Annotated in this window: 50 protein-coding genes and 8 pseudogenes (2 of these 58 running past the window's edge); 20 read left to right on the top strand and 38 right to left on the bottom strand. The window is 49.9% G+C overall.

What is annotated here, in order from left to right:
* A protein-coding gene (locus KHX94_RS09705) for a diguanylate cyclase (RefSeq protein ID WP_213683238.1) crosses the window boundary here: on the top strand, nucleotides 1–1,136 show its 3' portion. The gene continues 268 nt to the left of window position 1, outside the view; only the last 1,136 of its 1,404 coding nucleotides appear in the window; its start codon lies off the left edge, out of view; it ends in the stop codon at nucleotides 1,134–1,136.
* 16 nt (nucleotides 1,137–1,152) lie between these two features.
* On the opposite strand, the gene KHX94_RS09700 is transcribed toward KHX94_RS09705, so the two are convergent.
* Together KHX94_RS09700 and KHX94_RS09695 are read right to left on the bottom strand one after the other, a co-directional pair.
* Nucleotides 1,153–2,922, bottom strand: coding sequence for a putative bifunctional diguanylate cyclase/phosphodiesterase (locus KHX94_RS09700; protein ID WP_213683237.1), 1,770 nt, complete (start codon nucleotides 2,920–2,922; stop codon nucleotides 1,153–1,155).
* Nucleotides 2,831–3,211: a type IV pili methyl-accepting chemotaxis transducer N-terminal domain-containing protein gene (locus KHX94_RS09695; protein WP_213683236.1), complete on the bottom strand. Its 381-nt coding sequence runs from the start codon at nucleotides 3,209–3,211 to the stop codon at nucleotides 2,831–2,833. The genes KHX94_RS09700 and KHX94_RS09695 overlap by 92 nt, the downstream gene beginning before the upstream one ends.
* A gap of 375 nt (nucleotides 3,212–3,586) precedes the next feature.
* Between KHX94_RS09695 and KHX94_RS09690 the strand changes: the two genes are divergently transcribed.
* On the top strand, nucleotides 3,587–4,348 hold the full coding sequence (locus KHX94_RS09690; RefSeq protein WP_213683235.1) for a DUF4097 family beta strand repeat-containing protein: 762 nt from the start codon (nucleotides 3,587–3,589) through the stop codon (nucleotides 4,346–4,348).
* A gap of 49 nt (nucleotides 4,349–4,397) precedes the next feature.
* Here the strand turns inward: KHX94_RS09690 and KHX94_RS09685 are convergent, their stop codons facing one another.
* On the bottom strand, nucleotides 4,398–4,664 hold the full coding sequence (locus KHX94_RS09685; RefSeq protein ID WP_213683234.1) for a DksA/TraR family C4-type zinc finger protein: 267 nt from the start codon (nucleotides 4,662–4,664) through the stop codon (nucleotides 4,398–4,400).
* A gap of 16 nt (nucleotides 4,665–4,680) precedes the next feature.
* Nucleotides 4,681–5,310, bottom strand: coding sequence for a flavin reductase family protein (locus tag KHX94_RS09680; protein ID WP_213683233.1), 630 nt, complete (start codon nucleotides 5,308–5,310; stop codon nucleotides 4,681–4,683).
* A 436-nt stretch (nucleotides 5,311–5,746) separates the two neighbouring features.
* Here KHX94_RS09680 and KHX94_RS09675 point away from each other — a divergent pair, with 436 nt between their 5' ends.
* Both KHX94_RS09675 and KHX94_RS09670 read left to right on the top strand, forming a co-directional pair.
* Nucleotides 5,747–5,959 carry a cold-shock protein gene (locus tag KHX94_RS09675; RefSeq protein WP_213683232.1) on the top strand — a complete coding sequence of 71 codons (213 nt, stop codon included), beginning with the start codon at nucleotides 5,747–5,749 and terminating at the stop codon, nucleotides 5,957–5,959.
* Nucleotides 5,960–6,179: 220 nt separating this feature from the next.
* A complete protein-coding gene (locus tag KHX94_RS09670; protein ID WP_213683231.1) occupies nucleotides 6,180–6,383 on the top strand; it encodes a hypothetical protein in 204 nt (67 codons plus the stop codon).
* Nucleotides 6,384–6,576: 193 nt separating this feature from the next.
* On the opposite strand, the gene KHX94_RS09665 is transcribed toward KHX94_RS09670, so the two are convergent.
* The 15 genes and pseudogenes from KHX94_RS09665 to KHX94_RS09595 form a co-directional block, all read right to left on the bottom strand.
* The gene (locus tag KHX94_RS09665) at nucleotides 6,577–6,906 is read right to left on the bottom strand and encodes a hypothetical protein (RefSeq protein WP_213683230.1); all 330 of its coding nucleotides are present in this window, start codon (nucleotides 6,904–6,906) and stop codon (nucleotides 6,577–6,579) included.
* A 244-nt stretch (nucleotides 6,907–7,150) separates the two neighbouring features.
* Complete coding sequence (locus KHX94_RS09660) at nucleotides 7,151–7,912, bottom strand: SDR family NAD(P)-dependent oxidoreductase (RefSeq protein WP_213683229.1); 762 nt, start codon at nucleotides 7,910–7,912, stop codon at nucleotides 7,151–7,153.
* Between the two features lie 1,014 nt (nucleotides 7,913–8,926).
* A complete protein-coding gene (locus KHX94_RS09655; protein WP_213683228.1) occupies nucleotides 8,927–10,264 on the bottom strand; it encodes a coproporphyrinogen III oxidase family protein in 1,338 nt (445 codons plus the stop codon).
* Between the two features lie 275 nt (nucleotides 10,265–10,539).
* Nucleotides 10,540–11,556 (bottom strand): formate dehydrogenase subunit gamma, encoded by a 1,017-nt coding sequence (locus tag KHX94_RS09650; RefSeq protein ID WP_213683227.1) that lies wholly within the window; start codon nucleotides 11,554–11,556, stop codon nucleotides 10,540–10,542.
* Nucleotides 11,557–11,610: 54 nt separating this feature from the next.
* Nucleotides 11,611–12,179 (bottom strand): annotated as a pseudogene (fdh3B, locus tag KHX94_RS09645) (formate dehydrogenase FDH3 subunit beta).
* A 29-nt stretch (nucleotides 12,180–12,208) separates the two neighbouring features.
* Nucleotides 12,209–15,063, bottom strand: a pseudogene (locus KHX94_RS09640) (formate dehydrogenase subunit alpha).
* Nucleotides 15,064–15,081: 18 nt separating this feature from the next.
* Entirely contained in the window at nucleotides 15,082–15,279 is a 198-nt protein-coding gene (locus KHX94_RS09635; protein ID WP_212594832.1) for a twin-arginine translocation signal domain-containing protein, read from the bottom strand.
* Nucleotides 15,280–15,649: 370 nt separating this feature from the next.
* A complete protein-coding gene (locus KHX94_RS09630) occupies nucleotides 15,650–16,657 on the bottom strand; it encodes a formate dehydrogenase subunit gamma (RefSeq protein WP_213683226.1) in 1,008 nt (335 codons plus the stop codon).
* Nucleotides 16,658–16,700: 43 nt separating this feature from the next.
* The gene (fdh3B, locus tag KHX94_RS09625) at nucleotides 16,701–17,300 is read right to left on the bottom strand and encodes a formate dehydrogenase FDH3 subunit beta (RefSeq protein WP_212594834.1); all 600 of its coding nucleotides are present in this window, start codon (nucleotides 17,298–17,300) and stop codon (nucleotides 16,701–16,703) included.
* A gap of 27 nt (nucleotides 17,301–17,327) precedes the next feature.
* Nucleotides 17,328–20,177 (bottom strand): molybdopterin-dependent oxidoreductase, encoded by a 2,850-nt coding sequence (locus tag KHX94_RS09620; protein WP_213683225.1) that lies wholly within the window; start codon nucleotides 20,175–20,177, stop codon nucleotides 17,328–17,330.
* 18 nt (nucleotides 20,178–20,195) lie between these two features.
* Nucleotides 20,196–20,396: a twin-arginine translocation signal domain-containing protein gene (locus tag KHX94_RS09615; RefSeq protein ID WP_213683224.1), complete on the bottom strand. Its 201-nt coding sequence runs from the start codon at nucleotides 20,394–20,396 to the stop codon at nucleotides 20,196–20,198.
* A 71-nt stretch (nucleotides 20,397–20,467) separates the two neighbouring features.
* A pseudogene (locus KHX94_RS09610) lies at nucleotides 20,468–21,123 on the bottom strand (TorD/DmsD family molecular chaperone).
* A 10-nt stretch (nucleotides 21,124–21,133) separates the two neighbouring features.
* Nucleotides 21,134–22,810: a 4Fe-4S dicluster domain-containing protein gene (locus tag KHX94_RS09605; RefSeq protein ID WP_425314053.1), complete on the bottom strand. Its 1,677-nt coding sequence runs from the start codon at nucleotides 22,808–22,810 to the stop codon at nucleotides 21,134–21,136.
* Nucleotides 22,811–22,962: 152 nt separating this feature from the next.
* A complete protein-coding gene (locus tag KHX94_RS09600; protein ID WP_213683223.1) occupies nucleotides 22,963–23,562 on the bottom strand; it encodes a DUF3306 domain-containing protein in 600 nt (199 codons plus the stop codon).
* Complete coding sequence (locus tag KHX94_RS09595) at nucleotides 23,562–24,017, bottom strand: DUF3305 domain-containing protein (protein WP_213683222.1); 456 nt, start codon at nucleotides 24,015–24,017, stop codon at nucleotides 23,562–23,564. Before KHX94_RS09595 ends, KHX94_RS09600 begins: the two co-directional genes overlap by 1 nt.
* Nucleotides 24,018–24,292: 275 nt before the next feature.
* On the opposite strand from KHX94_RS09595, the gene KHX94_RS09590 reads away from it, so the two are divergent.
* The 5 genes from KHX94_RS09590 (at nucleotide 24,293) to KHX94_RS09570 (ending at nucleotide 28,173) form a co-directional block, all read left to right on the top strand.
* Nucleotides 24,293–25,144 (top strand): formate dehydrogenase accessory sulfurtransferase FdhD, encoded by an 852-nt coding sequence (locus tag KHX94_RS09590; protein WP_213683221.1) that lies wholly within the window; start codon nucleotides 24,293–24,295, stop codon nucleotides 25,142–25,144.
* Complete coding sequence (locus tag KHX94_RS09585) at nucleotides 25,144–26,049, top strand: helix-turn-helix transcriptional regulator (protein WP_213683220.1); 906 nt, start codon at nucleotides 25,144–25,146, stop codon at nucleotides 26,047–26,049. Before KHX94_RS09590 ends, KHX94_RS09585 begins: the two co-directional genes overlap by 1 nt.
* Nucleotides 26,050–26,592: 543 nt before the next feature.
* Nucleotides 26,593–26,937: a helix-turn-helix transcriptional regulator gene (locus tag KHX94_RS09580; protein WP_213683219.1), complete on the top strand. Its 345-nt coding sequence runs from the start codon at nucleotides 26,593–26,595 to the stop codon at nucleotides 26,935–26,937.
* Nucleotides 26,924–27,997 (top strand): type II toxin-antitoxin system HipA family toxin, encoded by a 1,074-nt coding sequence (locus tag KHX94_RS09575; protein WP_213683218.1) that lies wholly within the window; start codon nucleotides 26,924–26,926, stop codon nucleotides 27,995–27,997. Before KHX94_RS09580 ends, KHX94_RS09575 begins: the two co-directional genes overlap by 14 nt.
* Entirely contained in the window at nucleotides 27,994–28,173 is a 180-nt protein-coding gene (locus KHX94_RS09570; protein ID WP_213683217.1) for a hypothetical protein, read from the top strand. The genes KHX94_RS09575 and KHX94_RS09570 overlap by 4 nt, the downstream gene beginning before the upstream one ends.
* A gap of 244 nt (nucleotides 28,174–28,417) precedes the next feature.
* Here the strand turns inward: KHX94_RS09570 and rlmF are convergent, their stop codons facing one another.
* Nucleotides 28,418–29,386, bottom strand: coding sequence for a 23S rRNA (adenine(1618)-N(6))-methyltransferase RlmF (gene rlmF, locus KHX94_RS09565; RefSeq protein ID WP_213683216.1), 969 nt, complete (start codon nucleotides 29,384–29,386; stop codon nucleotides 28,418–28,420).
* Nucleotides 29,387–29,388: 2 nt separating this feature from the next.
* Entirely contained in the window at nucleotides 29,389–29,811 is a 423-nt protein-coding gene (locus KHX94_RS09560) for a flagellar basal body-associated protein FliL (RefSeq protein ID WP_213683215.1), read from the bottom strand.
* Between the two features lie 99 nt (nucleotides 29,812–29,910).
* Here KHX94_RS09560 and KHX94_RS09555 point away from each other — a divergent pair, with 99 nt between their 5' ends.
* Complete coding sequence (locus tag KHX94_RS09555; RefSeq protein ID WP_213683214.1) at nucleotides 29,911–30,456, top strand: chorismate--pyruvate lyase family protein; 546 nt, start codon at nucleotides 29,911–29,913, stop codon at nucleotides 30,454–30,456.
* Here KHX94_RS09555 and KHX94_RS22005 read toward each other — a convergent pair.
* The 3 genes and pseudogenes from KHX94_RS22005 to KHX94_RS09540 all read right to left on the bottom strand — a co-directional run bounded on the left by KHX94_RS22005 (nucleotide 30,434) and on the right by KHX94_RS09540 (nucleotide 34,293).
* Nucleotides 30,434–33,260, bottom strand: a pseudogene (locus tag KHX94_RS22005) (immune inhibitor A domain-containing protein). The gene KHX94_RS09555 and the pseudogene KHX94_RS22005 overlap by 23 nt on opposite strands.
* Nucleotides 33,257–33,559, bottom strand: a complete 303-nt coding sequence (locus KHX94_RS09545; RefSeq protein ID WP_213683213.1) for a hypothetical protein — start codon at nucleotides 33,557–33,559, stop codon at nucleotides 33,257–33,259. Before KHX94_RS09545 ends, KHX94_RS22005 begins: the two are co-directional and overlap by 4 nt.
* Nucleotides 33,560–33,699: 140 nt before the next feature.
* Nucleotides 33,700–34,293 (bottom strand): YhgN family NAAT transporter, encoded by a 594-nt coding sequence (locus tag KHX94_RS09540; RefSeq protein ID WP_213683212.1) that lies wholly within the window; start codon nucleotides 34,291–34,293, stop codon nucleotides 33,700–33,702.
* Between the two features lie 171 nt (nucleotides 34,294–34,464).
* On the opposite strand from KHX94_RS09540, the gene KHX94_RS09535 reads away from it, so the two are divergent.
* Nucleotides 34,465–36,006 (top strand): metal transporter, encoded by a 1,542-nt coding sequence (locus KHX94_RS09535; RefSeq protein ID WP_213683211.1) that lies wholly within the window; start codon nucleotides 34,465–34,467, stop codon nucleotides 36,004–36,006.
* 50 nt (nucleotides 36,007–36,056) lie between these two features.
* Nucleotides 36,057–36,824: an NRDE family protein gene (locus tag KHX94_RS09530; protein WP_213683210.1), complete on the top strand. Its 768-nt coding sequence runs from the start codon at nucleotides 36,057–36,059 to the stop codon at nucleotides 36,822–36,824.
* Here the strand turns inward: KHX94_RS09530 and KHX94_RS09525 are convergent.
* From KHX94_RS09525 to KHX94_RS09475, 11 genes and pseudogenes are all read right to left on the bottom strand, one after another.
* On the bottom strand, nucleotides 36,819–37,244 hold the full coding sequence (locus tag KHX94_RS09525) for a YybH family protein (protein ID WP_213683209.1): 426 nt from the start codon (nucleotides 37,242–37,244) through the stop codon (nucleotides 36,819–36,821). The two genes, KHX94_RS09530 and KHX94_RS09525, sit on opposite strands and share 6 nt — an antisense overlap.
* A 91-nt stretch (nucleotides 37,245–37,335) precedes the next feature.
* A pseudogene (locus tag KHX94_RS09520) lies at nucleotides 37,336–38,624 on the bottom strand (mechanosensitive ion channel family protein).
* Nucleotides 38,625–38,714: 90 nt separating this feature from the next.
* The gene (locus tag KHX94_RS09515) at nucleotides 38,715–39,146 is read right to left on the bottom strand and encodes a hypothetical protein (RefSeq protein WP_213683208.1); all 432 of its coding nucleotides are present in this window, start codon (nucleotides 39,144–39,146) and stop codon (nucleotides 38,715–38,717) included.
* A 168-nt stretch (nucleotides 39,147–39,314) separates the two neighbouring features.
* A complete protein-coding gene (mutM, locus tag KHX94_RS09510) occupies nucleotides 39,315–40,175 on the bottom strand; it encodes a bifunctional DNA-formamidopyrimidine glycosylase/DNA-(apurinic or apyrimidinic site) lyase (protein WP_213683207.1) in 861 nt (286 codons plus the stop codon).
* Nucleotides 40,176–40,201: 26 nt separating this feature from the next.
* Nucleotides 40,202–40,660 (bottom strand): hypothetical protein, encoded by a 459-nt coding sequence (locus KHX94_RS09505; RefSeq protein WP_213683206.1) that lies wholly within the window; start codon nucleotides 40,658–40,660, stop codon nucleotides 40,202–40,204.
* A 47-nt stretch (nucleotides 40,661–40,707) separates the two neighbouring features.
* Nucleotides 40,708–41,691, bottom strand: a complete 984-nt coding sequence (gene moaA / locus KHX94_RS09500) for a GTP 3',8-cyclase MoaA (protein ID WP_213683205.1) — start codon at nucleotides 41,689–41,691, stop codon at nucleotides 40,708–40,710.
* A gap of 9 nt (nucleotides 41,692–41,700) precedes the next feature.
* Entirely contained in the window at nucleotides 41,701–43,500 is a 1,800-nt protein-coding gene (locus tag KHX94_RS09495) for a bifunctional molybdopterin-guanine dinucleotide biosynthesis adaptor protein MobB/molybdopterin molybdotransferase MoeA (protein ID WP_213683204.1), read from the bottom strand.
* Between the two features lie 10 nt (nucleotides 43,501–43,510).
* Nucleotides 43,511–44,103: pseudogene (mobA, locus tag KHX94_RS09490) on the bottom strand (molybdenum cofactor guanylyltransferase MobA).
* A complete protein-coding gene (locus tag KHX94_RS09485; RefSeq protein WP_213683203.1) occupies nucleotides 44,087–44,791 on the bottom strand; it encodes an energy-coupling factor ABC transporter ATP-binding protein in 705 nt (234 codons plus the stop codon). The pseudogene mobA and the gene KHX94_RS09485 overlap by 17 nt, the downstream one beginning before the upstream one ends.
* Before the next feature lie 8 nt (nucleotides 44,792–44,799).
* On the bottom strand, nucleotides 44,800–45,507 hold the full coding sequence (locus KHX94_RS09480; protein WP_213683202.1) for an ABC transporter permease: 708 nt from the start codon (nucleotides 45,505–45,507) through the stop codon (nucleotides 44,800–44,802).
* Nucleotides 45,504–46,322, bottom strand: coding sequence for an ABC transporter substrate-binding protein (locus KHX94_RS09475; protein WP_213683201.1), 819 nt, complete (start codon nucleotides 46,320–46,322; stop codon nucleotides 45,504–45,506). Before KHX94_RS09475 ends, KHX94_RS09480 begins: the two co-directional genes overlap by 4 nt.
* 280 nt (nucleotides 46,323–46,602) lie before the next feature.
* Here KHX94_RS09475 and KHX94_RS09470 point away from each other — a divergent pair, with 280 nt between their 5' ends.
* On the top strand, nucleotides 46,603–47,985 hold the full coding sequence (locus tag KHX94_RS09470; RefSeq protein WP_213683200.1) for a sigma-54-dependent transcriptional regulator: 1,383 nt from the start codon (nucleotides 46,603–46,605) through the stop codon (nucleotides 47,983–47,985).
* Nucleotides 47,986–50,111: pseudogene (locus KHX94_RS09465) on the top strand (sensor histidine kinase).
* 188 nt (nucleotides 50,112–50,299) lie between these two features.
* On the opposite strand, the pseudogene KHX94_RS09460 reads toward KHX94_RS09465, so the two are convergent.
* Nucleotides 50,300–50,987 (bottom strand): annotated as a pseudogene (locus KHX94_RS09460) (DNA-3-methyladenine glycosylase I).
* Between the two features lie 119 nt (nucleotides 50,988–51,106).
* On the opposite strand from KHX94_RS09460, the gene KHX94_RS09455 reads away from it, so the two are divergent.
* Genes KHX94_RS09455 through KHX94_RS09445 form a run of 3 tightly spaced genes read left to right on the top strand, consistent with a single transcriptional unit; the run spans nucleotide 51,107 to nucleotide 52,690 of the window.
* Entirely contained in the window at nucleotides 51,107–51,481 is a 375-nt protein-coding gene (locus KHX94_RS09455; protein WP_213683199.1) for a LysR family transcriptional regulator, read from the top strand.
* Entirely contained in the window at nucleotides 51,379–52,008 is a 630-nt protein-coding gene (locus KHX94_RS09450) for a LysR substrate-binding domain-containing protein (protein ID WP_244859438.1), read from the top strand. The genes KHX94_RS09455 and KHX94_RS09450 overlap by 103 nt, the downstream gene beginning before the upstream one ends.
* A 31-nt stretch (nucleotides 52,009–52,039) precedes the next feature.
* Nucleotides 52,040–52,690, top strand: a complete 651-nt coding sequence (locus tag KHX94_RS09445) for a glutathione S-transferase family protein (protein ID WP_213683198.1) — start codon at nucleotides 52,040–52,042, stop codon at nucleotides 52,688–52,690.
* A 4-nt stretch (nucleotides 52,691–52,694) separates the two neighbouring features.
* On the opposite strand, the gene KHX94_RS09440 is transcribed toward KHX94_RS09445, so the two are convergent.
* Both KHX94_RS09440 and prlC read right to left on the bottom strand, forming a co-directional pair.
* The gene (locus KHX94_RS09440) at nucleotides 52,695–53,228 is read right to left on the bottom strand and encodes a thioesterase family protein (protein ID WP_213683197.1); all 534 of its coding nucleotides are present in this window, start codon (nucleotides 53,226–53,228) and stop codon (nucleotides 52,695–52,697) included.
* Nucleotides 53,229–53,349: 121 nt separating this feature from the next.
* The gene (prlC, locus tag KHX94_RS09435) at nucleotides 53,350–55,389 is read right to left on the bottom strand and encodes an oligopeptidase A (RefSeq protein WP_213683196.1); all 2,040 of its coding nucleotides are present in this window, start codon (nucleotides 55,387–55,389) and stop codon (nucleotides 53,350–53,352) included.
* A 279-nt stretch (nucleotides 55,390–55,668) separates the two neighbouring features.
* On the opposite strand from prlC, the gene KHX94_RS09430 reads away from it, so the two are divergent.
* The 3 genes from KHX94_RS09430 to gorA form a co-directional block, all read left to right on the top strand.
* A complete protein-coding gene (locus tag KHX94_RS09430) occupies nucleotides 55,669–56,379 on the top strand; it encodes a hypothetical protein (RefSeq protein ID WP_213683195.1) in 711 nt (236 codons plus the stop codon).
* Between the two features lie 77 nt (nucleotides 56,380–56,456).
* Entirely contained in the window at nucleotides 56,457–56,903 is a 447-nt protein-coding gene (locus tag KHX94_RS09425) for a hypothetical protein (protein WP_213683194.1), read from the top strand.
* A 114-nt stretch (nucleotides 56,904–57,017) separates the two neighbouring features.
* Nucleotides 57,018–57,671 carry the 5' portion of a glutathione-disulfide reductase gene (gorA, locus tag KHX94_RS09420; protein ID WP_213683193.1) on the top strand. Its footprint extends 705 nt past the window's final position, so the window shows 654 of its 1,359 coding nt (coding positions 1–654); it begins with the start codon at nucleotides 57,018–57,020; the stop codon falls past the right edge of the window.

Raw genomic sequence — 57,671 nt, 5'->3', positions numbered from 1 at the left:
TCGCCCTCCAGGTCAAAATCGGGGAAATTCATGCCCGAATTAAAATTCCGATGCACTTGGTGTTACGGGGAGCCCGCTACCTGAAACAACATTTTTCTGAATTACTGCAACAAGAACCGCTAAACGCACAGCAACAAAATGAATGTTTGCAGCATTTTTGCGATACGCTCGATATGTCTATGGAAGTGATGGGGCAGGCGTACGCCAGCTCTTATGACCGTAATACCCGTTCCGATGAAGTCTATCGGCTGTTTTCCATTACCCAGAATTTATCTACCGAGCGCGAAAAACAGAAAGGTGCGTTGCTGGACTGGGAAAACCGCTTGATGTTTGAATGCACTGTGGGCAATCCAGATGCAGAACTCCCCACGCTCGGCATTTCTGAATTTGGTTTATGGTTTACCCACAAAGGTTCACATGCGTTTCAGGATTATCCTGAAACGCAGATCATCAATGAACGAATCAAGATTATTGATGAACAACTGTTAGTAGAGATGCAGCAAGGGCATGACGTAAGGATCCAGAACCTACGCAAAGTACGGGATGAAACCAAACGTTTAAAATTCCTGCTGGATGATATTTTTGCCAAAAGTTCGGAGCTGGAAAGTGGTCGAGACGTACTGACCAAACTGCTCAACCGCAAATTTCTGCCTACGGTACTCAGCCGCGAAATTGCCCATGCTCGCCGCAACCACAGCCAGTTTGCACTGCTGTCATTGGATATTGATTACTTTAAAGGGGTCAATGATTCATATGGCCACGAAGCTGGCGACAGTGTGTTACAGCAGTTGGGCGGTTTTCTGGTCAGTAATTCACGTGCTGGGGATTTTGTCTTCCGTCTCGGTGGCGAGGAGTTCATGATTGTGCTGGTTGATGTCAATCCAACCAATGCCCGCAGTATTGCCGAAAACCTCCGTAACAACGTGGCCGCAGAACATTTCATGCTGCCAAACGGTGAGCGGATCCACATCACCATCAGCTCTGGCCTGGCATGCTTTAACGGTCATCCCGATTATCAGCATATTCTGCGTCAGGTTGATAAGGCGCTGTACGATGCCAAGAACAATGGCCGTAACCGTGTGATTATTGCCGATATCGACAGTGCTGATAATGAGAGTGCCGATATCGAAAGCTAACACATGAGGCTATGTGCTAAGCCATAGCCTCATTACGAATATCAATCGAGCCTTGCAATAGTATGGATTCCACCTGCTCCGCCGACATTGGCCGAGCAAACAAATACCCTTGGCCTTCCTCGCAGCCCAACTGCTGCAACAAGGTCATCTGTTCTGTGGTCTCAATCCCCTCGGCAATAATGGTACGGTTCAAGATATGGCCGATTTCGACAATTGCCTCAACCAGTTGTGCGTCTTTATGATCGCGCATGGCGTTAGCCACAAACGACTTATCAATTTTGAGCACCTTCATCGGCAAATCCCGCAGCCGGGACAGACTGGAATGACCGGTACCAAAATCATCAATAGCCAGCGTAAAACCCTGCTGTGTCAAGGCTTGTAGCTGCGGCATAATGCGGCTCATGTTGTCCATGATATTGTTTTCAGTGATCTCTAACTGCACTTGCTGTGGCGCCACCCCCAACTGCTGCGCTAACGACTGGATCCGTTCGCTGATGTTACTGCGCAGCAACTGTTTGACTGAGACATTGATGGCCATTTCTACGGTGATCCCTTGCTGTTGCCAACGCACCAATTGCTCCAACGCCTGCACCATCACCCAGTCACCTAGCTCCACAATTAACCCAGAGTCTTCCGCGATTGGAATAAATTCCGCCGGAGAAATCATCCCCTGCTGAGGATGTTGCCAACGCAACAGCGCCTCCACACCACAAATCCGGCCGTTGCGCAGATCCACCTTTGGCTGATAAAACAGCATCAGTTGTGAACAGTCGGTCATCGCCTGCCGCAGCTCCTGATCCAACTGGATACGCCGAGTCATTTTTGACGTCATCATCGGCTGGAAGAAACGGAAACAACGCCCGCCCTCATCTTTAGCAATGCGCATGGCCTGATTGGCATGCATCAGCAAACTGCGGGAACTCGCACCATCATCAGCATAGAAAGCGAGTCCCAGAGAAGCGGTTACCTGCACGCAAAAACCTTCGCCTTCAAACGGTGCGGCGACAGCCTGTAATAATTGCTGCATCAGGTGTACGAGTTCGAGATTCTCTTTCCGCTGATCCAGTACAATGGCAAATTCATCCCCGGTGATCCGTCCAAGGAATCCGTGGTATTGCTTCACCAGCGTTTCCAGACGCGTAGCAATACCGATGAGCAGTTCATCGCCTTTATCATGTCCGAGACTATTGTTGATATCCTTGAAGCGATCCAGCCCCACAGAAATCACCACCAAGGCACTTTTGTTCTGCCGCGCTAAATCGACACATGTCTGAATTTTTTCCAACATTGACAAACGATTAGGCAAACCCGTCAAGGGATCGTTAAAAGCCTGAAACCGTACGCGATGGGTGATTTCTGCATCCATTTTTCGCAGTAGCTGCAAATACTGTTTTTCCCTACGGTACAAGGAGATCAACAACGGCCGGAAGATAAATAGCGCTTCCAACAACAACGTAGTCAACATGCCTATCAATGACAGGCGGTTAAAATGCTGTAATTTGGCAATGGCGGCTTCGCTGTCTTGCTGGAATTGCAGCACCAACGCGTCGAGGGCGTTGAGAATGTCGTAACGCGCTAATGCCCGTAACTGTTGATATGCCTGTTCCCGTTCGGGGAAGCCAAGCGACTGATCCACTACCTGTGTGGCTAAATGAAAAAACGCTTGCAAGCGCTGGTCGAGATTCACCGGCGGCTCATGAAAAATTCGCTGCACGGCGACTGAACTTGGCGCGGGGATCGCCATCTGCGTTGAACCATACATCAACGCCTGATGTACCTTTTTCATCGTTGCCACAGTCTCCAGATATTCCCCGGAAACAGGGTCGGCGAGCGTTCATTTTTTCGGCTAACAGTTGCCCGGCAAACAGGGTAATGCGCTGTGATAACATGCGCTGCCGTCCGGCAAGGTTAACGATGCGGGCACTGGCTTCCTGTTGATTAACAATGCTTTGCACCAGATAGTGCGACAGTAATGCCAGTACGCCGATGATCAGCAATGCCAGCAGATATGTCAGGGTACCGCGGCGCCAGTGTAACCGCAGCAGTTGCGGGTTCCGATACAAAGCCTTTTTCATACTGTAAACACTCCCTGTTAACAGAGTCAGGCCATAATGTCTGACATAAAATCGGAGGAGTATGGCGAATTTATCACCATTTTTAGTGTAGTTGTCCTCGCTTGATTACGATGGAATTTTTTCATTATAAAGCTACGAAAAACTGCGGTGATAAACAACCCTTTAACAACAACATGGCTTAGTCAATCTCACCGCTTAATGGTAAAAAAACCTATTTTTTATTTCCCCGATGCACATAAAAATATACTTCATTGATTTATAACAAAATATTTATTGGCACAACATCTGCAAATACTGTGGAGAGTTCATCGATTTTGAGAATACCAAGGTTCAGCCGGCTCACACGGCGGAACACAATAATAAGGACGCAAAACTATGTTTGTACGCTCAACTCTGCTCATGCTGGCTTGTGTGCTGCCACTCACTGGCTGTGTTTTCTATGTCAATGGTGCCCATAGCGAACCCCTCAATCATGGTCACCGGACATTGCAACTCAATGCCGCAGAGATTCAGCAGTTAACCGCCGATACCGGAGCCGGAGATCTGGTGATTGTTGGCGTTGCCGAGCAGCAACAGATCACCGTGGACGCCGATGTTTACGACTATCCTGATGTACCGGCAAAACTGACGCTCGAACAGCATGGTACACAAGCCGTATTAGTCGCTAAATTCGATAGTCATTTCAGCATCAACCGCAACTCACCCTATATTAACTTACGGGTGACCGTCCCGGCCGCCATGGTGCTGGATGTGACCGATGGTTCCGGGCAACTGGAAATCCGCGATATGACCGCCAATATAAAAGTCGTCGATGGTTCCGGCGATCTCACCATTCGCGGTGCTCATGACCTCGATATTAACGACGGTTCCGGCAGCGTAACGCTCGCAAACATTAGCGGTAAAATTCGCCTTGATGATGGTTCGGGTGATATCGATATCCGTGACGTGGGTGGCGATATTCGCATTGATGACGGTTCTGGCAGCATGACAGTGAAAAATGTGCAGGGCACTGTCACCATTGACGATGGTTCCGGTGACATTGATGTACGGCACACACAAGGGCTGAATATCATCAATGCTGGCTCTGGAGATGTACACTTCGACAATATCAATGGCCCGGTGACAATGGACAAATAACCGCCATTAACGCAAAAAGCTGGACTTGCTGTCCGGCTTTTTGCCAGCATCAACGTAGCTGGCTGTCTTTGGAGCCACGACGATTATACCCCGCAAAACTCTGCCGACGCTTGTCTTCCAACGCCTGACAACTCACGCACAAACGTACGCCCGGAATTGCCAAACGCCGCGCCTCTGGGATGGTTTCGCCACACTCTTCACACTCTGTCAGGCTTTCGCCTTTGGGAAGCTCACCGCGTACCCGAGCAAGTGCATCTTCAACAGTGCTGTCTATCTGCTGTTGCTCAGCCCCATCTTGTGCCCAACCTGATGCCACAATGACCTCCACTTATCTACTTGGTAACTGACGGCCGCGCCATCTCAAATTCGGTCGCCGCGCTAATAGCAAAATAGCTCGCTGGACCACCCGCACGCAATATCGGCTCGGCGGCAATGGTTTGATAAATACCGTCTTTGATAAAGCGCTTATCGATATGCACACCCACAACTTCGCCCAGCACTAGCCAATTATCCATCGGCTGTTTTGCCGCCGTTTGCAGCCGGAGCAATTGGGTCAGCTTACATTCAAACGATGCCGGACTTGCCGCCACTCGTGGCACCTTCACCAACTGCGATGGCGCTTTCTCTAAGCCCGCTAATTGAAACTCGTCCACCTCGTTAGCAACATCAGCACAGCTGATATTCATCTGCTCCGCCAACGGCTTAGTGGCGAGATTCCAGCAAAACTCACCGGTTTGCTCAATATTGGCCACACTGTCTTTCCAACCCGAACTACAAAAGCCAATAATCGGTGGCATATCCGCAAACATATTGAAAAAACTATAAGGCGCGAGGTTAGCAATACCATCAGCATTACAGCTAGAGATCCAGCCAATCGGCCGCGGTGCCACTATCGATTTCAGCGGATTATGCGCCAGCCCATGATCTTGATTAGGCTGATAAAAATGAAACTGTCTCGACATGCAGCTCTCCTGAACGGTGCGGATTTTATCAATCACTCGCCATGTGATTTAACGAATTGCAGTATATCTATCTCAGTATGGGCGATGATGCTCAGATTCAAGTTTATCTCGCCTAGCAGTAACAGCCACACGTTGTGACACGATGCCAGTTCACAGGCAGCCAAATACCCCACGCACGACAGCTAAAAATGATGCTGACTCAAAATTTATTTGAGTCGCATTATTTTAATAATGTAAATAGTGCTATCTATTTCTACCAAACACTGTATAGTGCACTCAGCTCAAAAACATGAGCTATTGATGAAAAATTTAGTCCAAGTCTTCTCATAGTTTTCTTTCGAAGTATTTCGTTATTCAACTCCGGCAGTCACTTTTTCTTTATATTCCATTTTATAGCCTCGGTTTTCGACTTTTTAATAACTAACGAGGAATATATATGTCTGCAAAAATGACGGGCTCAGTAAAATGGTTTGACGAATCAAAAGGCTTTGGCTTTATCTCACCTGACAATGGTGGTGCTGATCTGTTTGTACACTTTAAGTCCATCATTTCAGAAGGTTTTAAAACCCTATCTGATGGTCAGCAAGTATCGTTTACAGTAGAAGCTGGTGCCAAAGGCCCACAGGCGACAAACGTTGCCACCGCATAAATGAGCATTTTTAATATTTTCTTGCATCATATTTATTTGGATGTGATGTAAGGATTTATGGCATTTATTTTTAGCCTAATTTTGAAATTTTATAATTAGGCTATTTATACTTGACCAACTATTAATTTAAATATTCTACTGCTCAACCTTAGCATAATTAACTGTTTAACTGGTTTTTCAGAATATATTATTTTGATAGCTTTTATTTAAGAGGTTTTTAATGAAAAAGAAGCGAAATGTAAATCAAAACAAAGTGCGTAAAAATAACCATGAAGAAATATTTGAATCTATGGTTAAAGAATATCAAGCAGCGAAGACCTTGCTAGATTCGATGGATGAAGGCACTGACGAACAGCTAAAGCAACAACGGCTCTGTGACAGTCTGTTTGCAAAAGCAGAAAAGTTCTTTAAGCAGCATAACTAAGTTCCACACCAACCCATCTTTGCGTGGCACATGCCATTGATAACCTGCATGCAGCCAACCACCTGCCATTGCAAACACGGAAGCTTTCGTGAGACATCCCCACAGAACCTATTCCCGCTAACGCTACTCAAGTAGCGTGGGGCATCGCTGCATCCGCCGTTGCCGATGATGTTTCCCCGATTCTGAAAGCCTATTACTGCGAGCAAAAATCAACGTGCTTTGCCATATGTCCTGATAAAAATGGGACAACCACCAATTCAATCTCAACTAATACACTGAATTTACAGGTAACAGCTATTCCCCTTGGCGCGGCGAAGGAGCATTGGGCGGGCATTAGCAATTGACGCACAGATGTGTCAAAGCCGCGCTGAGGAACGGATTCCGAGTTGGCGGCAATTTGCGAAAATGACAAAGCAAAAACGCCGTAGCGTTTCGTGACGTGGGGCGACAACGGGATTAATAAGAGCGAATACTCATCGGTGATGAGTATGCAGCCATAAATGATGAGCTGGCCGTTAGACATGGATATCGTTCGCGGCCGTTCAGCCCCCTTTTCCTCTGATGTGGAACGAGTAGTTTCACGACTTTCGCAAACGCAGTTCGCCATCGCGCAGCGATACCATTAAGCCAAAAACTCGCTTGCTAGGCGCTACCCTAAGCTCTAGCAAACGCAGTTTGCATTGGCACAGCCAACAACAGTGATGACTGTACTCTATTTTCGTTTACTGAGCTCCCCAGTCGAAATCTCCCACTTTGAAGGCAGTTTCTTAGACAGCGATGGTGCCGCCATCGACAGGAAGCGCCACACCTGTAACGAAGCCAGCGGCTTCGGACAGCAACCAAGCCACCGCTTGGGCGACTTCCTCGGGCTGGCCGAGGCGCTGCATGGGAACCGCGGCTTGGATAGCCGTGAAGATCTTGATCAGCTCCGGATCTTGTGGCATCCGTCCGACCATAGCGGTCTGGGTTAGGCCAGGCAGCACAGTGTTCACACGGATGCCCTTCTGAGCATAATCCACTGCGGCAGCACGGGTTATGCCGATCACGCCAGCCTTGGCAGCGATGTATTCTGCTGCAAAGGGGATCGCTGCTTGTGCAGTGGTCGAGGCAGTATTCACAATCGCACCACCTCCCGAGGCCAGCATAGCCTTGATTTCGTGCTTCATGCACAGGAACACGCCCTTGAGGTCGATGTCAATCACCTTATCCCACTGCGCTTCACTGATCTCGTGCAGCGGCTTTATCGCCTGTTCAACACCGGCATTGTTGAACGCGCCGTCCAAACGGCCGAATTCAGCCAAGGTAGTGGCGACTAGGTTCTCCACGTCGGCTTCTAGGCTCACGTTGGTTTTGACGAACAAACTAGTTCCACCAGCGCTGCGGATTTCCTCGGCGGTTACAGCACCGTCATCGTTTAGGTCTGCAACCACGATGCGGGCTCCGCAACCAGCCAGAAGTGTTGCCGTAACTTTCCCAATACCACTTGCGCCACCAGTCACGATGATTACTTTATCGTTGAGATCTGTCATGAGATGTTTCCTCTTTCGTAATGAGTCTGCTTGATATCCGGGGCAAGAGCATCGGCGACCTTAGCCAGAACAACAATTTTTGTGCCGTCATTTCAGTCGCTCACAACTGCCTTGATACTGGTCAATGCTGGTCCCGGTAAGAACTTACCTGTTTCTTCGTTTAATAAGTGCAACACACAAAAACCGACATGTGTCGGATAATAATAACCAACAAGTGTCGGTTTTCAATATTTTTTGAGGTTAGGTTACCTAGAATGAATAGCCGCGAGGGCAAAGAAGTCTAAAAAATAGAGCAAAAGATAATAGGGCAGCGACCAATAAATGACAGGAGAAATGAGGACAGCCACCAATTTATCTCAGCTAACATACTGAATTTACAGGCAACACAAATTCCCCCATCGACGCTGCGTAGGTGCGTTGGGCAGGCATTGAGCAATCGCGACATGGCCGTTCTCGGACTTCCATGTCCCTCACGGCATTTGGGCTTCCTGCCCGGCAGATATCGAGAAGCGATGGTGAGCGAGGAACCGCGAATCAGAACAATTTGCGAAAATGACAAACCAGAAGCGTTAGAGACGTGAAAAACAACACTGATGTGACAGGAGTACGCCGATATTCCTCAGCACATGCAGACTTGTGGCCGTCGCCAGCATGGATGCTGGCGTCGAGCTTACAGGGATGTACTTGCAACGTGCCACAAGGCTGCGTGTGCATTGCCCACCGCAGGTGATTTAGCGCATAAGCGCTTTAAGTACCGCGTAGTGCGGCATGGAAATGAAAAATAAACAGGCTACGCATCTGGTGTGGAGCGAGTAGCTCCACGACGTTTCCAAGCGCAGCTTGGTATGGCGCAGCCATAAATCTTTCGCAAACGAAGTTTGCAAGGCGCTAGCCTCAGCGCTAGCAACCGCAGGTTGCAATCCATCGCGCAGTGATGCCAATCCAGCCAACAAAAAAGGAATGCCTTAGCATTCCTTCCATCAAAATCAGCGCAAGCAACAGCTTGCAAGATAACTACATATCACAAGGTTTCAGTGGTTTCCGCAGCTGCGCCCGCACGTTATCCATGCCAGAATAGAATTCCTTCATCATCAACAAGCCCATCATCTTGCCGTTGTCGGTGACGATCAGCTCTTCTGGATTTTCGGGATCATTCTTCAACGCCCCAATCAATTTCATTGAGGTCATCTCTTTCAGCAACGCGGTATCTAAGTTAACGCCAAAGGTATCGCGGAAGTATTTGCGTGATAGACGGCCAGAAAACATTCCCAAAAGGAAACGGTACTGCATCACATCTTTCTTGCTGTAATTCTTTTGCTGTTCAACACCCATTTTGCCGTTTTTGATGCGTTCTTCATAATTACGTAGCGAGAAGGTATTCACATAAAGTGTGTCATTGAGGAAACTGAAAGAACCAGAACCGACACCGAGATATTCATCGTAATCAATGACGTATTCATCAAAACCTTCATTGTTGGCTTTACCGAAGGCCCAGGCAGACAACTGGTTATATTGTCCAACTAAGGTATTGAGGATCATCCGGTACTGATTTGCCATGTCGGCATGTGGTGCCGCCAGCGTGGCTTTGACACTCTTACGGGTCTGGTGGGTCACCATCAGCGGATAGGTGGTGATCTGTCGCGGATCAAGGCGAGAAGCCATGTCCAAATCATGCTGGATCACTTCATCAGTCTGACCACGGAAACCGAAGATCAAATCAACGTTGATGATGGGGAACAGCTCTTTGGCAGCCATGATCTTGTCGAACGTTTCCTGACCTGAGCCGAATTTATCCAAGCGTTCTGTCATCCGCAGAATGTCGTCATTGAAACTCTGTACCCCGATGGACATACGGTCCACCAGCCCTTTGAGCTGTTTAAAACCCGGGCTGTCCAGATGCTGTGGATCAGATTCACAGGAAACTTCTTTAATGGACGGGAACAGCGTTTTAGCATGTTCAATGGTGCGTGCTAGCTCATCTTCTAGCACTGTGGTGGTACCGCCACCGATATACATGGACTCGAAGTCGTAGCCCAAAGCCTTGACCATATCCATCTCTTTACGCAATGCCACAAAATAGCGGCGCGCTTTGTCTTCCTTAAACAGGAAACGGTGGAAAGTACAATATGAACAAAGCGTATGGCAGAAGGGTACATGGGCATACAGCATGTACTTTTTACCGGCTATTGGCGCTGGCATAACGTCGGCAGACATAGTATCCAGTCTCAGATTCTTGTCGACATAGTAGTGCATCACGTCTTCCATGGCTCGCAGCATCCAGTTAGGTACTGTGATATTGGATTGGTAGTTTGACACCAGTTGACGATCGAGAGTTTGGATAACAGATGACATAACGGTTCCTGTCTGGGTTACATAATCCTTAAATACCACAACTAGTTAGTGACTATCCAAGGCCGCGTCTTGAGTTTGCAGGGTACATCCTAAGTCCCCAGCAAAACGTGAACTGGCTAGAAGTTAGCATCACCTATTCGTTATGGTTGCCCGGTTTTGTTAAGGGTGTCATGTTTTAGCTAACACAAATAAATGTCAACCACTAAGACCAAAACTGCTAGGCATGTGGCATAAAAAAGCCGCGTGTGATACGCGGCTTAACTCAAGCTTAAAAATCAGGATTCGCGGTACTTCAGCGTGCCGTTGGCCTTGATTTCATCAAACCACAGATTGTGATGCTGAGTTGCCCAGTTTTCATCACAGTAACCGGAAACCATGCACTCCATACCACCTTCTGACATCACGGTTGCCATGAAGATGTGTACGATAGAGAAGGCACAGATGATGATGGCGCTGACGGCATGCAGGATCAGCGAAATCAGACTCAGGGTACGGCTGGGCTCGAACAGGTTCGGGAACAGCAGTAACATTCCAGAAGCCGAGATCACCAGACCGAACAAAGCAAAAGTCCAGAACCACATCTTTTCACCGGCGTTGGCAAAACCAGAATCCGGATGTTTACCTTTGAACGGCCCGAAGTTGATATAACCACCAACAACTAGGAACCATTTCAGGTCATACATCTTCGGCATCTGGTTTTTCGCCCACATCAGCGTCATCAGCAGCCAGCCGAACATAAACGGGATAGCCATGACGTTGTGTACCTGCTTGGCAAAGTACACTACCCCAGCCCAAAAACCTTCACTCACAATCGGCTGTAGGAAAAAACGACCAGCCAACAGGGTTAAACCGGTAAGGATTAAGGTCAGGCAAGGGATCGCCCCTAACCAGTGGATAGAGATATCCCGTTTTGACCAACGATGTACCATCTTGCCCGAGAAACCATGGTGCAGCTTAGAGATGCCATTCACCATAATAAACAGGGCGAAAATAATGATCATACCGAACAGTGCCAACATCAGACCGGGGGCCAACCAGCCACTGCGCAGTTTCAGTACCCGCAGATCATAGCTATTGATCGGCTGGTTATGAAACTGGCTCTGGGAGGTGGTATATCCGGTAGCGCCGTTTTTCAGATCGGTCCACAGCTGTGAATACTCTGATTGCTGCGCCTGCACTGCCGCAACAACAGCTTCTGGCTGTGCGGCGACAGTTGGCGTCTCAGCGGCAAAGCTCACTGTGCTAAATAACAGCGCAGCGGCCAAACCCAGTTGTTTGAACCATTTGTTCATTAAAACCTCTCTCACTGGCTCAATTACGCGAGCCAGTTATCTCTGTACGGACGCTTACTTCCAGGCTGCATTGTCAGCACCACGATAGGCTACGCGTTCACGGTAGATGCCAGAAACCACTTCAGCATCACCGGCGAGCAGCGCCTTGGTGGCACACAACTCAGCACACATTGGCAGTTTGCCTTCGGCAATACGGTTGGAGCCGTACTTCTGGCGTTCAGCTTCTGAGAAATTCTCTTCAGGGCCGCCTGAGCAGAAAGTACATTTGTCCATTTTACCGCGAGCAGCAAATGCGCCTTTTTCGGAAACTGTGGTGCACCGAACGGGCAAGCGTACAGGCAGTAACCACAGCCGATACACTTGTCTTTGTTATGCAGCACCACACCATCTTCGGTGCGATAGAAGCAATCAGCCGGACACACAGCCATGCACGGTGCATCAGAGCAGTGCATACAGGCCACAGAGATAGAGGCTTCGCCGGGTTGACCATCGTGCAGAGTGACTACACGGCGACGCTGAATACCCCACTCAAGCGCGGAGTCGTTTTCGTTTTTACAGGCGGTGACACAACCGTTACATTCGATGCAGCGTTTGGTATCACACAGAAATTTCATAGTAGCCATAGTGGCAATTCTCCTCACTTACGCTGCAATCAGGCTTTGACGATCTGGCACAGAGACGCTTTGGTCTCCTGCATCTGGGTTACCGGGTCGTAACCGTAGGTCAGCGCAGTGTTGGCAGATTCGCCCAGCACATACGGCGCAGTACCTTCCGGATAGTTCGCCTCCAGACTTTCACCATGCATCACACCGGCAAAGTGGTATGGCATCCAGGTTACGCCCTGTTTCACGCGCGGAGTCACCAACGCTTGAACCAGCACGCGGCCACCTTCGGCGCCTTCCAGCCACACTTTGTCACCGTTGCGAATACTGCGATCGGCAGCATCAGCGGGGTTAATTTCAACAAACATCTGCTGTTGCAGTTCTGCCAGCCATGGGTTGGAACGAGATTCCTCACCACCACCTTCGTACTCCACCAAACGGCCAGACGTCAGCGCCAGTGGGTATTTGCCAGTCATATCCTGTTGCTGGATTGACTTGTACAGCGTTGGCAGACGATGCACCTGCATGTCATCGTAAGTTGGGTATTTAGCAACCAGATCGCGGCGTGGGGTGTACAGCGGTTCGCGGTGCACTGGCACTTGATCTGGGAAGGTCCACACAATACAGCGGGCCTTGGCGTTACCAAATGGGATACAGCCGTGTTTCATGGCTACACGCTGGATACCGCCAGACAGGTCGGTCTTCCAGTTTTTGCCTTCTGCTTCGGCTTTTTCTTCTGCGGTCAGATCATCCCACCAGCCGAGTTGTTTCAGCAGCTTGTCGGAGAATTCTGGATAACCGTCTTGGATTTCTGAACCCAAAGAGTAAGACCCTTCCGCCAGAATGTTGTGGCCTTGATATTCCACGCCATAACGGGCACGGAAGTTACCACCACCCTGCAACACATGTTTGCTTGTGTTGTACAGAATTTGCGTACCAGGGTGTTTCTGCTCTGGAGCGCCCCAACATGGCCAAGGCAAACCGTAAGTTTCGCCTTTGCATGGGCCGCCGTCAGCTTCCAAGGTCTTGTTGCTGAAGGTGCCCCAGTTCATGGTGTGCGCTTTAATACGCTCAGGGCTCTGACCGCTCATGCCGATGGTCCACATACCACGGTTGATTTCGCGGGTCACATCTTCCACTAATGGAATGCCTTTTTCATCCAGTTGGATGCGCTTGGTGTACTCTTTATCGAAGCCCAATTTCTTAGACAACAGATACATGATTTCCAAGTCGTTTTTAGATTCAAACAGCGGTTCAATGACCTGTTCACGCCACTGTACTGAGCGGCCAGAGTTTGACAAGGAACCACGGGATTCAAACTGAGTACAGGCAGGCAACAGATAGACACCATCTTTACGGCGATGCATTACCCCGGCCATGGTTGGTGCTGGGTCGACCACTACAATGGTATCCATCTTGTCGAGAGCATCACGCACGTCGCGCTGACGAGTTTCAGTATTCACTGACTGACCCCAGAAGAACGCCATACGGATATTGTCTTTCTGAGCCAGCTTGGTTTTGTCTTCCAACACGCCATCGTGCCAACGAGAACAAGGGATCCCCGGAGTGATCATTGGTTCACGGCCAAGGTAGTTACCATTGTCGAAACGGCCTTTGACCCAATCAAAGTCCAGATCCCACACATGAGTCCAATGCTTCCAGGCTCCGGTAGTCAAACCGTAGTAACCTGGCAATGTATCAAACAGCAGACCAAGGTCAGTCGCGCCTTGCACGTTATCGTGACCACGGAAAATGTTAGTACCGCCACCTTGTTTACCCATGTTGCCAAGGGCCAACTGCAAAATACAGTAAGCACGGGTGTTGGCGTTACCCACGTGGTGCTGTGTACCCCCATACACCAAACCACAGTGCCAGGACGGTTGTCAGCAAACAGTTTAGCGGTTTGATAGAGTGAGTCTTCGCTGATACCACAAATGTTAGCCACTTCTTTGGGTGGGAATTTAGCGGCTTCTTTGCGAATTTCATCCATAGCAAAAACGCGTTGTTGGATAAAGGTTTTATCTTCCCAACCGTTTTCAAAAATGTGCCACAACATACCGTAGATGAAAGGAATATCTGTGCCTGGACGAATATTCACATGCAGATCTGCGTGCGCGGCGGTACGAGAGAAACGCGGATCAATCACGATGATCTTGGCTTTATTGCGTTCTTTCGCCAGCAGAATATGTTGCATCGCCACCGGATGTGCTTCAGCCGGGTTAGAACCGATGAAGAAAATCGCTTTGGTATTCTGGATATCGTTGAATGAGTTGGTTTGCGCACCATAGCCCCAAGTGTTAGCAACACCGGCTACAGTGGTAGAGTGACAAATACGGGCTGAGTGGTCGACGTTGTTAGTGCCCCACATGGCTGCAAATTTGCGGTACATATAGCAGCCTTCGTTAGAAAACTTAGCACTGCCCATGAAGTACAGCGAATCTGGACCTGACTCATTGCGGACTTTCAGCATCTGCTCGCCAATTTCGTCAATGGCGGTGTTCCAAGAGATACGTTGCCACTTGCCAGCTACCAGCTTCATTGGATATTTAACGCGTTTTTCCCCATGCCCATGCTCACGTAGTGCAGCACCTTTGGCACAGTGACCACCTTGGTTGAAGGGATGATCAAATGCAGGTTCTTGACCAGTCCACACGCCATTTTGTACTTCAGCATACAGGCCACAACCTACAGCGCAGGCGCTACAGATGGTGCGTTTGACTTCAATCGGGGCATCATGAGGAACTTCTTTGGCTTCTGCGCGACGCATCATGCCGGTTCCTAAGAAGGATGCCGCAGCAATACCACCGGTGGCGATACCAGCGCTTTTCATAAACTGGCGACGACTAATCCCCAGTATGGTGGCGTCGGTCTTGGCGGCGACGCTAGATGTGCGAGTTAACTTCATCGCTTAATTTCTCCTGGGTTAACGCAGGCTGTTGTAATAGTTGCGGATGTGCGCTGTTTCGCGATAACCATCCTGATGGGTGGTAGCGTTATCAGTGCTTTCATTTGCCTGAGCCACAGAGACCTGGGAGGCAGCAACGGCTACGCCGGCAGCTGTGCCTATGGTCAGGGCTTTCAGCAGGGATCTGCGTTGCAGATCGGGCTTCTGCTCTTTCACTTTGTTACTCCTGGGGTGGTTCATCCATGCGAGATACGAGGGAAACACGGCATTTGAGAATTAACGAATCATTCACAACACCGGCCAAATTTGACCAAAATTCAATCAATTGAATAGGGGATTATCATTAGGCTCGGGGAATATAAGGGGATTGGGAAATACTGATATTGATCTAGCGCAGTATTAGCGCCGCAATGGGCTTAACAACAGGGGAAAGCGTTAACTGAATCATGTTTTTCAGGGCTCAAAATCCCTAATTTAGATAGGGATTATACCCAGCAAATTGTTAGTTATTTGTAGCAAAAATAGCGTATGTATTGACTTAAAAAACACCCCGGCAAGCCAGGGTGTTTTACACAACAAACTGCGATTATTCGCGATATTGCAGCGTGCCGTTGGCCTTGATTTCGTCATACCACAGATTGTGGTGCTGCATGGCCCAGTTTTCATCACAATAACCGGACACCATACATTCCATACCGCCCTCACTGAGGACAGTCGCCATCCAGATATGGACGATAGTAAAAGCGATGATCAGGACGGCACTAACACCGTGCACCAGCAGCGCCGCCATTGAGGCTTCACGCGGCAGAGCTAGCCCTGGCAATACCATCATCACCCCAGAAACGGCAATGAATAGACCAAAGATGGCCAGTGTCCAGAACCAGGCTTTTTCCCCAGCGTTAGCAAAGCCGGAATCAGCATGTTTGCCTTTAAGCGGGCCGACGTTGAAATAACCGCCAACGGTCAGGAACCACTTAAAGTCATAGCCTTTAATCATCTGATGCGGCATCCATTTCACCACCAGTATCGCCCAGCAGACGATAAAGAATGGCCCCACCCAATCGTGGATGGTTTTAGAGCCGTATATCAGTGATGCCCAAATGCCACTCCCTTCACCCACCATTGGCTGCAACACATGCTTACCCAGCATGATATTGAGACCAGTGAAGATCAGGGTCAGGCAGCTGATAGCCACACACCAGTGGAGAATGAGATCCGCTTTGCTCCAGCGAAATACCATCTTGCCGGAAAAGCCGTCATTCAACCGTGCTGGACCGTTAACAAAGTAAAACAGCAGAAACGCGCCAAATACGCCGACAACAGCAAAGCCCATTACGGGTGTCACGTATTTATTGCGGATCTCCCGCCCTTGTTCCCCGGTCACATTAATCAACACGCCCCGCTCCACCCCTTTAGCTGTGGTATATCCGGTTTCACCCGATTTTACCGCACGCCAAAGATCGGCTTCGCTGGTTTGCGCAGTAGCCTGTTGCTGACTGGACTGTTGGTCAGCGGCAAAAGCTGTTGCAGACAGCCCCATACCGCAAACCAACAACATCAGAGCGAACAGGCTGCGCAGTGATTTGATAACCATAGTCACTCCTCGCCGGGACGAGTTTCCCCGTCCCGGTTCACTCTTAGTTGATCACACCAGTCTTAGGGTTGTAACCCCAAATTACATCAGGACTGGCACCACGGCGGGCCATACGCTCACGGTAGATACCAGAAACAACCTGGGCATCACCGGCAAGCAGCGCTTTGGTAGAACAAAGCTCGGCACACATAGGCAACTTACCTTCTGCAATACGGTTGGCACCGTACAGTTTGTGTTCGCGCTCAGAGAAATTCTCCTCTGGACCGCCCGCACAGAAAGTACATTTGTCCATTTTGCCACGACTGCCGAATGCGGTCTTTTTCGGGAACTGAGGTGCGCCGAAAGGACAAGCATAGAAGCAGTAGCCGCAACCGATACAGGTGTTTTTGTTATGCAGTACGATGCCTTCCTCAGTACGGTAGAAACAGTCTGCCGGGCAAACTGCCATACAAGGCGCATCGGTACAGTGCATACAAGCAACTGAGATGGAGGCTTCACCGGGCTGACCATCATTGATGGTAACCACGCGGCGACGCTGGATACCCCACTCGAGAGCGGAGTCGTTTTCGTTTTTACAGGCAGTGACGCAACCGTTACACTCGATGCAGCGCTTGGTGTCACATAAGAATTTCATGACTGCCATAGTGGCTTATCTCCTCATCAAGTACGGTCAGGCTTTGGTGATTTGGCACAGAGAGGTTTTGGTTTCCTGCATCTGTGTCACCACGTCGTAGCCGTATGTCAATACGGTATTGGCAGACTCACCCTGAACATAAGGCACTGTGCCTTCAGGATATTTATCAACCAAACTCTTACCTTCGAAGATCCCCGCAAAGTGATAAGGCATGAAGCATTCGCCCGGTTGAACCCTTGGCGTTACCATCACTTTCACTTTGATCTGTGCGCCTTCAGGACTATGTACCCAGACATCGTCTTCACTGCGCACGCCACGGTCAGCCGCATCGGCAGGGTTCATTTCAATGAACATCTCCTGCTGCAACTCAGCCAACCATGGGTTAGAACGGGTTTCTTCACCGCCACCTTCGTATTCCACTAAGCGGCCTGAGGTCAGGATCATCGGGAAGTCTTTAGAGAAATCCTTGTCCTGAATTGACTTGTACAAGGTAGGCAAACGCGCCACCATGCGGTCTTCATAGGTTGGATATTTCGCTACCAAGTCGCGACGCGGAGTGTACAGCGGTTCGCGGTGCAGCGGAATATCATCCGGGAAGTTCCACACGATACAACGGGCTTTGGCGTTACCAAAAGGAATACAACCATGCTTGATGGCAACACGCTGGATACCGCCGGATAGGTCAGTCTTCCAGTTTTTGCCTTCAGCAGACGCTTTTTCATCGGCGGTGAGATCGTCCCACCAGCCCAGCTGTTTCAGCATCTTGTCAGAAAATTCTGGATAACCATCCTGAATTTCGCTGCCTTTTGAGAATGAACCTTCTGCCAGAATATTGGTGCCATTGTGTTCCACACCATAACGGGCACGGAAGTTACCGCCACCAAAGCGGACTTCACGGTCGGTACGATAGAGGATCTGGGTACCAGGATGTTTCATCTCTGGCGTGCCCCAACATGGCCAAGGCAAACCATAGGTTTCACCCTTGCATGGGCCACCGGGAGCTTCCAGTGAATCAAAGTCGAAAGTACCCCAGTTTTTCTGGTGTTCTTTCAGACGTTCTGGACTCTGACCAGTGTAACCAATGGTCCACATACCGCGGTTAAATTCGCGGGTAACATCTTCAACCAAAGGTTCATCGTTGTTGACTTGGATGTGTTTACAGAATTCTTTCTCAACACCCCATTTCTTCGCCAGTTTGTACATGATGGTGTGATCAGGCAGCGATTCGAAATGCGGCTCAATCACTTTATCACGCCACTGCAATGAACGGTTGGAAGCAGTGACAGAACCGTAGGTTTCAAACTGGGTACAAGCAGGCAGAATGTAGACGCCATCCTTACGTTCCGGCATAACAGAAGCCATGGTTGGATGTGGATCAACCACCACCACAGTATCCATTTTGTTCAGTGCTTCACGCACTTCACGACCACGGGTTTCGGTGTTAACAGACTGCCCCCAGAAGAATGCCAGACGGATATTGTCTTTCTGGGCAATCTTGGTCTTGTCTTCCAGCACCCCATCGTGCCAACGGGAACAAGGAATACCCGCAGAAGTTTGTGGTTTCTGCCCCAGATATTCACCTTGGTCAAAGCGACTGGCAACCCAGTCAGCAGGCAGATCCCAAACGCGAGACCAGTGGCCCCAAGCGCCGGAAGTCAAACCATAGTAACCAGGCAGGTTGTCAAACAGCAGACCGAAGTCAGTGGCGCCCTGTACGTTATCGTGACCACGGAAAATGTTAGTACCGCCGCCCACAACGCCCATGTTACCCAGTGCCAACTGCAGAATGCAGTATGAACGGGTGTTAGCGTTACCGATATGATGCTGAGTACCACCCATACACCATACGATAGTGCCGGGTTTGTGTTCAGCCAGCATCTTAGCAACTCGGAACATCTGTTCTTTGCTAACGCCAGTGATGTTAGTCACTTCTTCTGGGTTAAACTTGGCCGCTTCATCACGGATACGTTCCATGCCGTACACGCGTGAATCGATAAATTTCTTATCTTCCCAGCCATTTTCAAAGATGTGCCACAGCAGACCGTAAATGAAAGGAATATCAGTGCCGGGACGGATATGCACGTACTCGTCAGACTTAGCTGCAGTACGGGTGAAACGTGGATCAACCACAATAATTTTGGCACCGCGTTCTTTCCCTTCCAGTACGTGCTGCATAGCAACTGGGTGGGCTTCACTTGGGTTAGAACCAACGAACAGGATCAACTTAGAGTTGTGCATGTCGTTGAAAGAGTTGGTTTGCGCACCGTAACCCCAGGTGTTGGCCACACCGGCTACAGTGGTAGAGTGACAAATACGGGCTGAGTGGTCGACGTTGTTGGTGCCCCACATAGCCGCTAATTTGCGGTACAGGTAAGATTGTTCGTTAGAGAACTTAGCGCTACCCATGAAGTAAACAGAATCCGGGCCGGACTCTTCACGGATTTTCAGCATCTGGTCACCAATCTCGTTGATGGCCTGTTCCCAGCTCAGACGTTTCCACTTACCGCCTTCCAGCTTCATTGGATATTTGTTGCGCTTGTCGCCATGCGCCACTTCACGCAATGACGCGCCTTTAGCACAGTGGCCGCCACGGTTAAATGGATGGTCGAATGCAGGTTCTTGACCAGTCCACACACCGTTTTGTACTTCGGCATAAAGACCACAACCTACAGCGCAGTGTGAACAGATGGTACGCTTCACTTCGGTAGGTGCATCATGAGGCACTTCAGTCGCCTCGGCCCTGCGCATCATTCCAGCCCCAAGCATGGAAGCGGCAGCAATACCACCGGTTGCCAAGCCTGCTGACTTGAGGAACTGACGGCGATTCAGGCCCAACGATGGCGTTTCTGCCACAGGTGCCTGTTCGGATGTACGGGTTAATCGCATCTCACACACTCCTATTTATCATTTATTACGCAAAGTGTCGTAATAACTGCGGACATGCTCGGTTTCACGGTAACCGTCTTGCGGCTTCGGCTCATTTGTAGCCTGTGGCGCAGCAGCCATTGCCTGACCACTGACAGTGGCTACAGCTCCAGCGGCACTACCGACAGCTAATGCTTTCAGCAGTTGACGGCGACTCATATCGGAAGCTTGCTTCTTCATAGCGTCTCCTTGTTTTTATTAAGTGGGAATAATTCCCACACCATACGTCTGTGGTGTTACACACCAGTCAATCAAGCCATTTCACTGGCTTTGGGCTGGATCTGAACGTCAGAGGTTTCCACCACCGGAGTGCTGAGCACCAGTCGTTCAAATTCAGCGATTTCGGTTTCAAAAAGGCCCGGCCAAGCTGGGCAACCACGGCATAAAAAGCCGCGCTCTGACAACGAGACAGCGTGTCGAAAAAACGCACAATCCAGCTGCCGATGTGGCGCCGATAGAACGCCAGTTGCTGATGTGATGGTGCTTCCAGGATCAACACACTCATCACTTCAAACAGCGCTGCCACATGATCTTCTGGCTCTTTGACCTCGTCCTGCCGCTCAAAGCCAAGCTGCAGCAGATCCTGGCGCAACAGTGCCAGCGGTTTATCCATTAAAGAGCCGGTCATAAACCAGCTACCGTAAGGCAGGATTTCACCAGCACCGACCCCAATAAACAGGTTGAAGTATTCATCCTGTAGTTGTTCGGGGCTGAACTGTGCCGCCGCCAGCTTTAATGCCAACCAAGCACGAGTCATGGCGTTATCTTCGTTGGCATCGACTTCCAAATTAGCCAGAAACTGCAGGAGTTCCTGGGTAGGCTCGCGCCTGAGTAAAGCGGCCAGCAGCTGATAAATGTCGGCCCGGAGCTGATCGTTTTCGGATACTTGCTTTGTTGTTTCGGTCATAACGGCTCTCTTATCTCAGTTGCTTTTCCGGGTCGTTAAGGATCTCTTCAAACATATCCTTCACCCGGCAATCCCCACACATCTTCAAGCGATCAATATGGGTGCTAAAGGCGCTGTGGGTTCCGACCATCTCCAGCATCCGATGCACCATAGACTGGGTCGCAAATGGGGCTCCGCAGCGAATACATTCAAACGGAGCTTCTTCTTTTAAGATCTGGCGCTGCTGTCTGGCTGCTTGATCCAGATTAATCGTTGGCTGCAAGCTGATGACTTTTTCCGGGCATGAGGCTTCACAAAGGCCACACTGCACACAGTCCTGTTCAACAAAGTACAGCGCTGGCTGGTCACCACCATCTTGCAGTGCCAGAGTTGGACAAGTCGCCACACAAGACATACACAAAGTACAGCCGTCAGCTTTTACCTGCACCTGACCAAACGGCACATTGCTCAGCGGTAACCGATGTTTCGCCTGGGCTGCCTGTTCGTTGAGGTAATCCAGCGCGGCAAACAAGATGGCACGTTTGCTATCTGTCGCAAAAGTTGCCGGAACCGTTAACGGCCAAGCCATGCTGCTATCAAGTATAGGCCAGAGTTCTGATAGCTCTGTTTCACCAATCAAAGAGATACGTGCAGGCTGCCCAATTTCTTGCAATAAGGTATTGGTCAGTGCCAATTCTCCTTGCAACATTTGTGTCAAGCTGGGAGCAGTGGCTGCAGTGTTCAGCACCAAGACCTGACGGGCGCCCCACGCTAACGCTGCCAACCAGTGATCCATGCCAGCAACGGTGATCTCTTCCAGTTCAACAGGCAAGACATCACCCGGGAGCTGGTCGGTGATCAAGGCTGCGCCTTGGGCGGCATCATGAAATAGAATGACGGGCGCGGTACCGGATTTTTCCAGGAACCGACTGATCAGTTTATTCAGATAGGAATGAAGGGCTTGGGGCGTTGGCAGATCATAAGTCAATGCCCCGGTGGGACAAGCGTTACTGCAACTGCCCGCACCGTGGCACAGATAAGGGTCAACCTCAATCTGTTGCTCCACACTCTTGATAGCATCGGCGGGACAGAAATTCAGACAGCGATTACAACCGTTAACGCCATTACGATAATGGGCGCAGATATCGGCATTGATCTTAACGTAACGCGGTTTATCGAACTGCCCCACCATCTGCGGTAGTTCTTCCAGCGCTTGTGCCAGTTTGGTTGGATCCTGACCCACATAAAAATAGCCAGGTGGTAGCATTTCCAGCTGGATTATTGGTTCACGGCTCAGATCCAGAATCAGGTCAAAATGGGCTTTGCGAAGCGCCACCATGCTTAATTCCGCGGCAGTGCCATTATGCTCTACCGCAACCTGGAACTGCCCTAAAAAACCCTTGACCGATAACAACTTGTTGTAATAAGTCTCGACGTTTTCGGCAGCGGCCATCACCCGTTCCAGATGGGCTTCATCCTGGCTGGTAATCGCCTCATTGGCCAAAATCACACAGCCAGCCATGCTGGACAATTTGTCCGCGGCCAGCCGTGCCAGATCCTCCGGCCCAATCACCAACACGCTCCCCTCTGTGGTGTAGCTGACGGTGGGCGGGATCAGGTTTTGCAGAATTCGAGTCTGCTGTTGCACCTCAGTGCGCACCTGCCGCAGCGCTTGCTGGGCGGGGCTATTGCTCACACTATTGCTCACTTTGCGTTCCTGAACAGGTTTTTGGCTGTGACGCTTGTTAGTATCTATCTGCTTTTATTATTGATTTATGCGCTTTGTCACAGCCCGACTAATTGGAATTATCAGCAATTCACATACCAAAATTATGGTATTTAGATACTGCCAAACTGACGTTAAACAACCCCTTTGTCGGGTTCTGCTGCTGGTAATGTGGCATTTTGGCTATCTGCTGTTGTAGCTTCGTCCAAATTGTCCGCCAACAGGGTTGGTGCGGGCGTTTCCGCTGCTGTAACTGCCGGGACTGGCTCATCGGCCAATTCCGTAACCGCTTCTTCTGTTTTTTCAATGAGATGACGAAAGACTTTCTTCGCTAACTCACTGGAAACCTCAGCGCTCAAGGTGGGCTGACAGCTATAATCCAGGGCATATTCCATCATGCCGTCAATCTCGCTGAAATGTGGCTGCTTCCATAATGCCCGCAAGGCATTTTTCTTTACGTCTGGATCCACATTGTTAGCCATAAAGCTGGCAAAGCTGCCACCGACTTCGATGCTGTCGGGATCAGGTAAATCCTCAGGGCCCAGCAGCGGCTGAGGCTCGTCTTCAGGCGCAGTAACCGCGGCATCGGCGGTAGTCGCTGGCGCGACATCGGTTGTTAGAGTTGCGGTTACGTCATCATCCGCCGCCACTTCAGGCTCATCGGGGACTTCGCCCTCCAGTGCCTGCTGTTTGCGCTGCGCCCAACGGCTCAGAAAACTGCGTTCTTCTGCCATTAATGCCTCCGCTGTTCTTCGGCCACTTCCTTACGGCGGTTCACATGTTTACGACGATGGGCACAGATCTCCACTTCACCGTGCTCTGAAATAAACGCTTCGATCCAACAGGCGATGGCTTCCGGCATCACCATGTTCAATACCGGGGTATCGCCTTCAAGACAACCCGCCGCCACGTTCTGATCCGCCGAAATCGCTGCGGGCACCCAAGTGCCGTCTTCCTGCTCATCACAAACGATATAGAGCATGGGATTATCCATATCAAGATTCAGACGGTAGCTGGCGCGTTCATCCAAAAACAACTCCAACAACACCAGGTTGGCACCGGCTGGCGCATCTTGCGAGGCAGGGACAACTTGATCCAGTTCCCAGCTTTCTGACAACCAACGCCCAATCTGTTTTTCCACTTTTTTCAGGGATACGTACATGGGCCATACGCTTTGAGTATGCTGCATAAGGATTCTTCCTCCCGAGTCATTATTTTCGGGTCACAGGGTTAACCATAGGCATATGCAAAAAATAAACCAGATACAAAATCAAAAAATTTTTTGATGATGATCAAGTATTCCAGCCCTGGTCACGGACAATATGTCGCACCTCAAATGACACTTTGCACAATATACACTGTCATCATGCAGAGAGTTGCAGTAGATCACGCATTTATGCTCTCAGGTATGGCGGGTATGATTATTGCTAGTTCTGGGTCTTGTTTTTTTGCATGAGTCCTATCATGACCCAAGCCAAGCTGCATCTGATAAAAACCGCAACTGAAGTGCCACTCACCATCAATGTCACCGCTATCGACGAAAACGGGGTTGTTCAGCAAAAATCCGTTGCGTGTGAGCGGCCACTGACGGTGTATCTCAACTGGCGCCCGATTGTCACCCTGATGACACTAGGCGCTAGACCCGAAGCCTTAGCGCTGGGATATTTGAAAAACCAAGGATTTATCAGTGATGTTACACAACTGGAATCGGTGATTGTTGATTGGGAAGTAAACTCCGCAGCGGTGATCACCAAAGAGCAGGCGCAAGATCTAGACGCTAAACTAGCGGAAAAAACCGTCACCACAGGTTGTGGTCAAGGCACAGTATTTGGTGGTTTTATGGAAGGCTTGGACAATATTTCCCTGCCAGAGCCCCACCTTAAACAAAGCATGATTTACAGTTTGCTGCGCAATATCGCCCAATATAATGACACCTACAAGAATGCAGGTGCAGTACATGGCTGCGGCGTTTGCATAGAAGACAACATCAGCTCATTTGTGGAAGATGTCGGCCGTCACAACGCCGTTGATACACTTGCTGGCGAGATGTGGTTGAAGCAACAAGACGGCGGCAATATGATTTTCTATACTACTGGCCGTCTGACCTCAGAGATGGTCATCAAGGTGGCCAAAATGGGCATTCCGGTGCTGTTGTCTCGCAGCGGCGTGACCCAAATGGGACTAGAACTAGCGCAACAACTGGGAATTACCATGATCGCCCGCGCGAAAGGGCGGCATTTTCTGGTGTATCATGGCGCCGACAACATAGAATTTGATGACATCCAATCAAACCAAGCGGTTACGCAGGAGAGATAATGACCGAACCCAGTGAACTGGTATATATGAGTGCCAAGCAGGTAGCGGAGTATCTGGATCTGAATGAGAAAAAGGTCTACGCCATGGCGAATGACCGGATGCTGCCAGCCACCAAAATCACTGGTAAATGGCTGTTTCCAAAAATCCTAATCGACCGCTGGCTGATGGATTCCTGCCACAGCGGCATGTTGTCTGACCGTTTGCTGATCACCGGCAGTGATGATCCGCTACTGTCAATGCAGGTCGCCCGCTTAATGGCAGAGGTTGGCAGTCGTGAACTGATAAGTTACAGCGCCACAGGGTCGCGGCTAGGACTGGAACTGCTGTCCAAAGGCTATGCCGATGTTTGCACTCTGCACTGGGGCAGCGCCGATGAGCGCAATATTCGCCACACCGCACTATTAAAAGGCTACCCCAACCACCAGCAGTGGATCATGGTGCATGGCTACAATCGGCAACAGGGATTGATCGTACGCCCAGAATTGCATCACCAATGTCAGGAAGAAGATAAGGTACTGAGCCTGCCGTGGCGGTGGGTCAGCCGCCAAGGCGGCGCTGGCAGCCAACAACATCTGGAACACTGGCTGATGAAACGCGGCTCCAGCCTAAAAGATCTGAATACGGTACTCACGGCCTATAGCGAGCGAGAGTTGGCAGGCTATCTAGCGCGCGGCGATGCCGATATCGGTTTTGGCTGTCAGGCTGTCGCCATGGAAAGCGGTCTGGGATTTGTGCCGTTGCTGACAGAATCCTTTGATTTTGTTATGCCACAAGGCATCTACTTCCGTCGACAATTGCAGCAACTGTTCAAACTGCTGGCCGGTTCATCATCACGGCAGATGGCCGCACTGCTTGGCGGTTATGACCTGACCGATTGCGGCCAATTGCTATGGAGTCCGGAGTAAGTAGCTCGCATGATCTACCTGTCGTTATTGGCAAAAGCGCACTAAGTACGGTGCATCGTACTATTCTGGGCTAAAGAAATAGGCTGCGCCTATGCAAACTGCGTTTGCTAACGTCGTGAGCTTCCGCGCTCACACTGCGGCCAAGGGGAAATGGCGTTGTCTGCCTTTGCGGAGTCATACAACTTTTTTGCCCCATTGTGAGTTATCTGCATGACTGGCAACTGACTCTGTAAACTGCGAGTTAACCAAATTTTGTAATACTACAGAGTTAATGGTGGCTAGTCAGAAGAACGCCTGAACAATACGGTTATCAATAGCGAAGCATGAGTGTTTGTTGACGTTTGATGAAGATAAACAGCTTCAAAAATGTTTGCAAGACCCAATACATAAATAGCCATCAAGTGTATCACATATGATACTTAATAGTTATTAATGTACCATATATGATACAAAACCCATCATTGAAAGCTACCATCAAAATCCTGTAATATGTGTTTTATACGAGCCATTAATAGGCCTTATGTTTTATATATGGTGCATGTTATGCCTAAATCTATTGTTCGAACGTATTCTCGCTATACAGGTGAGGCTTTGGAGCTCTTGGCAAAGCTCATTCGCGTAGCGCGCTTAGAACGTAAAATGACGGCTTTGGAAGTGTCAGAACGTGCGGGGATCTCTCGCAGCACGCTCTCGCGGATTGAAAAAGCAGATCCTAAGTGTGAAATTGGTGTGGTGTTTGAGGTGGCTAAAATAGTAGGCGTTAGCCTTTTTAATTCAAGTGATAGCAATACCATCATAAATGTTCACAGTAAGTACCTAGATGACAAGCTTGCTCTTTTACCATCAGCATCAAGGAAAACCAAGAGGGTAGTACATGACGACTTCTAAAGGTCCTGCTGAGGCCTATGTTTGGATTTGGTTACCAAACGCCACGACGCCAGTTGTCGCCGGTAGGTTGCAGATGGATGGGGAAAACATGGTTTTCAACTACGGTCAAAGCTACCTAAACAGGCAAGATAAGATCCCCATTTACGAGCCAGAGCTACCACTTCAAGCAGGGATTTTGCCCTTGCCTGAAGGCCTTAATATGCCTAGCTGTATACGTGATGGCGCCCCAGATGCTTGGGGGCGGCGCGTCATTATTAACAAGAAGGTCGGAACAAAGAGAGGTGATATCGATACCGATTATCTCGATGAAATGACGTATTTGCTCGAATCAGGTTCGGATCGCATCGGCGCGCTGGACTTCCAGCAGTCTCCTACTGAATACGTTCCACGCTCGGTAGTAAATGCCAGCATGGAAGAGTTAATGGAATCAGCGCAAAGGGTAGAAGAAGGTGTTCCCCTTACGCCAGAGTTAGATCAAGCCCTATTCCATGGAAGTTCAATCGGTGGAGCTCGTCCCAAGGCGCTAATTGAGGAGCACCATACCAAGTATATTGCAAAGTTCTCTGCATTAACTGACCAATACAGCGTTGTAAAGGCTGAGTTTGTTGCGATGCGTTTAGCTCAATTGGCAGGGCTCAACGTTGCAAACGTTCGGATAGAGACCACATCCGGCAAAGACGTGTTGTTAGTGGAGCGTTTTGACCGAGCGAAAAAAGATGGTCAATGGGCACGCCGACCCATCGTTTCAGCGTTAACACTATTTGGCTTTTCAGACATGGAGGCACGGTACGCGAGCTATGAGACCTTTGCCGAAATTATTAGGACTCGGTTTGAAAAGCCTAAAGAGACCTTGAGGGAACTGTTTAGCCGGTTAGTGTTTTCCATTCTGTGTGGTAACACCGACGATCACGCAAGAAATCATGCTGCATTCTGGGATGGGCATCAATTATCGCTAACCCCGCATATGATATCTGTCCTCAGGGACGTAGCGGTGGTGAAGCGACCCAAGCGATGCTCATTCATGGGGATAATCGCTTTAGTCAGCTTGCGGTGTGCATGAAAGCAGCCAGCACATTTTTGCTTACGCCTCAGAATGCGACAGATATATTTGACCAGCAGATAGATGTGATAGAGAAAAATTGGCAACAAGTCTGTGATGAAGCAAAAGTGAGTGAAGTTGATAAAAATTTATGGTGGCGCAGACAGTTCCTAAATCCATATTCTTTAGAGCGTTAATACAGGAGGGCTAACAACCAAAAGTGGTTACAGCAAAGCGTGTTCGAAGCTTTGCGGACAGCAATATTGTCGGACTGGTTTTCGCTGCGCGCCAAACCAGCCGTAAATACGGGTATTAACCCATACAAATTTTAATCCGAAACTTCCCAATCAGAGTGCATTTACTAACTCGAAATTTGTCCAAAATTAAGTTAACAAGCCGAGCGTACTAAAGCGGGAAAATCTGCGGCTGACGTTTCACTAATCAGGCTTTAAATTTGCGCCAGGTCTGACGGATGTTTTCGTCAAGGAAACTCCAGGCCAAGATCCGGGTTTGTTTGTTGCCTTGTACCATTTTCAGCGTGCGTACTGCTTGTGCCTGTTGTTGCGTCAGCCACCGATAACATTGTGGTAAATTTTCGGCTTTGGAGACTAAAGAGCTAAACCACAGCACTTGCGCGCCATAATGTTTACTTTCGCTGATCATCCGCTGTAAAAATCCGGCTTCGCCACCATCACACCAGAGTTCATTAGCGCGACCAGCAAAATTCAGCAGCGGCTGTTTGGTAGGCTTATCGCCACGGTTGGCCGCCAGATTGCGCACCTTGCGTAGGCTGCCTTGTTGCGCTTCGGCAGCAGAGCGGTGAAAGGGCGGGTTACACAGGGTGACATCAAAATATTCACCCGGCTGAATGATATTGGCAAAAATATGCTGCGGCTGTGATTGTTGGCGTAAGCTGACAAGCGCGGCGATACGGGGATTAGCATTAAGCACGGATTGCAGATGCTGTAATGCCTTGGCATCGATATCACTACCGACAAAACGCCAGCCATAAATGGCGGCACCCAACAAGGGATAGATACCATTAGCGCCGGTGCCGATATCCAGCGCAGTGATGTGAGTACCTTTGGGAAGAGTGCCACCTTCGGCTAACAGATCGGCCAGATGGTGCAAGTAATCTTCGCGTCCGGGCACGGGCGGACATAAGTAACCTTCTGGTAGGCTCCAGTCACAGATCTGATAATGCTGTTTGAGTAATGCGGCATTCAGTGCTTTTACCGCCGCAGGCTCGCTGAAATTAATCGACAGTTGACCATATTGGGTGGTCAGCAGGTGGCGTTTCAGAGGCGGAAATTGCTGAGCTAACGCCCTAAAATCATAGCCTTGGCGATGACGGTTACGTGGGTGTAACCCTTTATCCCGCCTAAGCTGCGGCTTTTTTGCATCACTCATCACTAGTCGTACAGGTAGCGGGTAAACAGCAAATTCACCACCAGCGCCTTGCCTGTCTCTTGCTGCAATAGCCGATTGACCGTTTCATAGCACTCTTTACGGATCTCTTCTCTACCAGTAAGTGACTTAATCTTATCTTCGGTCTGGTCACCTAGGATCTCAACAATCGCGGCTCGCAGTAGTGGATCATGATGCTGAATAGCCAGTAAATCCTGTGGGTCTTTGACCATCAGCTCGACACTGATACGCACAAATCCAAGCTTTTTACGGTTAGAGATGTAATTGGTCACTATCTCTGGCTCAAAGCCGTAGTAAGCATAGTTATCTTCAGTTGCCGCAGGTTTTTCCTTTTCGGCATCGGCTGCCTGGGCAGGGAGCCAACTGCCCAACAGTGTCAGCAATATCAGTAACAGTATCTTTTGCATGTCTTTGCACCACCCTGTTGGCAACTGAAAGATCCACGGTTTAGCACCAGCAGTCCCCGTGTTAGACTCCGATAGTCTTTCTATTGTATCGGCTATCTGATGAATCTGACCAGTCCCGGTTTCCCTTTTGGCGATATTATCCAGTGGCTTGCGGAGCCACCGCGTTCATGTTTAACACCCGCTTTAACAACATGGCTGACTGCCGATGGTAGTCTTACCCAACGTTTGCGCCAGTGCTGCCAGCAGTTTGATGTCACCCTGTTAGGCGAGACGATATCTGCACCACTGCCCGGCGAATGGCCAGGAACCGCAGAGCGCTTATGGATCCGGGAAGTGCTGCTGTGCTTGGATAATCTACCGCTCGTGTATGCCCGCACATTGGCACCGCCATCGCTGACTCAGTTACAACACCGTGGTCAAAAACCATTGGGGGAACTGTTATTCACCGATAAGAACTTCATCCCCGGGCACATGGAATGGGGCCAAGCCCCCACCACAGGAAACATCCAGCAACTTGCCAACACATTAGGGCAAGCGGCTACCGCCATCTGGGGGCGCCGCCGTTATTTTCAGCATCAGCAGCAGCAATTATTGGTGGCAGAATTTTTCCTGCCAGAAGCACTCAATCGGCTGCCACCGCTCTAACATTCAGTTTGCGGCGGCCCAATGCTGCCAATAACAGCCCGAAGATCCCCCAGCTACCAAGACTACCACCACAGCCACCTGAACTACTGGTGCTATCGGTGGTGACTGGCGTAGTCACTGTCACCGTTTTACTGACACTGCTGCTGCCATTGCTGCTGTCTGTCACGGTCAAGGTCACACTGTAACTGCCACTGTTACGGTAAGTATGCGAGGGTGATGTCAGGTTACTGCTAGCACCGTCACCAAAGTTCCAACTGTAACTGAGCGTACCGCTGCCACCACTGCTCTGATTATTAAACTGCACGGTTAAGCCATTGCTATTACTAGCAAATGCAGCAGTAAGCGCAGTATTAAGCACCACCTGTTTAGTGGTTGATGTGGTCTGTCCTGCGCATCAGTGACTGTGAGTATCACACTGTAACTGCCTGCGGCAGCATAAGTATGTTGTGGATTCTGCTGTGTGCTACTGGTGCCATCACCAAAATTCCAGCGATAGCTGTACGGTGCAGTACCGCCACTGGCACTACCACTGAAACTGACCACAAGTCCCTGCTGTGTGGTGGCAACGGTTGCCGCTAAATCTGTGGTAGTGGCAGCTTCATCCATTGCCACTCTGACCGTGGCTTGGCTGGAATCTAGCTCCTGAGAGACCACTTCCAGCGTAAATCCCAGTGCCGGAAGTTTAATGCCCGCTTGCGGCATATTCGGGGCACTGTAATCATCCCGGTCATCAAAAAGGCTGTTAGCGGTACGATAATTATCACCTGGATAGTAGCTCTGGTTGTAAAGACTAAAGGCCGCATCATGGATCTGTACTAATGTTGTCTGCCCACTCACCAGATGTTGATCCGCATCTACCACACCGATAAAGACCTTGCCGGGATGATCGCTGACATTGTTATCAAGCACCTCTTGATCTCGCAGCCACACCAAGACACCGGGATCATAACCTGCCAGTTCCAGCGCGCTGTCAATGCCGTTATGACTGCGTAACTGCACCAGATAACTGCGCCCTTTCCCTGGACGACTGTCGCCAGTGCGAATAAACCGGTTGAGTGTCATGTCGGCATTCGGTTGCTCGGCATCATCGGCGAATACCACATTGGCGCCGGCGCTGATCTGAAGGTTATCCACCTGAATGCCATCGCCACCCAGTGATTCATCGGTCTTATACACCAGACTGATCTGTTTGTTATTGCCAGCATAAGCACTCAGATCAAAACTGAGGGTAACCCAACCACGACTATCTGCCCCCGATAATGTTGACGAATCCCCAGTAATGATATTTCGGGCATTGTTAGCCGTGTTAGTGCTGACAGTGTAATTTCCGGCAACAGCGACACCATCCACAAGCACTTGGGCATAGTCATAATCTTTCTCAGTATCCCATTTAGCCTTCATGGTCAGCGTTAAATTGCTGCTGGCGGGTAACTGTACGTCGAACGACATCGCGTTATTAAGCTCATTGCCGCGCCCAGAATAATACTGATAGTCACCGGCATAAGGTGTCGCCAGCGCAATTTCACTCGGTGGCAAGGTGATTTCTAGTTGGTTAATACGATTACTATCAGTCGCTTGATTGAGCACAACATCCGTGCCCTCGGCAGTCAGCGTTGTATAGTCAATCGTCTGTGCATCCAGCCAGCGGCCTTTATAGCGCTGCTGCAAGAAATCCCTAGCATAGGGACTAAAACCCGTAGGTTGAGAGCCTGACGGTGACCCAGTCCAACTCCCATTTGACATCAACGACCAGGCCCCTACGGGCTCACCATCTGCAGTGTTGTTAGTATCATATTCATCAATGAGCCCCAGATCGTGGCCAAATTCATGAACACATACGCCAACTGCTGAATCAATCGGCTGAATGGTATAGCCATACACACGCTTGGATGTACCTGGGATCAACTGTCCATAACTGCCGGGCACAAAATACCGATGCGACCAGATAGCATCATCCCCTAACACGCCACCACCTGCTTCTTCACCAATACTGGAGTGAAACACCATGACGTGGTCAATAATGCCATCAGGTTCATTCAGGTTACCGTCGCCATTGCGATCATAGGGATCTTCTATATCATATTGCGCCAGTTCATCGGCGGACATATTAGCGGCAGCCAATGCCACCGCTTCTTCTACTAGCTCTGTTGCCCGCATATCGTTGTTATTATTGGCAGCATCATTAGCACCGTAATAGGCCGCATTGTGGCTGGCGGTATACCAGCCTTTAACATCGCCGGTAAAAAGAAACTACCGCCTGACGCCGCCTGATAATACTGGTTGGCAGACTGCAGATTTTGGCCTGATGGGCCATTAAAGCCTGTACTGGAAAAGAGTAAGTCTTGGTAATGAGATGCCGGATAGCTGCTGTAATACATTTCGCTATCGGCAGACGTTAACCGGTTGTTGTTGTATGGCAAATCAGGAAAATCAATCAATACCGCCAGCACTTTTACTGTCTTGGTAACACTGGCATCGGTGGCGGATACCCGCTGCAACTTTGAGGTATCGACAAGACGCTGATTTCGTTGATAAGCCGCCTTTAGCAACTGCTGATTTCGACCCAATTGCTTTAATTGATCTTTGGAAAACTTACCACCTTGCAGATAAGCCGCCAGCAGTTGCTGTCGCTCTGCCGCAGACGCATTTGGCGATAACTCACCACGTTTTTCCAGCCAGTAAAGGATCTGTTGTTTATTGGCAATCGCCAGATCCCGAGGTGCTGGAGCCGCAGCAACCATGGCGCTGCTACTGAGTAAAGCCAACCCAATAATCAATGAGGAAACCAGAGTTCTGCGATTCATGCTTTAGGCTCCTTTTGACACTTGCTATAGGCCTGCTGTCGTTGGCGAATGTAGTCGTTGAGAATCTGTTGCTGTTGCTGCTCGCTCATTTGAGGTGTGAGCACGCCCTTTTCTAGCAAGCGTTGGCGAATTTTATCGCGGTCGATATGCGGCGCCCCGCTACCGCAAGGCCTTAACGGGGCGGGTGTTGCTGGCGTTTCTTGGGGATTGGTTGTCGAGGGAGTTGATGATTGGCAGGCACTCGCCCCCATCAGCATCAACACCGCAGGAAGAGTTAATATCAGCAAACGATTGACCACAGAACACCCCCATAACAACTCAGGAACATCACATTAACTGTAGACAATCTTTCAGGACAAGCAGTTCAGCAATAAATCTGTTTAATTGTTCAGAATTAATTCAGCCAGTTATGTTGTCCGCTGACAACACCAGCGAATACTCAACGGACAGCTGACAGATAACGAGCGACACCATCTAAAAACATCTGCACCGAAATCATGACCAGCACCATCCCCATCAAACGCTCTACAGCGGTAAGACCTTTATCACCGAGAATTTTGTTGAAGAGTTTGTAGAATAATAGAATAACTGAGCTGGCGGCCCAGGCAGAAACCAGTGCCACCGTCCATTGCAACATCTTACTGCTATCAGTGTGCGCCAACAGGATCAGTGCCGCCAGAATCGATGGCCCAGCCATTAACGGTATCGCCATCGGCACAATAAAAGGCTCTTCACCCGCGGCCAACCCCACCAATCCACCGGGCTGCGGGAAGATCATGCGAATCGCGATCAGAAACAGAATAATGCCGCCAGCGATGCTGACGCTTTCAGAACGCAAATTCAGAAAATTGAGGATCGCCTCACCGGCATACAGGAACATCAGCATGATGATCAACGCAAACACCAGTTCACGGATCAGTACCTGACGACGCTTTTTGGGTTCAATATGCCGCAAGATGGAGGCGAAGACCGGCAGGTTACCCAACGGATCCATAATCAGAAATAACATCACGGCAGCAGACAGCATATCCATAGTTTGTCGGCTCGGGGCAATTCAACAAGGTGGCATATTGTATAGGTTTTCTTGCGGAATTTCGGCATTATTTAACGGGATATTTTTCACTGGCCGCAACAGAATTAACTACTGCTCATTTATAACGAGCTTGCTATACTATAACGCTTTTCAATTTCATTAACGGTACCCATGTTATACCTCGTTGCCAGCTGCATCGCCCTGTTGCTAGGGCCGGTCTTCTATCGTTGGTTAGCATCAGGCAGTGGTCTGCATAAAGGACTGGACGGCTTTATTTTTGTGTCGCTCGGCGGCCTTGTGCTGGTTCATATTCTGCCGGAACTGTTAGAACATGGCGGCTTGCTGGCATTAGTGTTTGTGGTCTTAGGGCTATGGGGGCCTTCTGCCAGCGAGAAACTATTCCACCGTTACTCCGAACTCACTCACAACGTAACCTTGATCCTAGGCATCATCGGCTTACTGCTGCACACAGTAACCGATGGCGGAGCCATGGTGTTGGCACAACAGGACAGCAACTATAGTTTGCTGGCGTTAGGGGTGATTTTGCACCGGTTCCCGGTAGGGCTGGCAATCTGGTGGCTGTTAAAACCGCAGGCGGGAGCAAAGTGGGCCTGGATTGTATTAACCCTGATGATATTGTTGACTACTGTGGGTTATGCTGCGGGAGAGCAGCTACTGCAACATCTGAGTTTAGATAACACAGTGTATTTGCAGGCGTTTGTCACTGGTTCAATTCTGCATGTGGTATTGCATCAGCCGCATGGGAACGAAAACGCTCACAGTGGCCGCCATGAGTTGTATGCCGGTTTTGGCAGCTTGCTTGGTTTGGGCTTGCTGGCAGTGTTAATGCTGATGGATTCAGGAGAACACGCCCATGAGGCTCACGCACATGAATCACTGCAACTTTTTAACTGGCTGCAAATGCTCGCCCCAGCGCTGTTGTTCGCCCACGCCGTAGCGGTTGGCCGCTACGCTTTAGGGCTGCGGCCAGATAACCAGCGGCCTGGATTACAGTGGTTACAACGGCTTGCCGGGCCTGAGGTGCTGTTGTTGACCCTACTATTACTAGGGCCACTGTACGCCCTCTTGCAGTTATCTTCTTTGCTGCTAATCGGTGGGCTACTCGCAGTATTGCAAGCCAAAGCGGTAGACAGTCAACCGCAACCCAGCACCAGCGCCCTTGAATTCGGATTCAGTTACGGGGTTGATCGCAGTGCTCCGTGGATACTATTGAGTTTGCTATTAGCTAATCTGATTGGTCATCCATCCGTGCCGTTAACCAATGATTGGCTCCAGGTGGCAGTACTGGTGTTGCTCTTTATCCCGATGCAATTCAATCCCTTGGGCAGCACTGTGCTCGCGGCCACGCTGGCGTATAGCGGTTGGAATCCACCAGCACTGGTACTGAGTCTATGTGCCGCACAACTGCTGAATATTAGCCAACTGCGAGCATTATCAATATTGCAAAAAACCGCTGCGTTATCGCTGCTATTGCTGCTCACCTTGTTGGTTAGCTACTGGCAACCCCAATGGCAACTGTTACTGCCACAATGGCCAGCAGCCAGCACTATCGCGCTATCGATACTGGCCTTGCTGTTTGCTGTCAGTCTGCTGCGTCAGGGGCCAAGACGCTTCCTGAAAGCCTTAAAACCACAAACACTGTCAACGCCACCAGCAGTGCATCATCACAGTCACGCCGAACATCATCACTGAGTTCGGTAATCTGTGGTGATTAGGGCTGCTAACGCTTAGGGAGCCTGGTTATGTGCATTCTGTTTATAGCGCTACAGCAGCATCCAGATTACCCACTTATTCTCTGCGCTAACCGCGATGAGTATCATCATCGTCCCACGGCCGCAGCCCACTTCTGGCCCACCGAGCCACAACTGCTGGCGGGTAAGGATTTGAGTGCCGGAGGTAGTTGGCTCGGAGTAAATCGCCGGGGAGACTTGGCAGCACTCACCAATATTCGCGCCCCACATCTTATACGCGATGACTGTCGTAGCCGAGGGGAACTGGTGATAAAAGCACTGCAATCCCCAATAACACCCGCCTGGTTGATGCAGCATCGGCAGGATTATAATCCGTTCAATCTGGTTTTTGGCTCGGCCGCTGGCCTGTTTTGTTGTAATAGTCTCAGTGGTGAAATACTGCCACTGACGGCGGGGTTTCACGCTGTCAGTAATGGGGCGCTAGATGATATCTGGCCGAAGATGGCACAAGGTACGCGCGCATTACAGCAGTTGGTCGGTGCTGATCAGCCGCTGGATACCGAGGCCTTATTAGCATTGATGCGGGATGCAACCGAGGCCGATGAGGCACAACTCCCCGCCACGGGTATTGAGCCTGAATGGGAACGTAAACTGTCGGCGATTTTTATTCGTCACCCCCAATATGGCACGCGCAGCACCACGCTAGTGTTACAACATCGCACCGGGATCATGCAGTTCATCGAGGTGCGTTATAACAGTGCTGGCCGCGAACTCGGCCAAGAAAAGTTCCAGTTTGCGCTGAGTGAAACGCGCTTATGAGGTGTGGTCATGCACGATCACCCACTGATCATCATGTTTTTCGACCAAAAGCGTAAACACGCCGGAACTCACCCCACGAGGCTGCTGTAGCTGCCATTCGCCCACAACCAACGCCGCATAGTTGCTCAGCATGCGGATATCGCTGACCTTGAGTTGCAGTTGCCCCATCGTCTTTTGATCTGGATAGTTTTGCTGGTAAGCCTTCAGCATATTATCCCAACCATAAACAAAGCGTCCGCCGGAGACAAAACGCAGTTGGTCGTTATGCCAGTATCCCTGCATATAACTGTTGATGTCCCCTTGGTTCCAGGTCTGTTGCTGGTGCTGTAACAGCGCCATGACATCATCAGTAGGTACCGCCTGTGCCAGCGTACTGCAGCACAAACTGCCACAGAGCAGCAGTATCCGTAATAGCGTCATCTGATATCCTTATCCATCAAGAACTTGTTGATAATTATCGTTCCAATCAAAACGTACCATCAACACAAGCACCAAGGCAAACCTGCGCACATTACTTCTGTGGCACGGCAGGGCGTTGCAAACTGCGAATATCATTGCCGGTTGGTGCCTGAAATGCCCGCAAGTCGAACTGCGGCAAAATGGCAAAGATATGATCAAAAATATCTGACTGGATCTCTTCGTAATATACCCAGCGGGTATCATTGGTGAAGATATACAATTCCAGAGGCAATCCCTCGGTAGTGGGCGCTAACTGCCGCACCATTAGGGTCATCTCCTTATGGACTTTTTCATGGTGCCGTAAATACTCCACTAAATATGCCCGGAACGTCCCGACATTGGTCAAGCGCCGCCCGTTGACGGGCATGTCCATGTCGGAAATTTTAGCATTGGATTCACCCAGTTCATGAATTTTCTTCGGCAGGTATTCCTTAAGATAATTGATTTTTGCCAGCCGTTTACGATCCTCTTCGGTCAAAAAACGGATGGAATTGATATCGATATTGATCGCGCGTTTAATACGTCGGCCACCGGATTCTGACATCCCGCGCCAGTTGCGAAAGGCATCGGATACAAGGGCATAGGCCGGGATCATCGTGATGGTTTGATCCCAATTACGCACTTTGACTGTGGTCAGAGAGACTTCTTCCACCGAGCCATCGGCACCGTACTTATCCATCTGGATCCAGTCACCGGGGCTTACCATACGGTTAGCTGCCAGTTGAATACCAGCAACAAACCCCAGAATGGTGTCTTTAAACACCAACATCACCAAACCAGTGGCAACACCTAAACCGCTGAGGAAGTAGACGGGCGACTGGTCAGCAAGTACCGAGATACTGACGATCAAAGCAACAAAGAACAGGAACAGTTTGCAGAGCTGCACAAAGCTTTTAATCGGCAACCGTCGGCTAATGAGGTTAACATCTGCCACTTCATTGACTGCATCCAGTGCGGCATACAAGGCGCGCACCATAACCACTACCAGCCAAACACTCAGTACTTTATCGACTAAGCCACTGGCAAGCTTATGCTCGGTTAATGCGACTGGCACCAAGAAGTTCAGCACTATTGCGGGTGCCAACAGTGACAATTTTTCAAGTACGCGATGACGCAGGAAGATATCATCCCAAGTGGCTTTGGAGCGGACAATCATCAGGTTCATTGCTCGCACCACACCACGACGGATCACAAAAAGGTGGCCGCAGCCAGCAACAAACTCAGCAGGATCAAGATAGAGGTAGCTAACCAACCGGAGGGTTCACTGTTAATGCCAAATTTTGCCAGCCAATCCGTTAACCCTACGCGAAAATCTGTTTCAACTCTGTATTCTCCAACCAACTGATAATCCCGGCCATCGCCAGCGCACGCTAGCGTAACATACCGTTTTGCTTGTTGGTTTAACAGTTGTTGAATAACAGTTTGAAAAAATTATTGGGAAGAAAAAGCGATGGCAATATCGTCATCGACAGGCTGTTCAAAATGCACTAATGCTTCGCTAGGAAAACCACTTACCTGAAGCAATCCACTTTCCTGCCAGGTTAGGTTCAATTGCTCGTGGCGCCCTTTAACAACCATCAAGGCCGGATAACGAGCACCAGTTGACTTATCCACCAACCCCAAGTAACTGTACCACTGATGGGAATGTCCGGTATTGCAGTTAGAAAAACTCACTTCTGCGCGCCACAGTTGTTGCGGCGACTCCACCATCTGCAATGGCAGCACCTGACAGAATTCCTTAGCTGCACGGGTATCGACGAAGCCAACGACGTAAAAGAACAGATATCCAGCCAGTAACAAACCTATCGTCGTGCAACCTAAACGCACCCCGAACCCGGCAACACTACTCATGCGCGCCGCCACAACCCCTCCTATACATCACAACAGGAAAGGCTCAGGCTAGCGATAATTATTAGTTAAGTAAATATAATCAATGTCACTAATCGTCTGCTAATTGTTATTATTAAATGAATAATCTCAGCAATCGATTGAATTAAAAACAGTAACTGCCTATTAGAGGATTAACACTCGTTAATCTGTTTGCTTATTTTTCAGCTTGCGAGCTTGCTTACGTGTGCTGACAGGTTGGCAACTTGGGCAAAAGACCGTACTACGTTGTCCGAGGCGAATTTCTGTTAACAAGCAGCCACAGTGCAGGCAAGCTTGACCTCCACGGCCATAAACCAACAATTTCTGCGCAAAATAGCCAGGCTTACCATCGGCATTCACAAAATCTTTGAGGGTGGTGCCCCCTTGCGTAATAGCCTGCGCCAGAATGGCCTTAATCTCAGCCACCAGCACCACTAACTGTGCTGACTTTACTTGCTCCGCAGCAGTTTGCGGATGAATGCCTGCGGCAAACAAGGCTTCGTTAGCATATATGTTGCCAACGCCTACCACTATGCTGTTGTCCATCAAACATAACTTGATTGCTTTGGTTTTACCGGCAAGCGCCTGTTGCAGATGTAGCGGATTAAAGGCGTCTGTCAGCGGTTCCGGCCCGAGCTTTGCCAGCAAGGGATGAGCTTGTTCAGGTAACTCACACCACAACCAGGCGCCGAAACGACGCGGATCATTAAACCTGAGAATTCTGCCATTGGCTAATTCCAGATCGATATGATCGTGTTTCGCTGGCGGAGTCGCTTGGGTAAGAATGCGTAAACTGCCAGACATCCCCAAGTGCACTATGGTGGTACCCGCATCGGTATCCAGTAACAGATATTTGGCACGCCGCCGCACCGCATGAATGGTTTGCCCAACAATCTGCTGCGCAAGTTCTGGCACTGGCCAACGCAAGTTGCCATTGCGAACCACCAACCGACGTACTGTCTGGCCCACTAACCACGGCTCAATGCCACGGCGGGTCACCTCAACTTCTGGTAATTCAGGCATAACGGGGAATTTCTCTTGCTATCACATTACTCAACACTGGCATTGAGTAATGGTTGTAATGAAGTTCTTAGACTCGGAGGGATCTGATACCAGTTTCCGGCTGCGGATTTCAATAGCCCTGAGTCAGCAAACAATAACCAGATCTGCGCTTCGCGATCGGTCAGTTGCAGCAGCAGTTCCTGTGGTTTGGCCGCGGCGTCCAACTTGGGTGCATCCAACAGTGCCGACACCCGAATATGCAGCCAACTATTGACCCAAGGCTGGCAATTGAGCACTTTGTCATCGCACTGCCACTCGCCTTTACTATCACGAGCCATCCACACACCAGCGAGCTGTAATTGCGCTAGTTGTGCCTGTTCATCAAATAACGGCACGGTTTCTTTGGGGGTGTCATGGGTATGTTTATTCAACAGCGTCAACAACCCCACCATCACTACCGATGCAATGATGAGGATGTTGTTCCACTGTTTGCGAGTCAGCGCCATTATCGATACTCCCGGCCAATACGCGTCAGTGTATCACTGGCAGAACCTTAGCCACCAGTGACATTCATGAACCGCAGAATTTGCGGGCTGTCTGGCTGGTCAAAATGATGCGAGCGCGGTTTGCGCTGCAAAGACTCGGTGATGGTTTGTTTCAGCAGCGCGATATCATCTGGGTAATCACGTACAACCTGCTTCAGATCGACCGAATTTTCATTCCCCAGACAGAGCAACAAACGTCCATCGGCAGTCACTCGCACCCGATTACATTCATGGCAAAAGTTATGGCTATGCGGTGAGATAAAGCCGATATGAATATTACTGTCTGGCATCTGGAAATAACGGCAAGGGCCGCCGGTACGGCGGTTAGACAATGTTAGCGGATAATGTTGTTCAATCACCTGCTGCACATCATCACTGGACATATAACGTGGCGACTGTCGTTCCGCCATCTCCCCTAACGGCATCTCTTCAATAAAGGCGATATCCAAGCCACGGCTACGGCAAAATTCCACTAGCGCCAGAATTTCATCTTCATTGCGCTGTTTGAGGATCACCGCATTCACCTTGATGCGCTCAAAACCCGCGGCAATAGCGGCATCGATGCCAGCCACCACCCGCTCCAGCTTACCGATACGTGTCAGTGCCTGAAAACGCACGGGGTTAAGTGTATCCAGACTGATATTAAGTCGTGATAATCCAGCAGCTTTCAACGCTGGAGCCAGTTTGGTGAGATGTGAACCATTGGTCGTCATCGACAGTTCCCGCACTCCTGGGAGCTGGTGCAGACGTTCAACCAATTGGATCACATCACGGCGCATCAGCGGCTCACCACCGGTCAGACGAATCTTACTTACGCCCATTTCGGTGAAGGCCTGACACACATGTGCCATCTCCTCCAGAGACAACACTTGGTGCTTGGGCAAAAAGCGAGGATTGTCGCCCATACAATAGACACACCGGAAATCACATCTATCTGTTACAGATAACCGCAGATATTCCACTTTGCGGGAAAAACCATCGCTGAGGCCCATAGTTATACCTCACAGCAGCGCGCCAAATGGCAGAATATACAAGGGCTGACCAGCATCAACACGTTCGTCCTGATCGCCAATCACCGCCAGACAGTTGCCCTTTACCATAGAACTTAACATGCCAGAACCCTGGGAACCGGTAGCCGTCACATGCAGTTGACCATCAGCGCCCATGCTGGCAATCGCCCGGCTGAATTCTGTACGTCCTTGGCGGCTCTTGAACACTTCATCGGCAATGGCTGGCAGTAACTGTGGTTGCCAGTCAAGCTCGCCAGCCAGTTTGCGCAGCGCAGGCTGCACAAATAGTAAGAACACCACCATAGTGGCTACCGGATTACCCGGTAACCCGAAAAACAGTGCATCTTTGACCTTACCAAAGGCTAATGGCCGCCCAGGCCGCATGTTAATGCGCCAGAAGTGGATTTCACCAATAGCGGCCAGCACCTTTTTGATGTAATCCGCATTGCCGACGGACACGCCACCGGAGCTGATCACTACATCCGCTTTTGCCGCAGCGCCTGCCAGGGCGGCAGTCAGCGCTGCTTCCGAGTCTTCAATAATGCCAAGATCGATAACGTCGCACCCCAATCGTTTTGCCATCGCTTTGATAGTGAAACGATTAGAGTCATAGATACAATTCGGTTTTAGTTCAGTGCCCGGTTGACAGACCTCATCACCGGATGAAAAAACCGCTACCACTGGCCGACGCACAGTGCTCACTTCCGCAAAACCTAAAGAGGCGAGTAACCCTTGCTCTGCGGCACCGAGGCGGCTGCCTGCGGCCAAAGCCACCGCCCCTTGAGCGATATCTTCCCCGGCTAAGCGGACATTTTGCCCCGTCTTGAGTTTGCCAGAGAAACTTACATAACCCTCCGTTTCTGTGGCTAACTCACGCGGCTGCACCGCATTGGCCCCGGAGGGTAATGGTGCGCCGGTCATAATTCTTACCGCTTCGCCAGGTTGTAGTTGGGCGTCATAACTGTGTCCTGCCAACACTTCACCTTTCACCACAAAGCGTTCAGGTAATGGCTCGCTATAGACAAAGGCATAACCGTCCATCGCAGAATTAGTCTGTTGTGGGACATTCACGGGTGATATTGCGTCATGAGCCAGGATGCGGTTGTCACTGTCATCCAACGGCAGAGTGGCAGCGCTGGTGATGGGTTGAACCTGTGCCAGAATCTTATCGATCCCCTGGCGCACGGACAGGCTGTCACCTGTAGCCGAACCAACCGTATCAAGCGGCAGCGGTTTTACGCTTGGGACTTCTGGATGCCAGTTCGCCGCGTATTGCAAAACAAAGTCGGCAATCTGCTCAACATTATTGATGTCCAGCCGCTGTATTTGCGCGGGTAAGTTCGTTTCATCACAACAGGCTACCGCCAGAATGTTGGGATCTTCGGTATAAATAAAAGGTTTACCCAGCGCTGCCCGGTGCAGTTCAATTTTGGGCAATGCGAGTTTTTTAAAGCCTTCAACCAGCACTAGATCCGCTTTATCCGCTTCCAACTGTTGCAGCAGATGTTCTAAATCAGGATCTGTGTCTTGCGGATCTTCCGTCATCAACGCCCAGCGTACATGAGAGGCCACCAGCATTTGCCGCGCCCCCGCTTTACGCATCTCGTAACTGTCTTTGCCGGGAATATCCACATCGAAATTGTGATGGGCATGTTTGAGCACCGCTAACCGTAGCCCACGTTGTTTTAAAACCGGGATCAATTGCTTAAGCAGCGTGGTTTTGCCGGTGCCACTATAGGCACAGAACCCCAAAACAGGAATCGGCAACGGATTATGGAAAACAGTGCTCATAGGAACCTCGTTAAGCGTTTGATATCACTGCGGCCAGTTGCTGTTTCTGTTCATCGGTATTGATATTAACGAAAGCATTAGGTTGATCGGCAAATGATACTCTGGCCACTTTTAAATTTGCGAACCAGCTTTCTACCCGGCGCTGGCCACTTTCTAGGTAGGTCTTTAGCGATTGCCGCAGTTGCGGTTTCAGTAATAACACCACTGAATGATCACGCTCACCATCAGTGGCCACGGCTAAATCGGCATCTTCTGCCTGTAATTGCTGCAACATGCGCGCCGCCAAGTCCAGCGGCAATAACGGACAATCGCAAGGCACCACCAGCATCAGTTCAGCCTGACACCCCGCCAAACCACTGTATATGCCCGCCAATGGCCCCAGAAACCCTTCCAGCTGATCAGCAAAGACCTCCAAACCGAAAGCAGCATACCTTTGTTGATTTTGATTAGCGTTGATCCGTATCTTATTTACTTGATTTTTAAGTCGGTCAATCACGTGCACGATCATCGGTTTATCCAGAAGATCGATCAGTCCCTTATCTTTGCCACCCATCCGCCTTGCCAGCCCCCAGCAAGGATCATTGCTTCAATCTGCTGCGACATGATGTCTGTTCAACTCCGCTTGTGTTCCCGGATATAGTTGGGAAGTCGTAATTTGCTGCGACTTAATTTGCCAACGTTCATTACATAACTGGATCAGCTCAGAATCCTGATGGCTGCTGATCAACAGCCCGGTATGTTGTTGCTTTAATTCACTGATCATCTGACATACTAACTGCTGTGATACCCGATCCATATTGGAGATGGGTTCATCCAGCATCAACAGTGAAGGTTTCAACAACCAGACCCGCGCCAATGCCAAGCGCTGCCGTTCCCCACCAGACAGCGTCGCAGCATTGGCTTTCAGTAACTTATCGAGTTTGGCCAGTTCGATGGCTGATGTCATGCGTTGCCGCCGTTCCACCACGCTCAGCCTACTGTAGCGCTGCGCCAGCTGCAAATTGTAGCCGACATTACCTTCAAACAGATAGGGATGCTGGTGCAAATACAGGGCTTTACCCAGCAAAGAATCTTTACGCCACCAAGATGTCTTAGCAAAACCGTTCGCCACAATATAGCCTCGGCTTGGCCGCAATAATCCGGCCAACAGCTTCATCAGCGTTGTTTTACCACTCCCATTGTCTCCTTGCAGGTAAATCACATCCTGTTGACGAAAACGCAGATGTTCGGCGGTGAACAGTAAACGTTCACCAAAGCGCATCTCGATATCACTGGCAATAATGCTGCACATATGACGTCCTAATGGCTTCGTGGCTGAGCGGCACCACGTAAGGCACCCAGCAGAAAGTTCAGAATCAGTGACAAAATCAGTAACACCAGCCCCAAGGCGATAGCCTGAGCAAAGTCACCTTTACTGGTTTCCAAGGCAATAGCGGTAGGGATGTTGCGCGTGACCTCGGCAATATTGCCACCCACCATCATGGAACAGCCCACTTCGGTGACAATTCTGGAGAACGCGGCAATGATCGCCATTAATAGCGGCACGCGCAATTCACGGCAAATGACCCACACTGCGCCCAACCAGCTAGCACCTAGCGTCCGGCAAGTCTCCCAGGCCCGTTTGTCCACACTGGTAAACGCCGCATGGCTCATGGCTACCAGTACTGGCGCACAGATCATCATCTGCCCCACAATCATCCCTTTTTGGGTAAACAACCAATGCAGATTACCAAAGGCGCCATTGCGCGTAAGCAGCAGATAGACCAGCAAACCGATCACCACAGTTGGAACTGACTGTAAGGTCTGCACCAGATTAATGGCGATCCAATGACCGCGGAAATGGCTAAATGCCAGTATAAATCCGATGATTAATGAGGGAAGGAGGGTGATAAGCAGTGCCGCGAACGACACGGAAAAGGATACTGAGATGATAGACCAGACATCTGGGTCTAGGCTAAACAGCAGGCCAAAAGCCTGCTGTATCAGGGCTAACCAGCCTTCTGTCATTTGTGATAAGTGGCTTTAAACAGTTGCTGTCCTTGTACTTTAAAGTCATTGATCAGTTGCTGACCTTTGTCGCTGATCAACCAGTCACTGAACGCACGCGCACCTTTATGGTTCAGATCGGGATATTTGGCAGAGTTGATCAGAATCACTTGATAAGGGTTCGCGAGTGTTTTACCCCCATCAAAATCAATCTGCATATCTAACTTACCTTTATAAGCGATATAAGTGCCACGATCTGACAGTGTGTATCCCTGCATTTCGTTAGCCATCAGCAGGGTTTTGCCCATGCCCTGACCAACCGCTTTATACCCGGCAAAATCAGGTTTTACATCCGCCGCTTTCCAGATCAACAACTCTTTCTTGTTGGTACCTGAATCGTCACCACGGGAGATAAAAGCAACGCCAGACTTGGCGATTTTGGTGAATGCTTCTTCGGCAGATTTGCTATCACGGATTTTGGCAGGGTCATTTTTCGGGCCCAGTACCACAAAATCGTTTTCCATGATGCCGCGAGGTTCAACACCAAAGCCATCATTAACAAATTTAGCTTCAGCATTTGGTGCATGAGTCATCACCAAATCCACGTCACCTTGAGAGCCCAGTTTCAGCGCCTTACCAGTACCGGTAGCAATCACCTGCACTTGATAACCAGTATCGGCTTCAAACTTGGGCAACAAATATCCCAGCAAACCAGAGTTTTCAGTACTGGTAGTCGTGGCGAGCTTAATAACTTTTGCATCCTGGGCATAAGCAGAGATGTTAAACAGCATCCCGGCAGCAACAACGAACCCCAATAGTTGTTTCATTTTCAGCATGATTGCTCCTTGATAATAGCGAACGGGTCGCCATTCATAGTGGGAAACCTCGTCCATTTTTTTATTCCGGCCAATTGTAGCAATTTGGATGCCACTACCAATTTTGCGCAAAATGCGTACAGGTAAGAGACTATCACGTGATCCACATCACAACTCTGTCGAAATTTATCCAGACATTTTGTCACACACTGGTTTTTGCGTGACCCATACTGACCAAATTAGGCAACATCAATGATAGAATGTTACGCTAATGAGTCAAAATGTCTTGCCGAATAATTCTATGAGCCAAATTGATCCGCCACTGAAACCACTGCCGTCTGCGGTATCGGTATTGATCGTCGACGATGAACCGGGAATGCGTAGTTTCCTCAGCAAAGCGCTGGCCAAGAAATTTGCGTTGGTCGAAACCGCCGCCAGCATCGAAGAGGCGGAACAGTTGCGCAGCCGCTGCCATTTTGATCTGTTGATCGTCGATATTCGCTTACCGGGACGTTCCGGCATTGAATGGCGTGAAGCACTGGACGATCAAGAACGTCGCTCCGACATCATTTTTATGACCGGCTATGCCGACATGGATGTGGCAATTCAGGCACTGCGTGCGGGAGCATCTGATTTTATCCTGAAGCCATTCCATCTGGATCAGATGATGCAGTCGGTGGATCGCTGTATTGAACGGCGACTGCTGAAGCGGGAAAACCTGATGTTACGCCGCGAGGTTTCCGCCGGTTACTCCTCCTCCATCATCGGCAACAGTGATGCCATGAAAGAGGTAAAACGCATCATTGAACGCGTGGCGCCCACCAACTCAGTCATCCTTATTGAAGGGGAATCTGGCACAGGCAAAGAGCTGGTTGCCCGGCAGTTGCACCTGCTCAGTGGCCGTCAAGGGCCGTTCGTGCCAGTAAACTGCGGTGCCATTGCCCCTGAACTGCTAGAGAGTGAACTGTTTGGTCACACCGCCGGTTCATTCACCGGTGCTAAAGGTAATCGCGAAGGTCTGTTCAGTTTCGCCTCTGGTGGCACCATTTTTCTCGACGAAATCGGTGAAATGCCACTGAAGATGCAGACGTCACTGTTGCGGGTGCTGGAGCAAAAATCCATTCGCCCGGTCGGCAGTGAGAAAGAAGTGGCGATTGATGTCAGGGTTATCGCCGCCACTAACCGTAAACTGGCCGAAGAAGTGGAAGCCGGAGAGTTCCGTCGCGATCTGTTTTATCGACTAAATGTACTCAATATCGTGATCCCGCCGTTGCGTAATCGCCCCGAAGATGTGGTGGAACTCACCCATCACTTTACCCGGCAGTTGGGCGCAGAACTGGGGGTACGCGAAGTGGTATGGAGCCATGAAGATCTGCTGAAACTACAGCAATATTCTTGGCCCGGAAATATCCGCGAGTTACGCAACATGATTGAACGTTGCCTGCTACTGGGTAAACCACCCGCTGAATATTGGAAAGATCTGCCCAAAATAGAACAACCAGTGCAGACCGGTTACCCGTTAGATTGGCCATTAAAAGATGTAGAACGCGATCATGTCACAGCCGTAGTTGATGCTCATGGCGGCAACAAATCAGCCGCCGCCAGAATTCTGGGAGTCTCACGTAAAACATTAGATCGTAAATATAAAGAGTGGTTTGACACCGACCCAGACGCGGAGGATTAAGTGTCTCTGTTCCAGCGGTTTTTCGGCATAACCTGGCGGCAGATGCGGGCCAAGGTGCGCTATCGCATTTTGATCCTGACACTGCTGCCGATCCTGCTGACACTGGTGAGTCTGGTGTTTATCACGATTTACTGGAATATCAGCTACACAGGCAAGCAGCTGTTTATGAAGGTAAAAGCCGATCTGACGGTGGCAATAAACACACTGTCGTCGGTACAAGAACATCAGGAAAAGCAGCTAGAAAGAGTCATGCACTCTTATGAATTCCAGACCGCTTTTCGCGCCGTAGAAAATGGCGATAATCAACAGCTGGAAAACATTCGCGAATTTCTACAGCAACAACAGAAATTACTGAATCTGGATTTTCTGCGACTGGTGAGTATTGATAACGTCGCCGGAGATCCTCAACTACGCCAGATGTTACCCAGAGTTATCGGCCACCAGGCGTATTCCGGGCTGATGGTGCTGGGAGTCTCCGAACTAACGCGCATAGACAGTAATTTAGCCCAACGTGCCCATGTTCCAATAGTGGTGACCCCAAGGGCACAAGCCCCTAAAAACACAGAAGAAAACCGTGGGCTCTTGAGTCGTAGTTTGTTACCCGTACCCGATGCCCAAGGACATGTTGGTTGGTATCTGGACGGTGGGATACTGATCAATGGCGATACTCGTATCGTCGACCATATCCGCGACTTGGTGTATGACCGCGGGACACTGCCGGATCACTCCATCGGCACAGTGACTATCTTCCTCGACAACATTCGTATCAGTACCAATGTGCCGCTGAATATAGGCCCAGGCCACGATAGCATGCAGGGCCGGGCACTCGGCACGCTGGTCTCTGAAGAAGTCCGGCAAAAAGTGCTGGATCAAGGCAAGCTGTGGATCGACAGAGCATTTGTCTATAACGACTGGTTTATCTCCGCCTATGCCCCGCTAGAAGATATTCGCGGTAAACGTATCGGCATGATCTACAGTGGTTTTTCCGAAGCTCCCTTCATCCATAACTATCTGCTGAATATTATTGAACTCGGCACCATATTGATGTTGGTGTTGCTGGTCTCCGGCATGCTGGTGTATCGCGGTGCTTACAGCTTGTTGCAGCCCATTGAGCGCATTCATCATGTGGTTAACGCCGTACAGTCTGGTCACAACATGCGCATCGGTGCACTGGGGCTGGATCGGGACAATGAACTGGCAAATCTGGCTGAGCAGTTTGATCGGATGCTGGATCTGTTACAACACCGCAATACGCAAATCCAGGCGGCTGCCGAACAGTTGGAGATGAAGGTCGAAGAACGTACCCGCAGCAGCAAGAAAAAACCGAAGAACTCCAGAAAAACGTTAAGCTGCTGAATGAAACCCGTCACCAACTGGTCACCAATGAAAAGCTCACAGCGCTGGGGGAACTTACCGCAGGCATCGCTCATGAAATCAATAATCCCACCGCGGTGATCCTCGGCAATATGGAGCTATTGCGTTATGAACTGGGCGATAATGCCAAGGTTGTAGAAGAAGAGATTAATCTTATTATTCAGCAAGTTGGCCGTATCAGTACCATTATCCGCAGTTTATTACAGTACAGCCGGCCAGGCGAATTTAACGCACCGTTAGAGATCCAGCAATTGACCCCCATCATTGAAGAGATGCAGTTGCTGGTGCGTCACTCGCTTGGCAAGCAGGAAGTGGTGTTATTGCCTGAACTCAATGCCAGCTACCCGGTAGAAGTCAATCGACCGCAGTTATTGCAAGTATTGATCAATATGGTGATGAATGCCGCGCATGCGATGGATGGCAAAGGCCGCATTTGGCTGCGTACTTATGACTGGGTAGTAAAAGGTAAACCGATTGGCGCCAGAATTGAGATTGAAGATGAGGGCCGCGGCATCCCCGCAGAGCAGATGGGGCGCATTTTTGACCCGTTTTATACCACCCGCAAAGATGGTACTGGCTTAGGCTTATCATTGAGTTACGGGATCATCAACCGCATAGGTGGCACGATCGATGTTCGTTCCATCGTCGGAACTGGCACACTCTTCACCATCACCTTGCATCACCAAGCCAAAGAACCGTTTAACCCACCCGTAGATGATCCACTGTTTGGCAAAACTGAGCATAGCGATTAATAGATAAAAAAAGACCGGGTTATTAACCCGGCCACAAAGAGTGTGTGAGCAATGTCGTGCTTTGCAAACTCAGGAACACCATAATTCGAAGTCATTACCGCAAAACTTGTCATTAAGGATGAGTTTTGGAACGCAACTTAATAGTAATAATTCTCATTTAGATTCGCAAGCATTATTTTGATCTTTTTTCATAGTCGATTATCACCCACACTGCACGACAAGATCCGGCTAATCTGTGCCATGCTGCGTCCACTGCTCTGTTGCCAATGATTAAACACAGCCTGCACCTGATTCAGGCCACTTGCCGAGGTAAAACTAGCATCCACTAACTGCTGCGCCTTAAAATAACCTTTGACATCTTCCGTCAGCAAAAAGTATCCTTGCCAATATTCCGCAGAAAATATGGGCCAGTATTGCCGCCCAATCTGGCACCACGCTGTTTCAGCTGTTGCCACAAGCCCGTAATCTCTTCTACTGGCCACAGCGCAATATAACGCGCCAGACTGCCATGTTCCTGAGCGATTTCTCTTACCATCAAGGCATTGTCATAAATCGCCTGTGTTTTTTAAGATGGCGGATAAGCTGCGGATCTGCGGCACGTTGCTGGATCTGTTCCGGTGACAGCATCAGTATTTTCAGCGGCTCAAAATTAAAAAATGCCTGTTGGTACAGCGGCCATTTATGCTCCACCACTTTCCAGACAAAACCACTCTGAAACACCTGCTTGCTCATTGCCGATAACAATTCGGCATCGGCATACTGTTGTAACTCTTCTGGAGTCAACACGGCTGGTAGCAGGCTTTCGAGCCGTTCATCGCCGCCCTTGCGTTCACTGGCACGGGCATATATCTCATCAAACGCTTCAGGTTTATTCATGGTATGTGTCCCTACCTGACAACCACCGGGGAGCCAGACATGCCGCCCCTGCGTGGCGAAATTAAATAATCAGTGTTTAACTTATAGTTTTGGTTACTCTGGCTAAACAGGCAACCCTTATGGACGCTTTTCAGTTATATCGCATGCTGGTATTTGCCACCGTTGTGGAGCAAGGCTCACTCACTGCGGCGGCAATGGCGCTCAACATCAGCCGTTCTATGGTCAGTCAACACCTGAAAAAACTGGAACAACGCCTCAATTGTCGTTTACTCAATCGTACGACCCGCAATATCAGTCTGACAGACAATGGCCGGGAATTCTTCCGTAATTGTGCCGAATTACTGCAACTGGCAAAACAAGCCGAACAACAGCGAGCGCCAGCCCCGCAGCGCTGTTTGGTACTATCAGTATCGCGACCACGGCCGATATTGCTCAAGCGTTACTCATCCCGTTACTGCCCCGTTTTCAGCAACAGCAGCCACACCTGCAACTGAATTTATGGCTTGATCTCCCATTAACCGAATTACGGCTACGACAACCGGATCTGTTGTTATGTGCAGAAGCAACCGCAACACCAAGCGGTGGCACGGCATTAGCGCAATTTACTCAACACTTAGTAGCGTCTCCGGCTCTATTGGAACGTTACGGTAACCCGTTACACCCCGACCGTTTGGGGCAATATCCCTATTTGAGCAATGGCACTGAACTGCTGCCACAACTGCTGGCACTGCAGGGGCCGGTAGCAGAAGCACTACAGGTGCGGCTAACGCCTATCATTTGTTGTAACCAATTACTCGCATTACGGGAACTGGTACTACAAGGAATGGGGATTGCCGTATTGCCAGAATATCTGTTGGGTGAACAGTTGCTCAAACAACTGCATTGGCTGCTGCCTAATTATCAGTTGGCAACAGTGACACTGCGCAGCTATCTATCTTGCACAGAGATCTTGCCCCCGCGCATGCAAGTGTTGCTGGATTTTTTACAGCAACAACTGGGGCGATCGGCCATGAACCGCTAAAGTTATAGGGACGCGTTTGCCGGAGGGCACCATGGAGCTTTATTACTACCCGTTGTTTCGCCATTCGCAAAAAGTATTGCTGGCGATGTTCGAAAAACAGCTGAGTTTTCTGCCTCGGGTGACCGATTTGCACGATCCGCTGCAACGGCGAGCCTTTGCCGAACTGCAACCTCTGTGTCGTCTACCCCTGCTGATCGCCAGCGACGGCAGCCAGTTACCCGAATCCAGCATCATAGTGGAGTATTTGGATCACATAGGAGATAGCGGCAGTAAGCTACTCCCGGACGCCGCCCCGCAGCAGTTGCAGGTGCGACTGTATGATCGACTGATAGACAATTACCTCAGCTATCCACTGCTGCAATTGGAACAACAACAGAGATTACCGAAAGAGCTGCAACAACCTTTATTGCAACGACAACTAGAAAACCGTATTCGCACCTTACTGGAACAGCTAGAACAGCAATTAGAGCAGCACCATTGGTTGTGTGGCGAAGGCTTCACCATGGCCGACTGTGCGCTCATTCCCAGTCTGGCGGCATTACCAACGCATTTTAACCTATTGGATTTTCCGGCACTGGGCAGCTACTGGTTGCATGCCCAGTTACGTGGCTCCTGGATGCTGGTACAGGATGAGGTTGAACAATTACAGCAACGCCAGCAAAACGGCCAACGCACGTCCTGATTGCTTATGCCTGATTTTGCTGCTTTTTGGATTGCAGTAACTGTTTCCAGGTCAGCACATCCTCTGCCAGTTGTGGCATATTTCCCTGATATTGTGCGGCTTGCAGCAGCTCTGTCGTGGCAATTTTGCGGCCCTGACAGACGAACAAACCTCTGACATTAGCAATGGCGTGCAGCCCTCGCTCACTCACAAACCGCTGTTCAATGTAAAAATACTTTTCGTCCCAGCCCAGTATCCGGGTATCGATATGAAATTTACGTAATGGTTTGATATCCCTGATAAAGGTGAACTCAGACGCGTTGACTACCGGCAACCATTTACGTTGCAGAAAGGGCTTCAACAACCCCATTTCTGCCAGCATGAAAGTGCGTGCTAAATCCATCAGTGCCGGATAACGGGCGTTGGTCAGGTGCATATTGATGTCGCAATCTGTTGGCCAGGCGCGGAAAGCTAAACGGGAAACTTCAAGGAAATCAATACTGCGGGCATGACGCATGCGCCAGAGTAACAGCCAAAATAGCCGGAAATACAGGTTCATCGCACTTGCTCAGTTGCCATAATTGAGCTCAGGCTAACAGAGGTCTTACCAGTCAACAAGTGTTAACTAGATCACAAAAGGCGCCAGAAGGCGCCTTTCATATTCATACATCACACACGTTTCAGGCAGCAATCCCGGAATGACGTAACAGCGCATCAATGCTGGGTTCTCGCCCACGGAAACGCACAAACAGCACCATGGGTTCTTCTGAGCCGCCTTTTTCCAGAATGTTATGCAGAAAATCACGGCCAGTCTGTTGGTTAAACACGCCCTCTTCTTCGAAGCGAGAAAACGCATCAGCAGAGAGCACTTCTGCCCATTTGTAGCTGTAGTAACCCGCCGCGTAACCACCGGCAAAAATATGTGAAAAACCATGCTGGAACCGGTTAAATGCTGGCGGGATCACTACGGCTACTTGCCGCCGCACATCATCGAGCGTCTGTTGGATATGTGGGCCTTTGGCAGGGTCGTATTCTTGGTGTAGACGGAAATCGAACAGTGCGAACTCCAGTTGCCGCAACATCATCATTCCTGACTGGAAATTCTTGGCGGCCAGCATCTTATCCAGCATCGCTTTCGGCAAAGGCTCGCCGCTCTGATAATGACCGGAGATCTCTGCCAACGCTTCCGCTGACCAACACCAGTTTTCCATAAACTGGCTTGGCAATTCCACCGCATCCCAAGGCACGCCATTGATACCGGAAACCCCGCCAACATCTACTTTGGTCAGCATATGGTGAATGCCATGACCAAATTCATGAAACAGGGTAGTCACTTCGTCATGGGTGAAGAGCGCCGGTTTATCCCCCACTGGACGGTTAAAGTTACAGGTGAGGTAAGCGACAGGCCTTTGCAAACCATGACGGGTAACGCGACGGCCACGGCAATCATCCATCCAGGCACCGCCACGTTTACCTTCGCGAGCATAGAGGTCGAGATAGAAACTGCCACGATGTTCGCCAGTTTCATCAATCAATTTGAAAAAACGCACATCTTTATGCCAGCGGTCAAATGTCTGCTGTTCCTGCACATCGATCCCAAACAGGCGCTTAACGGTGTAAAACAAGCCATGCAGCACTCGGTCTTCTGGGAAATAAGGGCGCAACTGTTCTTGCGAGATCTGGTATTTATGCTGCTTCAGTTTTTCGGCGTAGTAACTTAAATCCCAGGCCGCCAGTTCGGTTACGCCGTATTGCGCTTTCGCAAACGCCTGCAACTCTGCCAGTTCGGCCTTGGCCTGTGGCTTCGAGCGCAGTGCCAATTCATTCAAGAACGCAATGACCTGTGCTGGCGATTCCGCCATTTTGGTTGCCAGAGATTTCTCCGCAAAGGTGTCAAACCCTAGCAATTGCGCCAATTCATAACGCAGGCCGAGTATTTCATCCATCAACGGGCCATTATCAAACTTGCCCGCATTAGGGCCTTGATCAGAAGCTCGGGTGACAAACGCACGATAGCACTCTTCACGCAACGCACGGTTGTCGCTGTACATCATCACCGGCAGATAGGAAGGATAATCCAGCGTGAACAGCCAGCCGTCCAACGCTTTTGCTTCGGCCATGGCTTTGGCAGCATCCACAGCAGATTCAGGTAACCCGGCCAGTTCAGCCTTATCGGTGATCAATTTATGCCAGGCGTGAGTGGCATCCAGTAATTGGTTGGAAAATTTACTGGTCAGCTCTGACATCCGCTTTACGATTTCGCCATAGCGCGCTTTTTGCTGATCTTCCAGACCAATGCCAGATAATTCAAAGTCACGCAGGCTATGTTCAATAACGGTTTTCTGTGCCTGTGTCAGTTCGGTAAAAGCAGGCGATGCATGCAAGGCTTTGTAAGCCTGATACAACCCCTGATGCTGCCCAACATAAGTGCCATATTCCGATAACTGTGGCAGGCAAGCGTCATGGGCCGCACGCCAAGCTTCGTTACTGACCACCGCATTCATGTGCGAGATCGGCGACCAGATCTGGCTCAGTTCGTCATCCACCTGCTCCAGTGGTGCCACCAGATTGTCCCAAGTATATGGGCCGCCACTCGCGAGGACTTCATCAATTTTAGCGCGACATTTCGCAATGGCCTGAGCTACTGCAGGCTGAATATGTTCCGGTTTTATACTGGAAAATGGTGGTAATTCATTGGCTTGCAGTAAAGGGTTGGTCATGGTCAGTCCTTAGTAAAAATGATGCTAGGCAATGTGTCTATAGATAAGGCCTCACTCGCTGTTTATCAAGGTAATTGCACAACAACTTAGTGGCACGAGTCGTCCTCTAACAGGGACACAGCGGCAGGTCGCGGAGCTAAGTCACAAATTATTGTTCATATATTCGGCAATTATCAGTAATGCTTTTGCGATCATAAATAAGAGTTATTATTATTTACAGTTATGGAGCTGTTAATACAATGACCCCGTCAACAGATGCAGGTCAGTAAGAAGGTCTCCATGATGAAGTGCGTAATAGCAGCATTGTCGCTGCTGGCAGCAAGTACGGCGTTTGCCAGTAATGACAGCGAAACAATGGTCTATATGGATTGGCAAAGCCATTATGTCTCAGAAGGACGCAACAACCTGCCACACAGTGGTATTGCCTGGAGTGGTATCGAGCATACCGATGGCGCCTGGTTATGGTATGAACGCCAAGGCTTTGGCGATAGCCGCAATTTTGTAGAGCTGAATTTAGGGTTCATGTATCAATTCACACTTCCCGCCGATTTTGCCTTGGCAACCGGATATAAACGGCTGGAATTTTTCGGGGATGAGCGGTGTAGCGACAACGAACTGTCTGCCGAACTCTCTTACAATGGTGTTGATTGGTTGACACCCAACCTAGCATATACCTACGCCACAGAAGCGCATGGGGCATTTGTAGAATTCAGTCTTACTGGCAGTTGGCAAGCCGCTGAACATCTCACCATCTCACCTTACATCATGCAGGGCTGGGACATGGGATTTGCCTCGCGGCGTCACGATGGTCGTAACAACTTTCAGTTTGGCGTAGAAGCGGCTTACGACATCACCGAACAACTAAACGTGGCACTGCAGCTCAATCGCAGCCTTGGCCAAGGCGATATTGAACAACAAGCGCGCGATGAAGATTGCATAGATGATCCCAATCAAACATTTGGTGGCATAGTGCTGAGTTATCGTTTCTAAGCACTAGCAACTGGCAATAACACGACTCGGCACCTAAACTTCCACGGTCGATGGAACGACCTCTCGGGAGGCAAGGAATGCGCCGCCAACAACTGCTCATCATCTTTATCACGGTATTTCATGTGGCGTTTGTCACAGCATTAACCGCAACCGAACTCAATAACCGGACCCCAAGGCCACAAAACCGCGCCGTTGATGCTGATGGCAAGCCGCTGCCAATCCCCACACAGTTCAAGGCCGCATTGGAATATCAGTCATCTGAGGCGGTAACGCCAGTTATCACCTCAGGAAGTAGCCAAAAGTCACGCCAAGCCGCGTCCCAATCCACCCCCGCTATTGCCGACGATGCCAGTTGCCGCTGGTTACATAAGCGCATGACAAATCTAAAAAATCGTCTGCAAAGTAGCAGCCACATTGACGGTTACCTGCAAGCAGAACTGTCACAGTACCAACAACAATGGTCATGTTTAAAGTGCGCTAATGGCGGCCCCAGCAGTGCCGACCTGTCACGTTGCCGCCTCTAGTGCGCAATCATTACGCCGCTGGTCAGCGGCAACATTTCTCCCTACAATGGCGGTCTTGATGGCAGCAACGGCTGCTACTAGCGGCAACAGATAGACAAGCACGGGAGTTATCACATGACCCAACATTTCGACTATATCTGCCTCGGAGCTGGCAGCGGCGGCATCGCTTCTGCTAATCGCGCGGCAATGCGTGGCGCCAAAGTGTTGCTGATAGAAGCAAAACAACTGGGCGGCACCTGTGTCAACGTGGGTTGTGTTCCCAAAAAAGTGATGTGGTACGGGGCGCATATTGCGGAGGCGATGAAACTGTACGCCGCCGACTACGGTTTTGATGTCAGCATTAATCGCTTTGACTGGAATACGCTGGTACAGAGCCGCGAAGCTTATATCGACCGCATCCACGGTTCTTATGAGCGCGGCTTAGCAAACAACCAGGTGACACTGGTTCAAGGCTACGGCAAGTTCATCAATAACCACACCATTGAGGTAAACGGCGAGCAGTACAGTGCCGACCACATTCTGCTAGCAACTGGCGGACGGCCAACCATTCCAGAGATCCCCGGTGCCGAATACGGCATAGATTCCGATGGTTTTTTCGCTCTGCGCCAACAACCTAAACGGGTTGCCGTAATTGGTGCCGGATATATTGCCGTCGAAATCGCCGGAGTACTGCACGCATTAGGCAGTGACACGCACCTGTTTGTTCGTAAACATGCGCCACTGCGTAACTTCGACCCTATGTTGTCTGCAACCCTGGTGGAAACCATG

It is taken from the genome of Shewanella dokdonensis, assembly GCF_018394335.1.
GTDB classification, from domain to species: domain Bacteria; phylum Pseudomonadota; class Gammaproteobacteria; order Enterobacterales; family Shewanellaceae; genus Shewanella; species Shewanella dokdonensis.
This window is presented reverse-complemented; position numbering and strand designations above follow the sequence as displayed.

Excerpts from the sequence above, each read along its gene's own strand:
- KHX94_RS09570 (WP_213683217.1), top strand. The coding sequence starts at position 27,994 with ATGAAAGCAGCCAGCACATTTTTGCTTACGCCTCAGAATGCGACAGAT.
- KHX94_RS09700 (WP_213683237.1), bottom strand. The coding sequence starts at position 2,922 with ATGAAAAAGGTACATCAGGCGTTGATGTATGGTTCAACGCAGATGGCG.
- KHX94_RS09595 (WP_213683222.1), bottom strand. The coding sequence starts at position 24,017 with ATGCAGCATACTCAAAGCGTATGGCCCATGTACGTATCCCTGAAAAAA.
- KHX94_RS09440 (WP_213683197.1), bottom strand. The coding sequence starts at position 53,228 with ATGAACCTGTATTTCCGGCTATTTTGGCTGTTACTCTGGCGCATGCGT.
- moaA (WP_213683205.1), bottom strand. The coding sequence starts at position 41,691 with ATGGGCCTCAGCGATGGTTTTTCCCGCAAAGTGGAATATCTGCGGTTA.
- KHX94_RS09425 (WP_213683194.1), top strand. The coding sequence starts at position 56,457 with ATGCGCCGCCAACAACTGCTCATCATCTTTATCACGGTATTTCATGTG.
- KHX94_RS09675 (WP_213683232.1), top strand. The coding sequence starts at position 5,747 with ATGTCTGCAAAAATGACGGGCTCAGTAAAATGGTTTGACGAATCAAAA.
- KHX94_RS09655 (WP_213683228.1), bottom strand. The coding sequence starts at position 10,264 with ATGTCATCTGTTATCCAAACTCTCGATCGTCAACTGGTGTCAAACTAC.
- KHX94_RS09455 (WP_213683199.1), top strand. The coding sequence starts at position 51,107 with ATGGACGCTTTTCAGTTATATCGCATGCTGGTATTTGCCACCGTTGTG.
- KHX94_RS09525 (WP_213683209.1), bottom strand. The coding sequence starts at position 37,244 with ATGACGCTATTACGGATACTGCTGCTCTGTGGCAGTTTGTGCTGCAGT.
- KHX94_RS09485 (WP_213683203.1), bottom strand. The coding sequence starts at position 44,791 with ATGTGCAGCATTATTGCCAGTGATATCGAGATGCGCTTTGGTGAACGT.
- KHX94_RS09695 (WP_213683236.1), bottom strand. The coding sequence starts at position 3,211 with ATGAAAAAGGCTTTGTATCGGAACCCGCAACTGCTGCGGTTACACTGG.
- KHX94_RS09560 (WP_213683215.1), bottom strand. The coding sequence starts at position 29,811 with ATGCAAAAGATACTGTTACTGATATTGCTGACACTGTTGGGCAGTTGG.
- KHX94_RS09530 (WP_213683210.1), top strand. The coding sequence starts at position 36,057 with ATGTGCATTCTGTTTATAGCGCTACAGCAGCATCCAGATTACCCACTT.
- fdh3B (WP_212594834.1), bottom strand. The coding sequence starts at position 17,300 with ATGGCAGTCATGAAATTCTTATGTGACACCAAGCGCTGCATCGAGTGT.
- KHX94_RS09470 (WP_213683200.1), top strand. The coding sequence starts at position 46,603 with ATGAGCCAAATTGATCCGCCACTGAAACCACTGCCGTCTGCGGTATCG.
- rlmF (WP_213683216.1), bottom strand. The coding sequence starts at position 29,386 with ATGAGTGATGCAAAAAAGCCGCAGCTTAGGCGGGATAAAGGGTTACAC.
- KHX94_RS09680 (WP_213683233.1), bottom strand. The coding sequence starts at position 5,310 with ATGTCGAGACAGTTTCATTTTTATCAGCCTAATCAAGATCATGGGCTG.
- KHX94_RS09600 (WP_213683223.1), bottom strand. The coding sequence starts at position 23,562 with ATGGCAGAAGAACGCAGTTTTCTGAGCCGTTGGGCGCAGCGCAAACAG.
- KHX94_RS09660 (WP_213683229.1), bottom strand. The coding sequence starts at position 7,912 with ATGACAGATCTCAACGATAAAGTAATCATCGTGACTGGTGGCGCAAGT.
- KHX94_RS09580 (WP_213683219.1), top strand. The coding sequence starts at position 26,593 with ATGCCTAAATCTATTGTTCGAACGTATTCTCGCTATACAGGTGAGGCT.
- prlC (WP_213683196.1), bottom strand. The coding sequence starts at position 55,389 with ATGACCAACCCTTTACTGCAAGCCAATGAATTACCACCATTTTCCAGT.
- KHX94_RS09650 (WP_213683227.1), bottom strand. The coding sequence starts at position 11,556 with ATGAACAAATGGTTCAAACAACTGGGTTTGGCCGCTGCGCTGTTATTT.
- KHX94_RS09445 (WP_213683198.1), top strand. The coding sequence starts at position 52,040 with ATGGAGCTTTATTACTACCCGTTGTTTCGCCATTCGCAAAAAGTATTG.
- KHX94_RS09495 (WP_213683204.1), bottom strand. The coding sequence starts at position 43,500 with ATGAGCACTGTTTTCCATAATCCGTTGCCGATTCCTGTTTTGGGGTTC.
- KHX94_RS09585 (WP_213683220.1), top strand. The coding sequence starts at position 25,144 with ATGACCGAACCCAGTGAACTGGTATATATGAGTGCCAAGCAGGTAGCG.
- KHX94_RS09475 (WP_213683201.1), bottom strand. The coding sequence starts at position 46,322 with ATGCTGAAAATGAAACAACTATTGGGGTTCGTTGTTGCTGCCGGGATG.
- KHX94_RS09630 (WP_213683226.1), bottom strand. The coding sequence starts at position 16,657 with ATGGTTATCAAATCACTGCGCAGCCTGTTCGCTCTGATGTTGTTGGTT.
- KHX94_RS09670 (WP_213683231.1), top strand. The coding sequence starts at position 6,180 with ATGAAAAAGAAGCGAAATGTAAATCAAAACAAAGTGCGTAAAAATAAC.
- KHX94_RS09620 (WP_213683225.1), bottom strand. The coding sequence starts at position 20,177 with ATGCGATTAACCCGTACATCCGAACAGGCACCTGTGGCAGAAACGCCA.
- KHX94_RS09575 (WP_213683218.1), top strand. The coding sequence starts at position 26,924 with ATGACGACTTCTAAAGGTCCTGCTGAGGCCTATGTTTGGATTTGGTTA.
- KHX94_RS09590 (WP_213683221.1), top strand. The coding sequence starts at position 24,293 with ATGACCCAAGCCAAGCTGCATCTGATAAAAACCGCAACTGAAGTGCCA.
- mutM (WP_213683207.1), bottom strand. The coding sequence starts at position 40,175 with ATGCCTGAATTACCAGAAGTTGAGGTGACCCGCCGTGGCATTGAGCCG.
- KHX94_RS09505 (WP_213683206.1), bottom strand. The coding sequence starts at position 40,660 with ATGGCGCTGACTCGCAAACAGTGGAACAACATCCTCATCATTGCATCG.
- KHX94_RS09430 (WP_213683195.1), top strand. The coding sequence starts at position 55,669 with ATGATGAAGTGCGTAATAGCAGCATTGTCGCTGCTGGCAGCAAGTACG.
- KHX94_RS09555 (WP_213683214.1), top strand. The coding sequence starts at position 29,911 with ATGAATCTGACCAGTCCCGGTTTCCCTTTTGGCGATATTATCCAGTGG.
- KHX94_RS09615 (WP_213683224.1), bottom strand. The coding sequence starts at position 20,396 with ATGAAGAAGCAAGCTTCCGATATGAGTCGCCGTCAACTGCTGAAAGCA.
- KHX94_RS09480 (WP_213683202.1), bottom strand. The coding sequence starts at position 45,507 with ATGACAGAAGGCTGGTTAGCCCTGATACAGCAGGCTTTTGGCCTGCTG.
- KHX94_RS09665 (WP_213683230.1), bottom strand. The coding sequence starts at position 6,906 with ATGTCTAACGGCCAGCTCATCATTTATGGCTGCATACTCATCACCGAT.
- KHX94_RS09540 (WP_213683212.1), bottom strand. The coding sequence starts at position 34,293 with ATGGATATGCTGTCTGCTGCCGTGATGTTATTTCTGATTATGGATCCG.
- KHX94_RS09535 (WP_213683211.1), top strand. The coding sequence starts at position 34,465 with ATGTTATACCTCGTTGCCAGCTGCATCGCCCTGTTGCTAGGGCCGGTC.
- KHX94_RS09690 (WP_213683235.1), top strand. The coding sequence starts at position 3,587 with ATGTTTGTACGCTCAACTCTGCTCATGCTGGCTTGTGTGCTGCCACTC.